We start from the raw sequence: 57,671 nt of genomic DNA, 5'->3' as shown, positions 1-57,671 counted from the left end.
TTTTACGAATCAGGCTTTTACACAACTGCATTCCCAATCCGGTTCCTATTGTGTCATCATTTTTCTTTTTAGAGAGTAAAATAGTTTCTTTCAGAAGTTCTTCCTGCACCGACTTATTCATACCAATCCCAGTATCTTCAACAACCAAACAACAAAATTCTTCAGATGGAGTTCGACTGTAAATTGAAATTTTGCCGTTTTCTCTTGAAAATTTAATTGCATTGTCTAACAGATTTCTGATAATAATTTTCAACGAATCCAAATCTGCAAACACATACTCTTCAGTCGAGACATTGTTTTCAAAATTAATATTTTTGTTCAGCATCAGTGGCTTATAATTATATTCTACGTGCTGCACAATAGTAGCCAAATGAAGTGATTCCTGAAAAAAGTAAGCTTTTTTAGTTTGTAATAATGCCCAATTAAGCAAATTATCTAATAAATTATAAGCTCCATTGGCAATTGTACTATTATTATGTAGTAAGACGTCAAGCTCAGTAAAATTTTTATTCTCAAGATTTTCTATTAATTTATTATTACTCATTTTCAGTGCATTTACTGAAGATCGCAAATCATGGCTCACAATAGAAAACAATTTATCTTTTGTGGCATTCAGTTCATCCAGTTCATTTCTCTGGGCGAGAATAATTTTATTGTTTTTCGTTTTTTGTCGGTAAAAATAAACTCCGGTTCCAAACAAGACAAAAAGCAAAACCGAAGAAATGATAAAACCATTTCTTTCGGCTACTTTTACTTTATTTTCTGCTGCAAGTACATCAACTTCTTTTTGTTTTTGTTTTACGGCAAATTTCTTTTCAAGATCTGCAATTGCCCAGACTTTATTTTGATCGTTTAGCGAATCTTTCCAAGCTTCGTATTCTTTTCTGTAAACTAAAGCTAATGGGAAATTTTTTCTGTTTTCTTCTACAGCTGCCATATTTTTTGCAGCCATTCTTTTAATATCAAATGACTTTACTTTTTTTGATAAATGGTAAGCTTTTTCAAAATATGGTATAGCCTGATTATCTTTATATTGTACATAATACAAATTAGCAAGAAGCAGATACGATTCTACAAGTAACAAAGTATCATTTTGAACCTCTTGTAATTTGGAATTTTTAATTAAATAGGTTTCAGCTTTTTGAAATTTATTAAGATGTAAGTAACATGAACCAATATTCTGTAAAACATCGCTTTTTTTAAAATCATAAGTGCTTTCAGCTAATTTTTCAATGCTATTAAAATACCTTAAAGCAATTTCAAATTCATTTTGCTGTAATGCTATTTCTCCCAGAAAAAAGGTCACATTATGATAAAAAGTAAATTTTTCTGAAACCAATTTTAATTCATTTTTAGCTTCGTCAAAAAGCTTTTTTCTTAAAAAGCTAACAGCTCTAAAATAATGACAGTAGTCATTTAATTCCGAAGCATTGCTCTTACTAAGTTGTTTCATAGAATAAACTAAAGTTGAATCCCATTCCATCTCAAAAAAGAATTTCTGGGCTTTATCAAAATCAATTTCTTCTTTATATTTAATTATCTCTTTTTTTATTTCGGTCTTTAATAAACCATTGTTATGCCTCTCTTGAGAGCAAAGGATAAAAGGAAAACAAATTAATAATAAAACAACTAAAAAATTTATTCCTAATTTTTTCTCTTTTAACATTACAAAATCAATTTATTGATCTAACAGGAGTTTCCGTCCCTCTTGAAGTTTCAGGATCGGAATCCCAAAGAAAAGTCTGAATTTTTTCCAGATTTGAAAACCCTCCAATAAAGCTAGCGTCAGCGTTAAAAACTATTTCATAAATAAATAGATCTGCTGATAATTCTTCTGGCATATTGTACACTATAAAAAACTGCAATTGGGGATTTCCTTCAAGATCAATATAAGTATTTTGAATTATTTTATAATGAAGAGTTTCATTTTCGACAAGAGGTGAATCAACATAAACGACAGCCTGTATAAGAAGAGCATTTGAATGAGAATCATAATACGCTTCAACATAAGGAGACAATACCTCTGCGGATTTTGTTTTTTTAAATGTCACAGTTCCTATAGAATGAACTGCATCTGCTTTGGGAGTAATATCTATCCCCGGAGGAATAATAGGTGCATCAGTAACTGGATTATTAACCGTATCATTATTGTCAGTAATGGTAGTAGTTGTTGTAGTAGTAGTTTTTGTCATGGTATTGTTTTTAGGTTAAACGTTATTGAATTATTTATATTTTTAAAAATATTCTAAACAAGTAAAAGCAAAAACAAACAAAAAATGTTTTCGGAGAATCAAATATAGTAAACATTTTCTTAATAACTTTTAACGATTTGTAATAACTATATTAATTAACGGTCTGTTATTTATTTTTTTTCGTTCAAAAAAACATAATAACAATATCTCATTATAAAAAAATCCCATTAGCATTCACTAATGGGATTTCTTATAAATTATTTCTTCTTGTTTAAAAACTCATAATACAAAGCTTTTGATAAAAAAGTAGTGTTTTGGTATTCATCAATTATCTCTTCTCTTCTAATTTCAGTAGATTTTCCGTCTAAATTATTTTTTAAAAAATATTCCCTGCGCGCATCGTCATTAAAATTTAAGTCGCTTAAAAATGCAGGCTCAACGGTTTTATTTACTGAAATATTATAATTGGTAATTAAATTCCCCCAGTTTACATAACTGCATAAAAGAACTGTTGCATAAAAATACCATACCATCTGGTTGATGAGATAGGCATTTGTTTTTTGCCTCTTAATTTTAAAAAAGACATAAACTAAGCCTATAATAGCTAAAATAAGAAAGGCGTAAACTCCTAATCGTTTATAAGTTAATCCGAAATAGGAAACATACTCTGAATTTTTAATAAAAGCACTTACAATTAAGAGACCATTTAGAAAAATCCACAGTTTTGCCAGTCTTTTAAGAGAAACTGCTTCTTTGTCAAAATTGAAGCCCCCTTTGAAATAAAACATAATTACTCCCACCGCCATAAGAATTGAAAAGATTACTGAATTTACTCTTTGATGTGTATCAGCACTTAAATTTGATTTTTCTACTACTTCAAAAAACTGTTCGTAATTGTAAGTTACAATAAATACCAAAAGCATCAGATTCAAGAGTATTAAAGTGATTACACCACTTTTTCTTTCGAAATCCAAATCAAGAAATGAAAATGTATTTTGATTTTTGATTTCGGCTATATTGCTGAATTCATTATCCAGAAGCTCATTTTTTTCGTAACAAACCTCAGGAACCCAATAATTCCAGAAACTAAATGAAATGTAGAAACCCAAAATACCAATTATTACGAGATTGCCAAGATTGATATCTAAAGTGTAATCTGTAAATAAAGAAGAGAAATGGTCGCTCCCAAAAGAGTACACTATGAAAAACAGGATTAAGAAAATGGCAGGAATTACAAAAAAGGCAACTAGTTTTTTCGCAAAATTATTATGGATTTTCTTTTCCGGAAGCCATTGCTTAAACATTAAAACACGACCCAATGAAGTAATTCCGTTTAAAAAGACAAGTGGGAACATCTGAACTATTTTCAGTTTTGGATCCTGCGTTTTAAACTGTAAAAAAAGAACAGACATTGCCAATGCCAAAAAAGAAGCAAAATCTCCATACCAGGCAAAAGCCAGGCAAGACAAAACAGATGTAACGACTAAGATCAAATGTGATCTTTCAGAAAAACGATCCTGAAAGAAATAACAAACAAAGCCGGTTAAAACAAGCCCAAAAATTGACAGGTTAACGCCTAAGTCTTCTTTGTAAAAAAGCAGTAAGAAAATCAAACTGCAAGCTAAAATAATGTGATGTTTTTTCATGGTAATAAAATTAAAAGTACTTTGTGCTTCAAAGTAATTAGACAAAAAATTTTGGTTATTAGGATTTCATTAATTTTTCAAGGTACGACAAGTGTTCCTTAAAGGCTAAACGACCTCTTTCGGTAACACTATAAGATGTTTTAGGCTTTTTGCCAACAAACTCCTTCTTTACAACAATATATTCTGATTTTTCAAGCGCTGAAGCATGACTGGCCAAATTACCATCTGTAATATTCAACAAGGTTTTCATTTCGGTAAAATCTACCCACTCATTCACCATCAGAATGGACATAATTCCCAATCTGACACGGCTTTCAAAATCTTTATTTAATTTATCAATAATTCCCATTGCGTGGATTATTTATACTTTTTGAACATTATTAATCCGTACAAGATATGCAAAATACCAAATCCAATGATCCAAAAAACTAAACCATATCCAATTAAAAAAAGAGAAATAAAGCCTAAAATCAATTCACAAAAACCTAAATATTTAATATCCGAAAAAGTATATTTCTCAGCATTAATAAGCGCCAGACCATAAAAAATTAATGTTGCCGGCGCCACTAAACCATAGTTTTGATGGTATAAAAGCGACAAACAAAATACACCACCAGACAGTAATGGAACCGCCAAATTAAACAACATTTTTTTTGTTGCTGAGGTCCAAATTGGCAAATTGTATTTTTTACTTTTTCTGATTGTAAAAGCAGCTCCAAAAACAAATGCACAGATTAAAATAACGATTCCAGTTATAATAAGTTCTGAAACTAATTTATAGGGAATAGTATAAGCTCCATCGCTATAAGCTCCATCGTCAAAATAGTTTACGCCATTCACTCTAAATAACTGATAAACATATAGTCCGCCAATTAAAGCAGAAAGTCCGGCAAAAACTCCTGAAAGTCCGCTTAGGGATATAAATCTTGAAGAGCGTTCCATCATGGAACGAATATGTGCTAAATCTTCTTGATGCTTCTGATTCATAAATAAAGTACTTTGTACTGCAAAGTTATATTTTATTTTGAATTGACAAGCTAAATAAGATGTTTTTTTTATCCAATACAATTATACACCTATTAACCAATACTTTAATAACATTTATCATTTCGATCAGCTCCAGCGGAGCAACATATTTATAGTCTTTTACAAGTAGTTAAATCAAAAGCTCCATTAGGAGCGATATTGTTCTGATTACAACTCTAAAAATGTCACTCCTACGGAGTTCTGCAAAAACAAAATTCATAATTTCTATAAACATGTTGTCCCGCTGGGACTTTATTGTTGACCGAGAGCTGCGTGAGGGATAGGAATAAGCTACCGAAGTAGCATGGATAGCCCGACCGTATTTACGAAAGGCGCACATAAGCGGTTTGTTAAGTAGCGCCTTTTGTAAACACGGTCACGCCCAGATTAAAAAACAACAAAGCCTGTCCAAACGAACAGGCCTTTATAATTTTTTATTTAAGTTTGATTAGAACCATCTTCTTCTTTTGAAAAGAAATACTCCAAAAGCAGATAATATGACAGAAATTAAAAGCAGAATCCAAATGCCATATTTACTTTCTTCAAGACCATTTGGGACATTCATTCCGTATAAACTGGCGATTAAAGTTGGGATCATTAAAATAATAGAAATTGAAGTCATCTGTTTCATGATATTATTCATGTTGTTAGAAATTACCGAAGCATAGGCATCCATCATTCCGGTCAAAATATTGCTGTAAATATTTGCCGTGTCCTGCGCCTGACTTAATTCGATATCGACATCTTCTAAAAGATCTAAATCGTAATTGGCTTTGTGAGCTTTTAGATTTTTCACGCGATGAAACAAAACATCGTTCCCTTTTAAGGAAGTTATAAAGAATACCAGACATTTTTCGATTTGAAGCAGAGCTTGCAATTCTTCGTTTTTGATTGATTTCTCTAAATTATCTTCGGCTAATTTTATCTTTTGATTTATTTGTTTGAGGTATTTTAAATACCAAACACTTGAAGAAAGCAACAATCTTAAAACCAGATCGTAATTGTCCTGAATTTCAATATTTTTTCGTTTTGAGTACGATACAAAATCAGCAATGATCTCTGTTTTATAGAAAGTGATAGTTACACAGATATCTTCTTTAAAAACCAAACCAAGCGGAATGGTTTGAAAAGGTAATTTTATATCGTTGCTTTTTATTGGAACACGCATGATAATTAGCGTCCAGCCGTCTTCGATTTCGATACGGGGTCTTTCGTCGATATCTTCGATATCATTATAAAATGCCTCGGGAATTTGAAGTTCTTCTAGTAAATATTTTTTTTCTGCTGGTGTTGGAGATTCAATATTAATCCAGCAATTTGGCGTCCATTTTGGGATTTCAATTAATCCGTTATTGTTTGTGTAAAAGGCTTTCATTTCAAAAATACAAGTGTTATTGCAGCATTTTGAAATTTTCAAAAGCCGCTTTAATTAAATACTAACGAATCATAATCGTCCATTGGAGAAGTTTTTTTTAAGTGTGGCAAAAGTATCTTTTATTTTTAAAACCCGAAACTTTAAACTATTAATTAAATATTAAAAAGAAGAAAGCCTACTCTTTCGAATAGGCTTTCTGTTATTTTTTAAAACAAATTATTTGTTTTTTGCGCTTCTCATTTTTCGTGCTAAAAGTGTATTTTTCAACAACATTGCAATGGTCATTGGTCCTACTCCGCCCGGAACTGGTGTGATGAAAGAGGCTTTTTTGCTTACTCCGTCAAAATCAACGTCTCCTTTTATTACGTAGCCTTTTGCGTTTGATGCATCATCTACGCGAGTAATTCCAACGTCGATAATTACAACTCCGTCTTTAACCATATCTCCCTTTAAAAATTCAGGAACGCCTAAAGCTGTAATAATAATATCGGCGTTTTTAGTGAATTCTGCTAAGTTTTTAGTACGGCTGTGTGTAAGCGTAACTGTCGAATCTCCAGGATTTCCTTTACGGCTCATTAAAATACTCATTGGACGCCCTACGATATGACTTCTTCCGATAACTACTGTATGTTTTCCGGCAGTTTCAACTTTGTAACGCTCTAACAATTCCATAATTCCGAATGGGGTTGCCGGAATAAAACTTTCCATTTCAAGTGCCATTCTTCCAAAGTTTGTAGGATGAAATCCATCAACATCTTTGTCAGGATCGATTGCTAAAAGAATTTTTTGCTCGTCGATATGTTTTGGTAAAGGCAACTGAACGATATATCCGTCAAGATTATCATCTTCGTTTAACTCTTTAATTTTAGCTAATAAATCTGCTTCGGTAATATCTTCAGGCAAAGCTACCAGAGTTGAATCGAAACCAATTTGCTGGCAAGATTTTACTTTACTTCCTACGTAAGTTAAACTTGCTCCGTTGCTCCCCACAATAACTGCTGCTAAATGAGGTACTTTTCCTCCTGCTGCTTTTATGGATTGAACTTCGGCTGCGATTTCGTTTTTAATGTCTTCTGCTGTTTTTTTACCGTCTAGTAGTTGCATTGTTTTTGTTTCAAGTTTAAAGTTTCATGTTTCACGTTAAAAGTGAAACGTATATTTATTTATTGAAAAAAGTTTCAAATTTCAGTCTCTTAACTTGAGACCTGAAACTTGAAACTTTTAATTTTATTATCTCGGCATTCCGCCTGGCATTCCTTTCATTCCTCCCATCATTTTCATCAGGTTTTTTCCACCCGGACCTTGCATCATCTTCATCATTTTGCTCATTTGGTCAAACTGCTTCATTAACTGATTTACTTGCTCGACTTTGGTTCCGGAACCTTTAGCGATTCTGGCTTTCCTTTTTACATCGATAATGGCAGGTTTACTTCTTTCGATTGGCGTCATCGAGTGAATGATTGCTTCAATATGTTTGAAAGCATCATCTTCGATTTCTACATCTTTCATGGCTTTTGAAGCACCAGGTATCATTCCAACAAGGTCTTTCATATTACCCATTTTCTTTACTTGCTGAATTTGCGTTAAGAAATCATCAAAACCAAATTCGTTTTTAGCGATTTTCTTCTGAAGTTTTCTTGCTTCTTCTTCATCAAATTGTTCCTGCGCCCTTTCTACAAGCGACACAACGTCACCCATACCAAGGATACGCTCAGCCATACGATCTGGATAGAAAACATCAATTGCTTCCATCTTTTCGCCTGTACCTACAAATTTGATTGGTTTGTTTACAACCGATTTAATCGAAATTGCCGCTCCACCACGAGTATCACCATCTAATTTCGTTAAGATAACTCCATCAAAGTTCAGGATATCGTTGAATGCTTTTGCTGTGTTTACCGCATCCTGACCTGTCATTGCATCTACAACAAACAAAGTTTCCTGAGGCTGAATTGCTTTATGAACACGAGCAATTTCATCCATCATTTCTTTGTCTACTGCTAAACGACCAGCCGTATCGACAATAACGACATTAAAACCGTTTGCTTTTGCATGTTTGATTGCATTTTGAGCAATTTCAACAGGGTTTTTATTTTCTGGTTCTGAGTAAACCTCAACACCTATTTGGTCTCCCACAACATGTAACTGATTGATCGCCGCTGGACGGTAGATATCACAAGCTACAAGAAGTGGTTTTTTATTTTTCTTAGTCTTTAAAAAGTTGGCTAATTTTCCTGAGAAAGTCGTTTTACCAGAACCTTGCAATCCTGACATTAAGATCACAGATGGAGTTCCTGAAAGATTAATTCCGGCAACATCGCCACCCATTAATTCAGTCAACTCATCTTTTACCAACTTCACCAATAATTGTCCTGGCTGAAGTGTTGTTAAAACGTCCTGACCAATTGCTTTTTCTTTTACTTTGGTTGTAAAATCTTTGGCAATTTTAAAGTTGACATCGGCGTCTAATAAGGCACGACGAACTTCTTTTAAGGTGTCGGCAACGTTTACTTCTGTAATTTTACCGTGTCCTTTTAATATATGGAACGCTTTATCTAACTTATCACTTAAATTATCAAACATACTATTTTCTTTATTTGAAGTGCAAAGATAATCTAATTAGATATTTCAGGCAATTTTTATTTAGTTGCATTTAACCGCAATGTACGCAAAGATCTAAGCAAGGTTCGCAATGTTTTTTTGCTCGCAAAGTTGCGAAGTCGCAAAGTTTTTTGTTTCACGCAGATTTAAAAGATTTAAGCAGATTTTAAAAAATCTTTTTAATCCTTTAATCCGTGGCTATAAATTAAAAGCGCAAAAGAATAACCTTTGTACCTTTGAACCTTAAAAACTAAAACTGAAAGTAGATAAACGGCTGCGAGCCTGCTACTGCTGTGGCGTACACGATCCAATAAACGAAGCCCAGGATTACAGCTTTTAGTAATAATGGCGTATTATCAAAAACCCATTTCATTTTGTCTGTGATAACTTCCGGCAAGAAATGCCAAACGTAACCGAACAACATCAATAAAAACACATTTTTATATCCTAAAACTATCGCTTTCCAATTTTCTGGTTCGAAAGTTAACTGGCCAATATTGTTGATTACCTGCAAGGCTGTTTCGAAATCTCTGGCGCGGAAAAAGATCCAACAGAAAACTACAAAATGGAAAGTGATTACGATGGAGAAAAATCTCCATAAAAAGTTAGGGCCTTTACCGTCTTTTTTGGATGGAAAAAACTCAGTGAAAATTTTATGAACTGCCAAAGCCAATCCATGTAAAGCTCCCCAAACGATAAACTGTGCTCCTGCTCCATGCCACAATCCGCCTAAAAGCATTGTAGTAAAGAGATTGAAATTGGTTACTAAAGTTTGTTTTCTTCTGCTTGAAAGCAGAAATGACAAACAGAAAAGTCCAATTCCGCTTAATGCTATTATTAACGGAATTATACTGGTATTATAACTTGTAATTCCCCATAATAATAATCCGAAGAAGAATAAACTTGGGAATAAAAATCCGGCGAATGAACCTTCTCTGTTTCCTCCGATAGAAATATATAAGAAATCTTTCAGCCAGGTTGAAAGTGAAATGTGCCATCTTCTCCAGAAATCAGTTATCGAAGTTGATTTATATGGCGTTCTAAAGTTGGCCGGTAATTTAAATCCTAACAATAAAGCGATTCCGATTGCCATATCCGAATATCCTGAGAAATCACAATAAATTTGAATGGCATATCCGTAAGAGGCCATTAAATTTTCGAATGATGTATAGCTCATCGGGGTATCAAAAACACGGTCGACGAAGTTTATCGAGATGTAATTTGAAATTACCGTTTTCTTGATCAATCCACCAATAATTAAAAACAAAGCATTGTTTACATCTTGTCTTGTCAGGTTTAATTTTTGATAAATCTGCGGAAGAAAATCTTTTGCGCGCACAATTGGTCCTGCGACTAACTGCGGGAAAAATGAAACGAAAAACAAATATTCAATATAGTTTTTTGTTGGTTTGATTTCCTCACGATAAATCTCAATAATATAACTCATCGACTGAAAAGTATAGAATGAAATTCCGACAGGAAGAAAAATATTATGTAGTGCAAAATGACCGCTGAACATATCGTTGTAGGTTACAATTATGAAGTTCATGTATTTGAAATACCCAAGTAATCCCAAATTCAGAATAACGCTTATTACCAAATATAATTTCTTCGTGCTATCTTTAGTGGTTTTGTAGATAATTTGGCTCAGACCATAATCGACTACAGAAGAAAGCAATAATAACAAAAAGTAAATTCCGCTTGACTTATAATAAAAGAAAAGCGAGAATAGAATAACGTACGTTAATCTCAAATAAAATGTCTTGCGTAAAAAGCCATACACAAAATAAAAAACCAGGAATAATCCCAGGAACAAACCGGTATTAAATAATAATTTCTCGTCGGGATTATAAATAAACCAACTTTTAGCCTGTTCTAAAGTAACTTCTCCAAAGTTTTGAACAAACCAATTATTTATGCTATCAATTGTAATCAACTTAATTTTTTAATTTAAAATTATCGTATGCTTTTAAAAACGCCTGTGTAAACAAGTTTCCTTGCTTTTCGTATCCTTTTTTAGAATAATGAACATAATCCGGACCAATCAATTTTTCTGCTTTTAATTTTCGGACACCTTCCATTCCGCCAAATTCATCATATAAATCCCAAACTGCAAAACCATCTTCTTTGGCTATTCCGAGAATACTTTTCGCATAATCATGAACGTAAATATTAGGTCTTCTAGCTTTTAGGAAAGAAGGCGGTGGCGTCATGACAATTATTGGAGCATTGATATTCTGGTCCTTTATGTTTTTTATAAACTGACGCAATTCTTTAATATAAGCCGAAGCTTCCATGTGATCGTAGCTTTCATTTGTTCCTAGTGAAAAAACAAGCAAGTCTGGATGCAACGCTTTTAGTTGCTCAAAGAATAATGGATATTTATTATAATCTGAATATTTCGCTCCGTTTACTCCAATACTACTGTAAAGTAATCCAGGAGCATCTTTTTCTAAAACAATTCCGTTTAGTTCGAATTTTGAAGCGTCTTTATTTGGAATCAAAAAGATTTTATCTAATGCTTTTTCCGAATTATAATAATGTGAAAAAGAATCCGATTCGACATTTAGAGAGACAAACGCTGAACTTTTGATCGTTTTGGGTTTTGTTTCATTCGTCGGAATTTTTAATGTTCTTCCTGCCCGAATATTATTAGATTTTAACCCATTTGCTTGTTTAATTTCAGCAATCGAAATATTATATTTATCGGCAATCGTTGAGATTGCTTCTCCTTTTTTTATTTTATGTTTAATTACTTTTCGCTCTGTTGACTGAATAATATTGGTTTGAGATGATGTTGCCAAATCAAACATATTCTGATTTTGAGGTGTAATAATTTTAATTGTATTGAACTTATAAGCAGGATCTTTTACATTCAATTCAACCGCAAAACCGCCATTATCTCTCCAAAGTCCAATTCCGCTTAAACCAACCGGATAATTTTTATGCGGATGAATGTTTCGGTAACTTTCCCAGGTTCTGTTTGAACGAAAACGCTCATTGTAAGATCCGTTTGTTTTAGCTAACTGATAAGGAAAAACTAAACCTCGTCCCGCATTTCCAAATCGTTGCTGCAGATTTTTTCTAATTTCATTGGTCATTAAATCACCCTGAATGTGAGAATCTCCAATATGAACAATATTTATCTTTTGACTTTGATGCACATCATTTTCGTTCAATTTTTGAAAAATACTTTCTAAAACTTTTGCATTATAAATCCTATCATCAGAAAAAGAATCAATTGCGGTTGTATCAGTTTTAGTACTCATAGGTTTGGGTGTTGGAGGTGAGACCGTCTTTTCTATTTTATCATTTGGAGATAAAAAAAGACAACAGAAGAAAATAATAAGTTTATTCATTTACACTATCTTTTTTTACAGAAACAGAATCTGTGTTTATTTTGCGTGCTGCTCTTTGCTGGCGGGAAGTTGCATCACGTTTCTCTCTTAAGATTTTATATTCTTCGTAACCTTTATTCAACTGATCATACAGTAATCTGCCGATCGCTTTTGCGCCACGCTGATTAAAATGTGTATAATCTTTATTGGCTCTTGCCGGCGTTTCATCGACCCATTTTACCATAGATCCGTCTCCGCCCATTAAAGTGTACAAATTCACAAATCCGGATTCTGATTCCAGAGCGTATCTTTTTTGTGCTTTCATTAAAGGAACAACAGCTGAATCCGTTTTCATTTCCAAATCGTATTTTGTTGATTTATCAGCAGTCGAAACAATCAAAATAGAAACTCCCGGGAAAGAAGCTCTTATTTTATTGACAGCCTTTTTCATTCCTTTTTCGTACCAATGGTAATTTTTGGTTCCATAATTTAAAACGTTGGTTCCATAATGCAAAACAATCAAATCATATTTTAGATTATTATTGAAAGCTCTCATTACATCGGCATCAAACATCGAAATTGGCAATCCCGAGTTTCCTCTTTGCGAAAAATTATCAACGTGAACACCGCTTCCGTTATCAAAATTGAAACCGTAAATTGGAATAGAATCGGCGTGAATAAAATTAGCCTTAAATGCTTTTATACTTCCTGAAGTTACTTTTAGGCTGTTAACCAAATTATTCGGAACAAGATTTTTTCGAAGTGTATCTTTACCAATGATGAAGTTTACATTTCCTCTTTTAGTAGATTTACCATAAAACAATACCGGATTATCTAAAGTCGTTGAATATTTATTTGTCCCTGCTTCGTATTGCACCCAGGTTGGATTGGTTTTATCGTTTGCAAAAAACACATGACCGTTTACTCCAAAAGGACTTGTGGGCCTTTTTACATTTAAATAGGATTGTGTTTTCCAGTTTTTAGAATAAACTGATTTTACCGAACCTCTCGAAGCAGCAGATTCTGAAGTGATGGATACAAATCCAACTCCATTTCCACCAAAACGTTCCTGATAATTGGTTCGAACATCTTGTACAATTAAATCACCATCGGTCATAGAATCGCCATAATAGGCAATACGAACTTTAGATTGTGGATTTTTTTCCAGTTGATATAACTTTTCGTAAAAAGAAACCAAGTATTGATATCCTTTATAATTTTCGAAAGTTTCTGATGGAAATTCAATTCCTTCCGTATCTTCAAAAACAATTTCCTGCTGTGCTTCTTGTTGCTCTGCTTCGGCAATACTATCGCTTTCAAGAGACAATGAGTCATTAGCAACCGACTCCAAAAGCATACTATCGATTAGTACATTTTTAGAATCAATTTTACTCTCCGAAAAGATTTTATCCGGTAAAACTTGTTTGAATCCAATAAAGGCGATGAATGCCAGTGCAACAATTGCGAAAGACTGAAAAAAATAGGACTTTGTATTCACTTATTACTTATAATTTGAAGAATGGCTTGGACTGAAAAATATTAAAATTTCCTGTTAATTCTACATTAAAAAAACAGGCACAAATATAGGGTTAAACATTAATTTATAACCCTTTTTTATATTAAAATAAAAAACAAAAAAAGAGGTTAGATAAAATCTAACCTCTCTCAAAAAAAATAAAAAAAAACAAAGCTAATGATTAACTAATTTTTAATTTGGAATTGTTCAGAGTTTGAATTACTCCACTATTTTTATAATGTTTTTTTTGTGTTTTACTATTTCAACATAGCATACTCTAAAGTAGTATTCCCTCTTAAACCTGCATCATTTGTCATAGCAAGAAATTTAACTTTATAATAATTTCCAGCTCCATCTTTAATAACATAAAAACGATCCGTTCTAATACTTGGTAATGAAGTTGGTCCGCCACCATTTCTCCAGCTTGACCCAATAACTCTTTGATCCGTTGCTGAGAGTGTGAAATTAGCCTCAACTACATCTGCTTTTACAAAAGCTTCATAAGTTTTAGCACTAGTTAATACTTGGTAAACTTGTGTTCCTCCTTTTACATTTGTAGTAATATAATCTGAAAAACCATAAGTAACTTCGATTGGCTTTAGTTCAGCATCCTGAGAAGGTATATAATTCGTAAAAGTTGTGAAATTTAAATCCCATTTCGCTTTTGCAGGTTCAACCGAAACAGTATTTCCTGAAGTTAAACTAAAGAATGAAAAATTAAAATCTGAATCTTTTGAAATTGTTTTCTCCGTAAAAGTTGCAGAAGTTAAGTCAGCATATTGAATTTTATATCCATTTCCACTTCTTAAAATTCTAACTTTTTTCCAGCCTCTTGCTTCTCCATCAACACTCACTGAACCAACAGCTGGTTGTGTAGTAGAAACAGCCGATCCTAAATTTACTAGGTATACTTTATTATCAGCATCTGTAGCAGAAATCTCAGCAATTGCAGTTCCAATTCCTGCTCCTGCACCCGCCAAAACTCCTGTTGGATTATCAACAAATCCATTATTAGAAAGAGTTGTACCTCCTCCAACTGAAACATTTGCATCGATTACCTGTGGTAAAGTAATATCTGAAGTAGTTAATTTTTTAACTGCCATTTTAACTGAACCATTTATAATTACTCTAAAATCTGAACCTGAAAAGAATCCTAAATCCCAAGAAGTTCTGTTTACTGATTTAGTTTCTTCAGCACTTAAATCAAGATAAAGTTGATTTGGTTGGTTTGGCCCACCAACAGAAGTCTTCAAAGTTGCTCCCACAGTTGGGATTTCAACTTTAGTATCGTCATCACTTGAACATGATGCTAATGATAGTAACGCGATTGATAAAAATAATAATTTTCTCATTGTATTCTGTATTTATATTAAAGATTAAGGTTATATGCTAATTTTATAAAATAGGATCGTCCGTAAGCGAGCATTACTTCGCCCGGCCCTGCATGACCGGCGGCATTGCCTGTTCCTGTTCGAGTTACATTGGTTACATCAAGAATGTTTCTGGCACCAACGGTCACTTCGAAATGATCTTTGAAAAAATTTTGACGAATAGAAGCATCAAGCCAGTTACTCGGATCGACTTCAGACAAAATATAGGAGGAAGCTCCCGCAATATATTGCTGCGTTTTGCCATTATATTTATAGTATGCTGACATTATCGTTTTCCATTTTGGAAGTGTATATGAAAAACTTGCATTTAAATTAAGAGAGTAAAGAAATTTATCATCTGAAGTAAAGACAAGATTTTCAATTTTCTGTGAAATTCCAATTAAAGCAGCTCCAAAATTAAAAGTAAAATTGTCTTTTCTCAATTGATTCATGGTTGAGAAATTCCACATTTTATATTTACTAATGTTGATATATTGATATTCCGGATTTCCTGTATCGGGATTAAATCGTATCAAAGCCATTCCGATTCGGTCATCCACATTTAAATAACTTCCGGCAAATGTGTTTGAAAGTTGTAATCCTGAAGAAAACAAAGTCATTTTCTTAAGACTCATTTCATATGAAGTACTTGTTTCAGGAATTAAATTTTCATTTCCTGTAAAAAAGTGTCCGTCAAAAATTTGTTTCGAGTATAATTCATCAAAAGTTGGCGTTCTGAAAGAATTTCCATAAGAACCACGAAGTTCAATTCCTTTATCAAATAAATATCTTAATCCTAAAGAAGAGGCATATTGATTATCAAATTGAGACTGAGCAGAAAATCTTATTCCAGGTCTTATAGAAAATTTATGAGTTGCCATAATCTCAGAAGAAGCAAAAAAATCATAGTTTTCAAGCGTTTTACGAACAGGGCTAAAAATGTTATTTGCTTCCTGAACTAAAGAATAGCCACGATTATTTACAAATTCATATCCTAATTGAAGGTCAATTGTTTTGTCTGAAAAGAAATTATTTAGAGTCCCAGTAGAATAAAGAACTTCCATAGACTGATCTTTTACTGTCACATTATTCGCTTCTGTTTTGGTAGCTAAATAATATCTAAAATCTTCTACATCTCGTTGTTGTTTTTGATGCGAAAGCGAAACATTATAATTTAATTGTGAAAATAATTTTCCGGTAGCATTTAAATTGTGGAAATATCTGTTGGTAAAATATCTACTATCCTCACTATAACGATAAGACCCCAACGTACTATTATAACCAGACTGTACGGTGCTATTGTAATAATCTACATCTTCATCTAAAAATTCGAATTTATAAAAGAAACGAAAATTACTCTTTTGATAAGCAATTGTTACTGTCCCGTTTAACTGTTCTTTTGGAAGCCATCTGTAACCACGAGTACCGTCATTTTCAGCATAATCTTTTCCGTTTTTATCATCTAAATAACCCTGAAAATCATTACGATTGATTCCGGCAGATACATACCAATGATCATTGAATGTATGCGTAACCCTGAAAGACTGAATATGGCGTCCTTCATCAAAAAGAGCATATTCATTATTAACCGTTTCCTCCTGAACATAAGCTGTAATTCCCCACTTATATTTTGAATTTTTCTTCGTAATGATATTTAAAACACCGCTTACCGCATTGGCTCCGTAGCTCACTCCCATTGAACCTTCTACAATTTCGATATGATCTACATCATTAAGATTGATTTGAGACAAGTCTATATTATTACCTAAACCTGCTTCATTTATCAAAGGAACATTATCAACTAAAATTTTAAAATATTGTGCATCTAAACCAAATAGCGAAACTGTAGAGCGGCCGCTTGTTCCACTCGGCGTAACGGTAATATTTAAATATTGATTTAAAACATCAGATAAATTATTTGCAGCTAAATTTTGAATATCCTGATTTGAAATAACACGAACATTAAAAACTGATTTTTTTATGGATTGAGGTTCAAACTGTCCGGTGACAACAACCTCTGAAAGCTTATTTACAGCTGTGGTATCTTTCTTCTGCGCAAAAGAAATTTGACAAACAAGAAACAGTACAAAAAGGGTAATTTTAATTTTCATTATTTTTATTAAGTCTTAATAATGCCGCAAATATATGACTATTTTTAATTGTTCTAAATAAAATTTATATATTTGCAAAAAATTTTTAAAACAAAACAATAAGTTATGATTACAAAAAGCCTCTTCTTTTCGGCCGTAACGGCTTTGACTTGTACTCTTGGTTTCAGCCAGGATAAAAAACAACAAGACATCAAATCAATTAAATCAATGTGTGGTTGTTACGAAGTGAAATTTAATTTTACTGAAACTTTTCAATATCCAAAAGATACTCTTACTTACAAACCATCTGAGACTAAACATGAGTCTGCTTTGGAATGGGTTGAATTATTGGAAGACACACCAAACAAAATTGTGATGCAGCATTTACTAATCGTAAGTGATGATATGATCATCAAACACTGGAGACAAGATTGGCTTTTTGAAAACACAGACTTATATTCATTCAATAAAGGAACATCCTGGAAATACAAAAAACTAGATAAGAAAGCTGTTAAAGGACAGTGGACTCAAAAAGTATATCAGGTAGATGATAGTCCAAGATACGAAGGATCATCAACCTGGGTACATGTTGACGGACAAGATTACTGGGCTAACGTTGCTGACGCTCCTCTACCAAGAAGAGAGCAAACAAAACGTAATGATTATAATGTTTTAAAAAGAAGAAACATTCATGAAATCACGGCTACAGGATGGAATCATGAGCAAGACAATGACAAATTAGTTAGAGATGACAGCGGAAAAGATGTATTGTTAGCTCAGGAAAAAGGATTTGATGTTTACACCAAAGTTCCGGATATTAAATGTCTTGCTGCTCAAAAATGGTGGAAAGAAAACAATACTCTTTGGAAAAACGTTCGCGACAAATGGCAAACACTGTTTGAAAGACACCAGGACTTAAACTTAGAAGCTAAAGTGGATAGAAAAGCGTTGTATTCTCTTTTGTTTGATTTAAAACCAGACGCTTCAAAAGCAGAAACAGACAAAATTATCGACAAGTTCGTAAAATAAAAATGGGGTTTGTGTTAGTTGTAAAAAAGCCGATAGTTTTAATGCTATCGGCTTTTTTTATTATTGTTATTTCGAATGAATTCGAAACTTATTCTTTTTACATTCTCTCCGGAACTTCAATTCCCAATAATGTAAATGCTGACTTTATAACTTCGCCCACTTTTTGAGAAAGCTGTACTCTGAAAATCTTTTTAGTTAAATCAACTTCTCCTAAAATATGCACGGATTGATAGAATGAATTGTATTCTTTTACCAAATCATACGTATAATTTGCGATCAAAGCCGGACTATGATTTTGGGCAGCATTTTGAATTACCTCAGGGAAAAGCTCGATTTGTTTTACCAATTCTTTTTCTTTTTCATGAAGCTCTTCAGTATTTGTTTTTGCTGAAAAATCGAAATCGGCTTTACGGATTATCGATTGAATTCTCGCATATGTATATTGAATAAACGGACCTGTATTTCCGGCGAAATCAACAGATTCTTCCGGGTTAAATAAAATACGTTTTTTAGGATCTACTTTTAAAATGTAGTATTTCAAAGCTCCAAGACCAATTGTTTTGTACAACTTCGCTTTTTCTTCTGCAGAATAACTATCCAGTTTTCCTAAGTCTTCAGAAATTTGTTTTGCTGTATCGGTCATATCTTGCATCAAATCATCAGCATCTACAACAGTTCCTTCACGGCTTTTCATTTTACCCGAAGGCAAATCAACCATTCCGTATGATAAATGATATAGACTTGAAGCCCAATCAAAACCTAATTTTTTCAGAATTAAGAATAAAACTTTAAAGTGATAATCCTGCTCGTTTCCAACTGTATAAACCATTCCTCCAACATCTGGCATATCTTTTACACGTTGAATCGCAGTTCCAATATCTTGTGTCATATAAACGGCAGTTCCGTCAGAACGCAATACGATTTTACGATCCAGGCCTTCATCTGTCAAATCAATCCAAACTGAACCATCAGGATCTTTTTCAAAAACACCTTTATCCAATCCAACCTGAACGACATCTTTTCCTAATAAATAGGTATTACTTTCGTAGTAATATTTATCAAAATTAACGCCCAAATTAGAATATGTAGTAGCAAAACCTTCATAAACCCATTCGTTCATTTTTTTCCAAAGCTCAATAACTTTTTCATCACCAGCTTCCCATTTCTTCAGCATATCTTGCGCTTCAACAATAATAGGCGCTTGTTTTTTTGCTTCTTCTTCCGTTTTTCCGGTTTCGATTAATTGGTTAATTTCTGCTTTGTAAGCTTTATCAAACTCCACATAATATTTACCAACCAATTTATCTCCTTTTAAATTCGAACTTTCAGGTGTTTCTCCATTTCCGAATTTCTCCCAGGCCAACATCGATTTACAGATATGAATTCCACGATCGTTGATGATTTGTGTTTTATATACTTTTTTACCAGAAGCCTTAATAATTTCTGCTACAGAATATCCTAACAAATTGTTACGAACGTGACCTAAGTGCAAAGGTTTATTGGTATTTGGAGAAGAATATTCAACCATTATAGCTTTATCTTCCAAATTTGGCGTTACATAGCCAAACTTTGTATTGTCTTTTATTTCATTAAAGAAATTCAAATAATAACTATCTCCAATTACAATGTTCAGAAAACCTGAAACCACATTAAAGCGGGCAACCTCAGAAACATTTTCAACTAAATAATTTCCGATTTTATTTCCAAGTTCTGCAGGATTGCTTTTGATCACTTTCAGTAATGGAAAAATTACCATTGTAATATCGCCTTCAAACTCTTTTCGAGTGGTTTGAAATTCGATTTTATCAACAGTAACATCAAATAATGCTTGTATTGCTTTTTGTATAGAAGGTGTAAGAATTTGTGATAATGACATGTAAACTTATTTTAAAGTGAGCAAAGATACTGCTTATTCATCAATTACAGAAAATGAAAAACATATAAAATTGAATAAAACACGTAGAATTTCTTAAAAAGCATTTGGTTTTTAATGTTAAAATTATCAAAAAATTAAAACGCTAATCTCCTATAAAACAGTACTCATAAAATAAAAAAGATATTTTTTTGATTTTTTTCTGTAACATATCCACAATAAAAGAGTCTTAATAGGAACTTTGAATTCATTTAAAGCCAAAAAAATCTAACAAAAACAAAAAACAAAAAACAATCATCATCAATCAAATCAAAATAATCAACTAGTACTATTATGAAATTAAAATTCTTTCTGTTCGCATTACTAGGAGTAATCGCAACAGCTCAGGCCCAAAACACGGGAACAGTGTCGGGAAAAGTCTCCGAAAAATCAAATAACGCGCCAATTTCTTATGCAACAGTTTCTATCAAAGACAATGGAAAAGTAGTTTCGGGAGTTAATACAGATGACAATGGGGACTTTACAATTAAAAATTTAGCTCTAAAAAGTTATACTATCGAAATTCAATACATTGGATTTAGAAAATATATTGGTTCTGTAATTTTAAGCGACAATAAAAAAACGGCAACTGTAAATGTTTCTCTTGAAGAGGAAGCTACTCAGTTGAAAGGTGTAAATATTGTAGCTGAACGTTCGACAATGGAACAAAAAATTGACCGAAAAGTAATCACTGTCGGAAAAGATTTAACAACTGCCGGGGCGTCTGCATCTGATATTATGAGCAACATTCCATCAGTAAACGTAGATCAGGACGGAAAACTTTCACTTCGTGGAAACGACAATGTACGTGTATTAATTGACGGAAGACCATCAAATATTGATCCTGCGCAATTGTTAAAACAAATCCCATCGACTTCTATCAAAAAAATTGAGTTGATCACAAATCCGAGTGCGAAATACAATCCGGAAGGAATGTCTGGAATCATCAACATTATTTTACACAAAAACGCTAACACTGGTTTCAACGGAAGCTATAGTGGTGGTATTACTTTTGGAGAAACTGCAAAATACAATCAATCATTAGATTTGAATTATAAAACCGGAAAAGTAAATTTCTTTGGAAATGTGGGACAAAATTTTGGTACTTATCAAAATGAAGGTCATATCATACGATTAGATCAACCGGTAAATCAAAATTTAGACATTTCAAATGATAATGATAATTACCTGTACAAAGTTGGTATGGATTATTTAATCAATGATCACAATACTTTGTCTTTTTATACCAACCAAAATAAATCAACCGGAACTGGAATTGTTCTAACAGATATTGATTATAACAACGGTGATCCAAACATTTTGAACATCTATCAAAATTCAAGATATCATGGTCCAAGCAAAACCGGAACTTATAACTTAGCGTACAAACATATCTTTAAAAAAGAAGGACATACTTTAGATTTTGAAGGAAACTATAGTGATACTAAAGTAACTCAAAATGCAAGTTTCGACACGAAAACAACAAGACCTGACAATACAACGAATGATATCGTTTACAGTGATTTTATTGGTGATAAAAGAAAATTAAGCACAATCAATGTTGATTACGTAAATCCATTAAACGACAAAACAACTCTTGAAGCTGGTGCTGAGGCGAGAATAACAAGATCAAATAATAATTATAACACTGGCAATCCTTTAGTTGCTACTGAAGATCAGGTTTCTAACTATACTTACGATACTGACATCTACTCAGCTTACGTAACTTTTGGTCAGAAATTCAAAAAATTCAGTTACCAGTTAGGAACTCGTTTTGAGAGTTATAAAGTTGCTGCGAATTTAAATTATGGCAAGGACAAATTCGATGATGATTATATCACTTTATATCCATCAGCTTATTTAACGTACAACCTGAATGAGAAAAATGTATTGCAATTAAGCTACAGCCGTCGTGTTGACCGCCCAAGTTTAGAGCAGACAAAACCTATTCGTGAGTTTTCTACCCCGTTAGTAACATCATATGGAAATCCTGAGTTAAGACCTCAGTTTACAAATTCTGTGGAAATGAATTATACTAAAACTCTTGAAAAAGGAAGTATAACAGCAGGTGTTTTCGTAAGAAGCATTAATGATCAAATCAGCAGAACTTTAAGCCCTGACCCAAATGATCCCTCAGGATACAAACAAGTTTTAAGTTTCACTAATTTTGATCACAACAGCGCTTATGGTTTTGATGTTTCTCTTAACTATAAAATTGCAAAATGGTGGGATATCCAACCTTCTATTGATTTTTCAAGCATAAACCAGGAAGGTGTTGTTTTTGAATTTAATCCTGCAACAGGTACAAGTTCACCGCTTCAACGTAGTGTTACAACTTCAGCATTTAATGCTCGTATGAACTCAAACTTCAAACCTACAAAACGTTTAAGCTTTTTATTATTCGGTTTTTTCAGAGGACCAGTTAATGAAGTTCAACAAAAAAGAAATGAAATGTACAAAATGGACATTGGTTCGCGTTATACATTGTTAGACAACAAGATGAACATCAGTGTACGTTTCAATGATGTGTTCAATACCATGAAATATTCTTTTGACGGAATTTATCCTTATCCGCAAACGGGTGAGTTTACATGGGAAAGTCAAACGGTGTATGTTGGTTTAACCTACAACTTTGGTGGTGGAAAAATCAAAAGCTTACAACGTAAACAAAGAGAAGATAACACTAACAAAGGTGGTGGTGGAATGTTTTAATCCCACTTTTATTAGTAGATTTTAATAGTTCTTGTAGAAAAGAAAAGCCTGGAGTATGCCAACTCCAGGCTTTTTTATTTTATAAATTGATTATAAAAAATTTCGTAATTCTTTAATTTCTTCCGGATTTGCAGTTTCCGAATTATCTGTTATTGCAGATGAATGATAAAAAGTTGGTTCCAGTTTTTCCTGTAATAATTTAATATTAGATGATCTCAAACCACCGCCGGGCATAATTTCAATTCGTCCTTTGGCCCATTTCTGAATTTTTTCCAAATCAAATATTCCTTCTTCAACATTTATTCCCTGACCGGAAGTTAGGATGGTATTAAAGCCACAATCAATTACGTCTTTAAGAGATTTTTTGATATCTTTTACAACATCAAAAGCACGATGAAAAGTGCACGAAAGCGGATGAGCCAGATCAACTAACTCTTTATTTCTTCTTTTATTGACATTTCCATTCTCCTTTAAAATTCCAAACACAAAACCATTTACTCCGAGTTTTTTAAATTGTTTGATGTCTTGTTTCATCTCGACAAACTCATCATCTGTGTAAACAAAATTCCCACCACGAGGCCTTATAATTACATGCATTTTTATAGATAACTTTTCACGCACTCTAACCGCTAAAATTGGATTAGGTGTCGTTCCACCAAGTTGCATGTTATCACATAATTCGATTCGGTCCGCTCCATTTTCCTGGGCGATTATTGCTGATTCGTAGTTGAAACATGCTATTTCGAGTTGATTTTTTTTCATTTTGATTAAATTATATTTTCTCAAAGTTTGTCATTGCGAGGAACGAAGCAACCGCAATACTATTTAAAGGCTCAGCAAATGAGATTGCTTCGTTCCTCGCAATGACAGAAACTGCATAACAAACCACTAAATTATAAAAAAACCTGCTCTAAAATAGAGCAGGTTCTAAATATAATGCAAGATGATTAAATTACCATTTAATAATAGCACTCGCCCAAGTGAATCCACTTCCAAAAGCAGCTAAAACAACTGTATCTCCAGATTTGATTTTTCCTTGTTCCCAGGCTTCTGTTAAAGCGATCGGAATAGATGCTGCAGTTGTGTTTCCGTATTTCTGAATATTATTATGCACCTGATCATCAGATAATTTGAATTTATTCTGAATGAATTGTGAGATTCTCAAATTCGCCTGATGTGGAATCAGCATATCAATATCTGAAACCTGTAAGCCATTTGCCTCCAGTCCTTCGTTGATTACTTCTGCAAAACGAACTACTGCATTTTTAAATACAAATTGTCCGTTCATGTACGGATAATAACTTTCGTCATTCGGATCATTATCTGCTAAAATATCAGTTACCCAACGTGCTCCCATTCCTGGTGCCTGCAAAGCCAATTCCTCAGCATGTTGTCCTTCTGAATGTAAATGTGTTGATAAAATTCCTTTTGTCAAATCTTCTTCACGGCTCAAAACTGCCGCTCCTGCTCCATCTCCAAAAATTACCGACACTCCGCGTCCGCGTGTTGTCATGTCTAATCCAGTTGAATGTACCTCAGAACCAATCACCAAAATATTTTTATACATTCCGGTTTTAATATATTGATCTGCCACAGAAATTGCGTAAACAAAACCAGAACATTGATTTCTAACATCTAATGCTCCAACGGTTCTTAATCCTAAATCGCGTTGCACTAAAACTCCGGGACCTGGAAAATAGTAGTCCGGGCTTAATGTCGCGAAAACTACAAAATCAATATCTTCTTTGGCTACGCCAGAACGTTCTATTGCAATTTTAGCAGCCTTCACCCCCATTGAAGTTGTGGTATCTTCTCCACGAATAATATGTCTACGCTCCTGAATCCCGGTTCTTTCCTGAATCCATTCGTCATTGGTATCAATTAACTTAGACAAATCATCGTTGGTCACAACATTTGAAGGAACATAATAACCTAAGCCCGCTATTTTTGAATGATACATATTCTTTTATTATTTGTTAAAAAATTGGATTACAAATTTAAGTATACTTTAAAACATAAGCGTACAAATTACTATTTTTTTCGTTATTAGCAATTTAATATAGTTTAATTATATATTGGATAATGTTTTTTTATTGATTGAAAAACCAGTTTTTGCATCAAAATCATGAAAAGAATGAAAACAGAACAAATAATGTAACAATATTCAAGTACTTTAGTCAAACAATGTGAATACCATTTTTTAAACCCCTAAAATTCCAATTATGAAATTAAAGGTTACTCTATTATTATTCTTAAACATTGGCTTTTTTGCTTTTGCACAAGAAAATTTAACCTATCAAAAACCCTCTAAATCTATTTTAGATTTGGCCGATTATGAAAGGGCTCCGACAGTATCTATGGATACCAAAAAAGAATATATGTTGTTCATGTATAGAAACACATACAAAACACTGGATGACTTAAACCAGGAAGAGCTTCGTTTAGGAGGTTTGAGAATTAATCCGATAACTAATATTTCAAGTACCGTAACCTATCTGAATAATTTAAAAGTTAGAAAAGTAAACGGTAAAGAAGAGATACAAGTTGCCGGATTACCAGGCAATCCTAAAATAAGCAATATTCTTTGGTCTCCAAATGATAAAAAAATATTGTTTTCGCACACTACAGCCTCTGGTGTTGAACTTTGGGTTTTGGATGTTGCATCGGCGCAAGCCACAAAACTTACAGAAGCAACTGTTAATGCTAATTTAGGAAGTCCCTTTAGTTGGTTTTTAGACAATGAAACTATTTTGGTAAAAATGCTTCCGAAAGACAGAAAACCATTATTAGATTCCAAAAAAGATTTACCAGCCGGACCGATTATCTCAAACACATCCGGGACAAAATCTCAAAATAGAACTTATCCTGATATGTTGAAAAATCAGAATGATGAAATCAACTTTGAGAACATTACCACATCTGAATTATACAAGGTAAATCTAAATGGAACTGCAACCTTATTTAAAGATGCAGCAATGTATTTTGGCGAAAAAATTTCCCCAGACGGAAATTATATTATGCTAACTACAATTCAGAAACCATTTTCATATGTGGTTCCTTTATACAGATTCCCTTCTAAAACTATCATTTATGATGCAAGAGGAAAAGAAGTTAAAACTGTAAATGAAGTTCCTTTAAATGAAATAATCCCTAAAGGTTTCATGGCGGTTAGAAAAGGAAAACGAGAAATGGCATGGAGAACAGACAAGCCAGCAACTTTATATTATGCTGTAGCTTTAGACGAAGGAGATCCTGCTAATAAAGTTGATTTCAGAGATGAGGTTTTTCTTTGGGATGCACCTTTTACAAACGACGCTACTTCATTGGTAAAAACACCTCAGCGTTTTAGTGATATTATTTGGGGGAATGACAATATTTCAATTGTTTCTGATGAATGGTACGACACTCGTAACACCAAAACATATGTAATAAACCCGTCAAATCCTGCACAACAAGCAAAAGTAATTACAGACAGAAACTCTCAGGATGTATATTCAGATCCGGGTATTTTTGAAACTAAGAAAAACGAATACAATAAATATGTTCTAGCTATTGAGAATGACAATGCCTATCGTATAGGAGACGGTTATACCAAAGAAGGTCAATTTCCTTTTATTGATCAATTCAATTTAAAAACATATCAGTCAAAACGTATTTACACTTCTCCTTATAAAGACAAAAAAGAAGATTTACTTGAAATTGAAGATTTTAAATCCGGAAAAGTTTTAGTTCAGATTCAATCTAAGAATGAATATCCTAATTACTATTTCAGAAATATCAAAAAGCAAAACAGCCTGACACCAATAACGACTTTTAAGAATCCATTTGAAAGCATTAAAAATGTCAGCAAAGAAGTAATCAAATACAAACGTAAAGACGGCGTTGAATTATCCGGAACTTTATATTTGCCTGCAGGTTATGACAAAGTAAAAAAAGAAAAATTGCCATTATTGATCTGGGCTTATCCTGCAGAATATAAAGACAAAAACAGCGCTGGGCAATCCACTCAAAATTCAAATGAATTTACTTTTCCATATTACGGATCTTTTGTTTATTGGGTAACTAAAGGATATGTAGTCTTAGACGATGCTGCTTTTCCTATTATTGGTGAAGGAACAACAGAGCCAAATGACAATTTCATTTCTCAATTGGTCGATAATGCAGCCGCTGCAATTGATGCCGTTGATGCTTTAGGATATATCAATCGTAAAAAAGTGGCAGTTGGAGGACACTCTTATGGTGCTTTTATGACCGCGAATTTATTGACACACTCTAATCTTTTCGCTTGTGGAATTGCGCGAAGCGGTGCATACAACAGAACGCTGACTCCTTTCGGATTCCAGACTGAACAACGTAACTACTGGGAGGTTCCTGAAGTTTACAATACAATGTCGCCTTTTATGAATGCTGACAAAATGAAAACTCCAATTTTATTAGTTCACGGCGAAGCTGATAATAATCCAGGAACTTTTACTTTGCAAACCGAGCGTTATTTTCAGGCTTTAAAAGGTTTAGGAGCTAATGCAAGAATGGTAATTTTACCGAAGGAAGCACATAGCTACGTTGCCAAAGAAAACATTCTGCACTTACTTTGGGAACAAGATCAGTTTTTAGAGAAGTACTTGAAAAACTAGATTTAAATCAAAAAAAATAAACCCGACAGCTTTCAAAACTGTCGGGTTTGTTGTTTTTATAGGTAAAGAATTATCTAATTATCTAATTATCTAATTATCTAATTGACACATTTTCTAATTTAAAGATAATTCAGTCCTAAGAAAATTTCCTGTTCAAGCGGCAAGTCAATTTCACTTTCAAAAAAGATTAATTGCCTTTTATAAACCGTTTCAATCAGATAATGATTTCCTCTAAAATACGTTCTTCTGATTTTTACCGGTAATTTAGATTCCGTAAGCATTTTAAGCTGATGCGGATAAACTAATGTCTTATGCGTTTCATCTTCATAATCAAGCAATAAATGAGTTGGTATTTCATTTACTTCACCAAACAACGAAGCGACATATTTAGTTTCAGGATCTTCGTAAATTTTTGTTGGATTATCTTTTACGATAATTTCGCCATTTCTCATTACAATCGCTTCATCAGCAAACGATAATGCATCTGTGCTATCATGGGTTGCAATGATACAAGTAATTCCCTTTTGTTTTAAGTATCGGAACAAATTTCGGCGTAATGCATTTTTACGAAAGGCGTCGATTTGACTAAACGGTTCGTCAAGTAAAATCACTTCCGGCTCTAAAGCCAAAACCCGTACCAAAGCTACACGCTGTTGTTGTCCTCCACTTAAAAATTTAGCTTTTACATTAGAAAACTGCTCCATTTCTACCATCTCCAATAATTCCTGCACACGTAATTTTTTCATGTTAGCAAAACCATTAGAAAGGAATTTTCCAACATTTTCAGCTACTGTTTCAAATGGAGACAAATCAAAATCCTGTGCCAGATATTTCATGTACGGCATTCCGGGAATCAAATTGTATTTTGGACCTAAGATTGGTTTTTCATTATAAAAAATCTTGCCTTCGTCTAAATCATATAAACCGTACATTAACTTAAGAAGCGTACTTTTTCCGCAGCCACTCTCGCCAATAATAGCAATATTTTCACCTTTGTTTATAGTAAAAGAAACGTCTTTAATAACGGGTTTATCGGTATACGAGAAAGAAATATTCTGAATGTCGAGCATGGGTTGTATTTGAAAGTCCAAATTTACAATGTTTAAATCCTAAAGTCAAAAAAAAAGCTGCTTCAATTAAGAAACAGCTTTTAAAATTTTTTATTGTATCGAAACTATTTTCCAGCTTCAGATTTAGCATCATTTACCATTTTGTCATTTGCTGTAATAGCAAACTCAACACGACGGTTTTGAGCTCTTCCATCAGCAGTATCATTTGTTGCAATTGGATCAGCGATTCCTAAACCAGACGTTTTAAAACGGCTTGATTTTAATCCTTTTGAAACTAAGTATGCTTGTACAGAAGCTGCTCTTTGTCCTGAAAGAGTCAGGTTATATTCTGGTTTTCCTGTATTATCAGTATATCCAAAAATTTGAATATCAGTATCACCATATTCACTAAATACAGGGATCAATTTATCTAAATTAGCTTTTGCCTGAGTAGTTAAAGTTGATTTGTTAGTATCAAAACGAACTGCATTTTCGTTCAAAGTCAGGTGAATTCCTTCTCCTACTCTTTCAACGTCAGCACCAGGTAAAGCCTGATCGATTTCACGAGCTTGTTTATCCATTTTGTTCCCAATAAGTGCTCCGGTTCCACCACCAACGGCAGCACCAATAGCAGCACCTAAAGCAGCGTTTCCGCCTTTTCCTAAATTATTTCCTAAAATACCACCAATAAGTCCACCGGCAACTACTCCAATTCCTGCTCCTTTTTGTGTGTTATTTGCATTTTTAACTGAATCGCAGCTTGCAAAAAAACTAACTAATACAAGTAAACTACTCAACCCTAAAACTGTTATCTTTTTCATGTGTATATATTTTAATATTAATTGGCTCTTTGAAATTGGTAAGTAACATCTTTAGTTTGTCCACCTACATTAATGTTGTCGATTAATTGAAATGAATTATCACTCAAACCTGCAACTTTTAGTAAATATCCTTCTTTGATATTTTTTGATTTTGTTCCCGGATTGACAATTTTTAATACAAAAAGACCCTGGTTATTGATACTCCATACAATTGGAGAAGTAAATGCAGTACAGCTTGGTGCTGTTAATGTCATTGTACCTTTGTTATTATTCGAAATAAAATTCCATGTACTACCAATAAAACATTTAGAATCGGCAAGATCAAAAGAATTCACTTTAATATAATCAGAACCCGGATAAGAGACATTGGTAAGAACCCAATTTCCTTTGATAGCTACTTGAGTCGATTTGTCAAGTTTAGTTGAAAGCGTTGTTGCTTCTGTAGAAGCGGTTGTAGACGAAGCTGATTTACACGCGAATACCATCGTGGCGATCATGCACATGAAAATGATTTTCTTCATTTGGACATTTTTTAAGTTAATACTTACACCTTTAACAATTAGTGTACCACAAATATACGATTCATTGAAATATTAACAGTTCCAAAATCTAATTATTTTCTTTCAAAATTAACACTTGCGACATTTTGTCATTCAAAAAACAATTGGTATTCTATTTGAAGGAATGAGAATCATCACATTAAACTAAAAAATTAAAAAATATGACAACAGGTAAAATTAATGTTTCAGTAGAAAACATCTTTCCTTTAATCAAAAAGTTCTTGTATAGCGACCACGAAATTTTCTTGCGTGAGCTTGTTTCAAACGGAACCGATGCTACTTTAAAATTAAAACACCTTATTAGCATTGGCGAAGCTAAAGTTGAATACGGAAATCCGGTTATCGAAATTAAAGTAGATAAAGAAGGAAAAAAAATCCACATTACTGATCAGGGTTTAGGTATGACTGCTGATGAAGTAGAAAAATACATCAACCAGGTTGCTTTTTCAGGAGCTGAAGAATTCCTTGACAAATACAAAGATTCTGCTAAAGATTCTGGAATTATTGGTCACTTTGGTCTTGGTTTTTATTCTGCCTTTATGGTTGCAGAAAAAGTAGAAATCATTACTAAATCATACAAAGATGAACCAGCTGCGCACTGGACTTGTGACGGTAGCCCTGAATTTACTTTAGAGCCAGCTGACAAAACTTCACGTGGTACAGAAATCATTCTTCATATTGCTGAAGATTCTCTTGAATTTTTAGAAGATTCTAAAATTGCTGGTTTATTAAATAAGTATAACAAATTTATGCCAGTGCCGATTAAATTCGGAACAAAAACAGAAACACTTCCAAAACCGGAAGATGCACCTGAGGATTACGTAAATGAAACTATTGAAGTTGATAATATCATCAACAATCCAAACCCGGCTTGGACAAAACAACCATCTGAGTTATCTGAGGAAGATTATAAAAACTTCTACAGAGAGTTGTATCCAATGCAGTTTGAAGAACCGTTATTCAACATTCATTTAAATGTAGATTATCCTTTCAACTTAACTGGAATTTTGTATTTCCCAAAATTGGGTACAGATATGCAAATCCAGAAAGATAAAATTCAATTGTACCAAAACCAGGTTTACGTTACTGATAACGTAGAAGGAATTGTACCAGAATTTTTGACGATGTTAAAAGGTGTAATCGATTCTCCGGATATTCCTTTGAACGTTTCCCGTTCAGGTTTACAGGCTGATGGTGCAGTAAAGAAAATCTCAAACTACATTACTCGTAAAGTTGCTGATAAACTAAAAGCTTTATTCAATGAAAATCGTGCTGATTTTGAAGCAAAATGGAACGATATTAAAATTGTTTTAGAGTACGGAATGCTTTCTGAAGACAAATTCTACGAAAAAGCTGGTGCGTTTGTATTGTACCCAACTGTAGATGATACTTATTTTACCTTAGAAGAATTAAAAGAGAAATTAAAAGAAAACCAAACAGATAAAGACGGAAAATTGGTAGTTCTTTATGCCGGAAATAAAGATGCTCAACACTCTTATATTGAAACAGCAAAAGAAAAAGGATATGAAGTATTACTTTTAGATTCTCCTATTATCTCGCACTTAATTCAAAAAATTGAAGGCGATAATAAAGATGTAACTTTCGTTCGTGTGGATTCTGACCATATTGATAACTTAATCAAAAAAGATGAAAACACGATTTCTAAGTTATCTGATGAAGAAAAAGAAACACTTAAAACTTCATTAGAAGCTTACATTCCAAAAGCATATTCTGTTCAATTAGAAGCTATGGACAGTCAGGCTGCTCCATTCATTATCACGCAACCGGAATTTATGCGTAGAATGAAAGAAATGAGCCAATCAGGCGGTGGCGGAATGTTCGGAATGGGCAATATGCCGGAAATGTACAATTTAGTAGTAAACACTAATTCTGATTTGGCTACAAGCATTTTGAATACTGAAGATAAAACTCATCAGGAACACTTGGTAAAACAAGCTTTAGATTTAGCAAAATTATCGCAAAACCTTTTAAAAGGTGAAGCTTTAACTGCTTTTGTAAAAAGAAGTTTCGAAATGATTAAATAAGGTTTTTACAAAAAAAATACTTTTTAAAATCCTGTGGGTCTGACTCACAGGATTTTTTTATTGTAATTCATTTTTTTTATTACATTTGAATGCCTTTTAATCTAACTTAAACAAACTACTATGAAAAAAACCGCTTTTTTACTTTTAAGTATTTGCGCTACAGCATTAATTTATGTTTCTTGTTCTAGTGACGATGTCGCCAACCAAACTGATACAACCTCTATAAGAGCCTCTGTTGTAATAGATGCAGCCAATGAAATGGATATTAATACCGCTTTACTGGTTACCAACAGCTCGCCAACAGCAAAACCAACTGAAACACCAGTTACAGGAATCTGTGCAACAGTTACAGTAGTGGGAACTACCTATCCAAAAGTATTTACAGTTGATTATGGAACAGCAGGTTGTACACAGAATCAACTTCTAAGAAAAGGGAAATTAAAAATTACACTTTCTGGACCAATTATCACTACCGGAAGCAAATTGACTATCGAAAGAATTGACTATTCTATCAACGGAATAAAACTGGAAGGAACAATTGAATACACTAACACTACAACTGTTGCTACTGTACCTCAATGGACAAGAAAAGTGACTAATGGAAAATTTACTGATCTACAGGGAAGAGTTTATACAAATTCAGGAACACATACTGTAAAACAAACGGCCGGTGTTGACACACCTTATGTTTTAGAAGACAATGTTTATGAAATGACTGAAGGAAATCATATTGTAACGACAGACGCAGGCGCAAGCTTAACGTTGACCGTTCAGGAAACATTGATTAAAAAATATTCATGTGTTTACATCTCTAAAGGAAAACTAAAAGTAGAAGGTGGATTCTTAAAAGGAGTTATTGACTACGGAAACAATGAATGTGACAGCAATTTCACTTACACACACGAAAGTGGAGTTGGTTATAACTTATCAATGTAAATCTCTCATTTTTATAAAAATACAGCAATCCCAATTTAGAAATAGATTGGGATTTATTTTTAGGAAAATTTAAAGTACGAATCATTACATTCAAACTATTTTCTTTATTTTGCACCAAAATCTAAAAACCAATGAAAAAATCAATTATTGCTTTTGTTGCAATTGCCCTATTAGCATCATGTAGTAAAAAAGAATCTGCTGACAACCTGCACATCACAGGAAATATTAAAGGATTAAAAAACGGAACTTTATATATTCAAAGAATTGTTGACACATCGCTTGTTGCAATAGACAGTATCAAAATCGATGGGAACTCAGCTTTTGAGCGCGATATCAAACTAGAATCTCCAGAAATGCTTTATTTATTCCTTGATCGTGGAGTAACAAACTCAATGGACAACAATATTCTATTCTTTGCAGAACCTGGAAACATCAATATCGAGACCAACTTAGATAATTTTATTTACGGTGCCAAAATCACCGGATCTAAAAATCAGGAATTATACGAAGAATACAAAAAGATCAATTCTCGTTTTAATGATGAAAACCTGGCGATGGTAGAGCCAAGATTTAAAGCAATCAAAAGCCAAGATCAAAAAGCAATTGACAGTCTTGATGCAAAACAACAATCTAACATCAAAAGAAAATACTTATACGCTACAAACTTTGCTATTAACCATAAAGATTACGAAATAGCGCCTTATATCGCTTTAGCTGAAATTTATGATATCAACGTTAAGTTTCTTGATACCATTCAAAAGTCAATGACTCCAAAAGTAGCAAAATCACTTTACGGAAAAAAGTTAACCAAATATGTTGCTGATATTAAAAAGCAAGAACAAAAATAATTTCATCATAAAAAAGTCCTGAATATTTCAGGGCTTTTTTATGATGGAAATCCCAAATTCCAATTACAGATATTGCACTTCTGTGAAGATTGGAATTTGGGATTTTAATTTTGGAATTTTACTAAGAGTTTGAAACAAAAAAACCACCACTAAAAAGTGATGGTTTTATGTTGAGCCGGCGGAGGGACTCGAACCCACGACCTGCTGATTACAAATCAGCTGCTCTAGCCAACTGAGCTACGCTGGCGACTCATTACGGGTGCAAATATAAAACGGTTTTTCGTTTTACCAAAATAAATTTGCAATTAAATCTAAATAAAAAACCATCACTAAAAGTGATGGTTTTATGTTGAGCCGGCGGAGGGACTCGAACCCACGACCTGCTGATTACAAATCAGCTGCTCTAGCCAACTGAGCTACGCTGGCGACTCATTACGGGTGCAAATATAAAGCGGTTTTTCGTTTTACCAAAATAAATTTGCACTTTTTTATACTTTTTTTTGCTTACAATTCGTTGATTTTAGCAATCAATTGATTAGCAGTTTCTTCCAATTCAACATTGATTTGTTTGAAATGCGCTTTTTTGTTTTCAACGTTCTTTGCGTTCACTTTTGTGATCAAAGTATCGAAAGCAGCAATAGCCTGATCGATCAAAGCATTCGTTTCTGGAGTAGGATTTCCTGTAGTAGACATTTCAAATAAGTAAATTGCCTCAATAATATCTCCTAATACGAAGTTGATGTCTTTCTTTAAATTTTTAACGTTTGCCATTTTTATTTTTATTTTAATTTGCGTCTGCAAAAGTACATATAATCTTTAGATTTAGCCCTATGAAATGTAAATTTCTAAAATTGAAGCTTTTCCGTTCAAAATAAATGCATTTATCTCAGCCGGAACCAAAACGGTATCTCCTTTTATATAAGTTTGTTTGAAGCCATCAAATTCAATTTCGAAACTTCCTTCAATACACATATAAACAGTAAATGTTTCTCCAGATTTAGAAACTTCCAATTTATTTTCTAACGGAATAAAATTGGTCGTGAAATAAGGGCAATCCACAACTGTATTTGAAGTATTGACTTTTGTTTCATATTTCTTCTGCGTGTATACTTCATTATAATTGATAGCATCAAGCGCTAGATCTACGTGCAGTTCTCTTTTATTTCCCTGTGCATCTACACGATCAAAATCATATAAACGATACGTAATATCAGAAGTCTGCTGAATTTCGGCCACAACTAATCCGGCACCAATTGCATGAACTGTTCCCGTTTCTAAAAAGAAAACATCTCCGGCTTTTGCTTTTACATCATCCAATATCGAAACCAATGAATTATCATGTAAATGTTGTAAGTATTCTTCTTTACTTGAATCTTCCTTAAAACCAACAATGATTCTCGAATCGGCGTCAGCCTGCATAACGTACCACATTTCAGTTTTACCAAATGAGTTATGACGCTCTTTTGCTAATTTGTCATTTGGATGAACCTGAATCGAAAGGTCTTCACGAGCATCTAAATATTTAAAAAGTAATGGAAACTGTTTTCCGAAACGTTTATAAACTGCTGTTCCTAAGATTTCATTTGGTGTGTCATCAATAAGATCCATCAATGATTTTCCTTTTAAAGCTCCATTTGAAACAACACTCACATCGCCTTCAACAGTTGATAGTTCCCAGCTTTCACCGGTAATTTTAGAAACTATTGGTTTATTCAGAATTGTTTTTAATTTTTCTCCGCCCCAGATTCTGTCTTTTAAAATGGGTTCGAATTGTAAAGGGTATAAGTTTGGCTTCATTTTTTTGGCTAATATCTTTATTAAATTGCTATTGAACTAATACTAATTCTTTAATTTATAATACTAATTCTCTAATTGTTTCTAAGGCTTTCTCAATATGTCTGACTGCATTCATACTATCAAAAATATAAATCACAACGCCATTTCTGTCTATAATATAAGTTACTCTTCCTGGCAAAAGACCAAATAAATTATTTCGAACTCCAAAAAGTTGTCTCAGTCTTTTATCAGGATCTGATAACAATATAAAAGGCAATTCATGTTTCTTGGCAAATTTATGATGTGATTTCACGCTATCACTACTAATCCCGATTACCTCAGCACCTAAATCCTTAAAATCTTCGTACTGATCCCGAAAGCTGCAGGCTTCAGTAGTACAACCGGGAGTATTATCTTTTGGATAAAAATAAATCACAAGCGGTTTTCGACCCAAAAAACTTTTGCTTTCAAAAACTTCTCCATGACTATCTTTTGCAGTAAAATTCGGAACTATATCTCCTGTTTTTAATGACATTTATTATTCTCCTTTATAAGTTACAAAATTGCGATCCGTTTCATTCAGGACGATTTCTAAATCAAAATCGGGCTGAATTCTTTTTCTAATTTTATTCCATATCACAACGGCAATATTTTCAGCTGTTGGATTCAAATCCTGAAATTCCGGAACATCCAGATTCAGGTTTTTGTGATCAAACGGAATTTCTACTTCTTCCAGTATAATATCCGCTAATACTTTCACATCTAAAACAAAACCAGTTTCCGGGTCAATTTTTCCTGTAACACTCACTGTTAAACCATAATTATGACCATGAAAATTGGCATTATTACATTTTCCAAAAACAGCATTGTTTTTCTCAAATGTCCAATCTTTCCTGTGCAATCGATGTGCAGCATTAAAATGTGCTTTTCTTGATATGGTTACTTTCATTTGGGTTATGGTTAGTCTTGTTAAATTTTATGGTCTTCCAAATAATGATAAAATTCATCAAAAATTATTTTGAACCAAACGGTATAAATTTCGGGCTGTTTTTCAATATCTTCTTTAATATCTTCAATTTTCATCCATTTCCAATCTTCCACTTCATCATGATTAATGGCAGGGCTTTCATTAAAATACCCAATCATAACGTGATCAAGTTCATGCTCTGTTAAGCCGTTATCAAAAGGAGCTTTGTATATAAAATGGAAAAGTTCTTTCAATTCCGTTTTAAAACCCATTTCTTCAAATAATCTTCGGCTTCCTGCTTCGATGTTCGTTTCACCTTCACGCTGATGACTGCAACAGGTGTTTGTCCAGAGTAAAGGAGAATGGTATTTTTGATGAGCACGTTGTTGTAACATTACTTCGTTTTTACTATTTAAAATAAAAACAGAAAATGCACGGTGCAAAAGTGCTTTTTCATGCGCTTCCAGTTTTGGCATTAAGCCAATTTGTTCATCATTTTGATTGACTAATATTACGTTTTCTTCTATCATATGGCGTTTTGTACAAAACAAAAATACGAAAAAAGAAATGGCTTGAAAATCCTGAAAAAGATTGTGAAAAGTTTAACGAGCCTTCATTTTCACAAGTATTTAATATTCAAAACTTTAAAAACAGTTATTTATTTAAAATCGTTTAAAATTAAGCTTAAAAAACTATATGCATTGCTTTTACGTAAATAAAAAAAAGTTAAAACATACTTAAAAAAACCTCAATTGTAAATTAGACGATATTTTGGAACTAACTCTCGTCGTACCTTTGGTTTACAAAATTAAAGCCTCACAAAAATCATGAAAACAAGAACTCAATTTTTCAGCCTTTGCTTTTTAATTCCGCTTTTTATTTTGCAGGCATGTGGCCAATCAACAAAAAAGCAAAACACAAAAACTATTGTTATGGAAAACAAAATCAATAAACCCGGAAATCCATATTATTCTAACACAGATACAAACACCCTACATGTTAACAACGCAGAATGGAAAAAAGTATTACCGGATGATGTTTACGCAGTAATGCGCGAGGCAGACACCGAAAGACCTTTTACAGGAAAATACTGGAACACCGATGAAAAAGGAACCTACTATTGCGCTTCGTGCGGAAACAAGCTTTTTAGATCCGGAGCCAAATTTGCAAGCAGCTGCGGCTGGCCAAGCTTTTTTGAACAGGACAATAAAAAAAGCGTTGTATACAAAGAAGATAATTCACTTGGAATGGAAAGAATCGAAGCTCTTTGCGGACGTTGTGGCGGGCATTTAGGGCATTTATTTGATGACGGTCCTGAACCAACCGGAAAACGCTACTGTATGAATTCAATTGCCCTTGACTTTATTCCTGATAATAAATAACACTAAAATGAAAAATACGATTTTAATTTGCCTTTTTGCTTTATCCTTAAACGGATTTGCACAAAATAAAAAGCCTTCAAACCTTGAAACGATTACGCTTGGCGGCGGGTGTTACTGGTGCGTTGAGGCGGTTTATGAAAATTTAGACGGAGTAAAATCTGTTGTTTCTGGTTTCTCCGGAGGAAATGTTGCCGATCCTACTTATGAAGAGGTTTGCACTGGTGAAACAGGACATGCTGAAGTTGTTCAGATTACCTATGACAAAAACGTAACGGATATTAATGAAATTTTCAAGGTTTTCTTTACGGTTCACGATCCAACAACTTTAAACCGACAAGGTGCAGATGTTGGAACACAATATCGTTCTGTGATTTTTTATAAAAACGACGAACAAAGAAAGGCTGCGCAAAGTATTATTGCCGAACTCAACAAAGCAAAAGTTTATAGCAACCCGATTGTGACAAAAGTAGAACCGTTTAAAAAGTTCTATAAAGCAGAAGACTATCATCAGAATTATTATGCAAACAACAAAAACCAGCCGTATTGCAGAATGGTGATTCAGCCTAAAATAGATAAATTCGAAAAAGTATTTAAAGACAAACTCAAAAAGAAATAAAATCATATAAAAAAAGGGAAATGAGTTAACTCATTTCCCTTTTTTTATATGATTTTTAAAACTATTGTTTAGCTACTTTTTTAAATCTCATCATTGGCACATCGCCCTCAATTAAATTTAGTTTTCCGTCTTTATCAATAGCATAACTTGTTATTTTTTTCATTTGCTGTAAAAACTGCTGTTCTCCTCCACCTTCGCAAAACATCATTGTTGCTGGTCCGGGTTCTCCAAAAGTTAAAGATTTTCCATTTAGGGTATAAGGTGCGCTATATCCGTTACATCCATTATTACCATACACTTTTGTTTCTTTCTGGTCAAAAGTAATTTGTGGTTTTTTATTGGGATACAAGCCTTCAAAAGCAATTCTTGGCCCTGAAATATATTCTAATTCCCAGATTGTATCGTAAATATTAGCGGTGTTTTTGGCCTCTTTTGATGCCATACATGAAATAAGTAGTAAGGTTAAAACTGAAACGACTGCAATTGTATATTTTTTCATAAAATTTACTTTTTAAGATTAAAATTGTTTTACAAATATTCCCTTCTCAATATTCATGCCTTGCAACAAGTTTTATAAAAATTTAATTTTTATAAAAGACCTCCGATTTCATTATTAAATTGCAATTTCTGATCTCTAAGTTACACCATTTTCATTAAAAAACTACAGATCAAATACTTAAATTAAAACATACGATTGCATTTTTTTTGTAATTTGCAATGATCAAAAAACTAAAATCATCAATAAAAAACAAAAAAATGAAGCGACTGCTCTTACTTTTTATCTTATTAATTGCCATCACTCCAATTCATTCTCAGGAAAATTTACCAACAGATTATCTGTCTAAAGAATTCCATAAAGGCCGACGTGAAGCTTTTAGAAATTTAATGCCGACGAATTCGGTTGCTGTAGTTTTCTCTTATCCGGAAAGAGTTTTTTCTAAAGATGTTAGCTACAATTTTCATCAAAATCCTGACATGTATTACCTGACTGGTTACAAAGAACCAGATGCCGTTTTACTAATTTTCAAGGAAGCACAGGGAACTGGCGAAACTTACAACGAAGTATTATTTGTTAGAGAAAGAAATGCTTCCCGCGAAGTTTGGACAGGAAGACGTTTGGGTGTTGAAGGCGCAAAATCTAAATTAGGTTTTACGACTGTTTATAACGGAAAAGATTTTAAGAATTTTGATATCGATTTAAAAAAATTTGACAAAATTATTTATGATAAAATCCCAATTGATCTTGAGAACAATCAAAGTAGTTTTGATCTTTTTGGCTTAGTTCAGTCTTTTAAAAATAAGGCCGGAATTACGCGCGAAGACAAAACTTCAATAGACTCATTTACCAATATTACCAATTCACTTCGAGAAATCAAAACTCCGGAAGAAATGGATTTAATGCGTAAAACCGTTAAACTTTCCTGCGTTGCTCATAACGAAGTTATGAAAGCAGTTGGTCCGGACATGAGCGAAAACGAAGCTGACGGAATTCACGCCTATATCCATAGAAAATATGGTGCCGAAGGCGAAGGTTATCCCCCAATTGTTGGTGTTGGAGCAAACGGCTGTATTTTGCATTATGGCGAAAACAACAGCACAAAAATGGACAATCAATTGTTATTGATGGATGTTGGCTCTGAATATCACGGTTATTCTGCCGATGTAACCAGAACAATTCCGGCAAACGGAAAATTTACCGAAGAACAAAAAGCCATTTATCAATTGGTTTATGAAGCTCAGGAAGAAGTTTTTAAAATCTGTAAAGAAGGAACCCGCATTCAGGATTTAAATACAAAATCAAGAGAAGTAATCACAGAAGGATTAATTAAGCTTGGGATTATCACAGATCCCCAAGATTCCAGAATTTATTATCCGCACGGATGCTCGCATTTTCTTGGTCTGGATGTTCATGATAAAGGAAATTATGGAGGAACTTTAAAAGAAAACATGATCCTTACTGTTGAACCAGGAATTTATATTCCGGCAAACAGTAAATGCGATAAAAAATGGTGGAATATTGGTGTCCGAATCGAAGATGACATTGCCATCAAAAAAGATTCATATGAAAATTTATCAGCAGATTCGCCAAGAAAATGGGAAGATGTTGAAAAAATGGCAGCGCAGAAAAGCACTTTCAATGACATGAAATTTCCTAAAATTTAATTTAGAAAAATAAAATAAATCAAAACCTCGTTTCAATTTTAAACGAGGTTTTTTTATGCATTTTTAAGAAAAGCTTTCAAAAATTCAAGTGAATTTTACCGTACTTTGTATCCTCAAAATTTAAAAAAATGAAAGCACTTACCTTTTCTTCTTTCGGAAATTCAGATGTTTTAGAATATATAGAAATTCCGAATCCGCAATTAAAAAACGATGAAATTTTAATCGAAATGAAAGCTATCGGATTAAATTTTGCCGATGTTTACAGACGAAAGGGAAATTATCATTTAAAAGGAAATCCGCCATTTATTGCCGGTTATGAAGGTGCCGGAATTGTGGTTAACACCAACAATCATTCTGAATATAACGTTGGAGATCGGGTGGCTTTCGCCGATGTTCCCTTTGCAAATGCTGAATTGGTTGCCGTAAATATAAATCACGTTTTACCGTTACCCCAAGCCATTTCTTTTGAAACTGCCGCTGCTATTTTACTCCAAGGTTTAACCGCACATTATTTAGCAACCGACAGCCATAAAACTGCAAAAGGTAAAACCGTTTTAATTCACGCGGTTGCAGGCGGAGTTGGTCAGACACTAACACAAATCAGCAAATTGTTGGGTGCCAATGTGATTGGTTTAACTTCCTCTTCAGACAAAGCAAAAGTAGCTTTTGAACAAGGCGCAGATCATGTTTTTCTTTATAATGACGATTGGAAATCGCAGGTTTTCAAAGTAGCACCAAAAGGCGTTGATGTTGTTTACGATAGTGTGGGAAGTACGTTGATGGAAAGTTTCGAAGTCACAAAAGAATGCGGACAAGTCGTTTTCTTCGGAATGGCAGATGGCGACCCTGCACCTGTAGATCCAAGAATGCTGATGGATGGTTCCAAAACTTTAACCGGAGGCGATTTGTGGAGTTATTTAAATTCAAAAGAAGAACGAATCAAAAGGGCCAATCAATTATTCAATTGGATTATCGAAGGAAAAATTACGCTTTCAACTCCAACTTCTTTTAAATTATCCGAAGGAAAAATGGCTCACGATTATCTGGAAAGCCGAAAAAGTACCGGAAAAATAATTCTGATTCCGTAAATAATAATCTGGGCGTGCCACCAATATAAAAAGGGACCGACTTTAGCACTGCTTAGTTCGCCCCTTTTTATATTGGTGTCGGGCTTTCGCTGCTACTGCGGTAGCTTAGCTCTATCCCTCACGCATAAACAGTTTTCAGTCTCAGTTTCCAACATAATCTTGTCGTCCTGAGGGACGAAGGATCACACTAGAAGCTCGACAAAGATTGGATTCTCGTTGAGGAGTTACTTGCAAAGATTTCTCCTCTGTTGAAAATGGCAAAATTGCGACTAAAGTCTACAACTGATTAACCTCAATCTTCGTTAATTCAGATAATTCTAAGATCCTATCCACATCGTTTTTATTTGCCACAAAAAACAAATAATTATCTCCATGTGTATCATACGTCATTAATTCAAGATTACGCTTCTCTAAAGCCGATTGAATATAAGGAAACAAATCGTGACTATACGTTTCTTCCGGATATTCGAAATTCAAATCTTCACCAATCATTTCTGAGATGAAATATTCTGCATCTTCAGGATCAAATTTCCAATCGCTGTTCCAGCAATCTATGCTTTCAAAAAAACTCCAGTGATTTTCAATAATCTCATGATATTCTTTTGATTCCTTTTTAAAATTCTTCAAAAGCTTTTTTGATTGTTTTCTAAGGTCTTTTTCTTCAACATTCCCTCTTGAAACCAATCTTATAAACTCTTCAAAAGTCTCAACTTTAACGTCTTCAATTTCTACTAAATTTTCTAATGAAGGAAGTGTAACACTTTCCGGAATTTCAATATTTAAATATTGGCAAATTCCCTGTAAAACCAATTTAAAATCTTTAATTGCTATTTCCTGACTTTCATTCTTTGGATTGTTGAAATCTAAAAGTTCACTATCCAACAATCCTTTTGTATAATCAAAAAAATGTGTTCCTGAATATAAAATTTTAAAATCGTTGGTTTCTAAACTATTGGTACAGCAAAAAAAGATAATGAAATTTTTTATGGAACGTTTAAAGAACTTTTTTTCATCAGAAGTTGGCTCCGAATAAAACTGAATGTGTATAAAGTCATATTCTAATCCCTGGTCTATTATATCCTGAGAAAGAACTCCAATATCCATTTTTTTATAAAGCTCATTTAAAACTTCATAAGAATTATTAAAGCCTCCTTTTTTAATTTCTGCTCTGCTTTCTTCATGATCTAATGAACCGGGAAAATAAAATAAATTAACCGATACATCTTCCTTAATTCCTTTTACTTTAAGTTCAAGACTTGCCTGCTCGTTATATAAGTGCGAATAAATTGAATCAATAATATCAAAAGAAATAATTGATTGCGGGTCGTTATTTCGACCGAATAAATTAGAAAAGAAGTTTTTCATTAGAGTTTACAGGTTTTATTTTTTTTAGAAATTCTTATAACTAAAGAATTAAATATAAGAATATTCAAATAAATAAAAAACCTGATAAATTAATTATTTCAAAGTTTCAGCAATCATTAAAGCACATTTTTCTCCATCAATTGCTGCAGATATAATGCCGCCCGCATATCCCGCTCCTTCTCCGCAAGGATACAAACCTTTTATTTGTAAATGCTCGTAAGTTATAGGATCTCTCGGAATTCTGACCGGAGATGAAGTTCTGCTTTCCGGCGCATGCAAAATAGCTTCGTTAGTCAAATAACCACGCATCGACTTACCGAATTCCTTAAAACCTTCACGTAAAATTTGCGATAAGAATCCAGGAAAAACCTGTCCCATTTCAACCGAAGTGGTTCCCGGAACATAAGACGTTTTCGGAATATCCGAAGAAACTTTATTTTGAGTAAAATCAACCATTCGTTGAGCCGGAACTTTTTGGGTTTCGCCCGCCAAATGCCACGCTTTTTGTTCAATGCTTTTTTGGAATTCCATTCCGGCTAAAGCGCCAAATTTTTCAAAAGGCTTAAAATCTTCCAATTTCAATTCGATAACAATTCCGGAATTTGCTGTAACCTGATCACGTTTAGATGGCGACCAGCCGTTGGTAACCACTTCACCCGGACTTGTTGCACAAGGTGCAATTACACCACCCGGGCACATACAAAAAGAGTACATTCCTCGGCCGTTTACTTGCTTTACGATAGAATACGGCGCAGGTGGCAAATGTTCCCCGCGATAATCACAGCTATATTGAATGCTGTCAATTAAAGCTTGAGAATGCTCTGCACGAACACCCAAAGCAAAAGGTTTTGCTTCTATGAAAATTTTCTTTTTATCTAACAATTCAAAAATATCACGTGCCGAATGTCCAGTCGCTAAGATTAATTTATTCGCCAGAATTTTGTCTCCGGTTTGCGTTACAATACCCTCAACTTCATTATTTTTTACCAAAATATCGGTTACTCTGGTATCAAACAAAACCTGACCTCCAAACTCGATAATTTTGTTTCGAATATCCTCAATGATTTTTGGCAATTTATTGGTTCCGATGTGCGGATGCGCTTCAACCAAAATATCTTCAGAAGCTCCAAAAGCAACTAAAAGTTCTAATATTCTGGTAACATCACCACGTTTTTTAGAACGCGTATATAATTTTCCGTCAGAATACGTTCCTGCTCCGCCTTCTCCAAAACAATAATTAGAATCTTCGTTTACCAAATGATCCACATTTATTGCTTTTAAGTCACGTCGGCGTCCACGAACATCTTTTCCGCGTTCAATTACAATTGGCTTTAAACCTAATTCAATTAATTGCAATGCTGCAAAAAGTCCAGCCGGACCAGCGCCAACCACAATAACTTCCTGTGCAGAAGAAACATCTTTATATAATGGTAATTCAATTTTGCTTTCCTCAAAAGGTTCCCCTTGCAGATAAATAATAACCTTCAAATTGATTTTTATCGCTTTCTGGCGCGCATCAATCGAACGTTTTAAAATAGTAATATGTTGAATTTCCTTAGGAGAAACTTTAATTTGTTTAGACAAATAGTCTTTTAGCAACAATTCGTTTGCAGCTATTTCCGGAGTTACCTGAAGTAAAAGTTCTCTTGGCATTGTATTTTATTTTTCAATTAGCTTTTCTATTTATGAAAAGAACATGCAAAAATAACATTTTGAACTGACTTTATATAATTAACCGCAAAGTGCGCTAAGATTTTTTAAAGTTATGGTTTTACAAAAACATAAAGTTCGCAAAGCTTTTTTATTGTTCATGCAGATTTTCTCTTCTTCGTAAAATCTTTACTATTTATTTTTAGCCACACACTATTTGGATTAAAAAGATTTCTTTTAAAGAACAATTAGACGCACTGCAGTGCGTCTCGACAGAAAAAAAACTCAGAACCTTAGCATCTCAGAACCTCAGAACCTTTTTTTCAAAATAGACTTTGTACCTTTGTCACTCTGAACCTTTGCACCTTAAATAAATGTCTAGAAAAATAAAATTAATTTGGGATTTCCGTGGTCCGGCTTCAGCAAAAACTGCTGAACATCATGAAATTCATTTGAAAGAATATATCGCAATAGAAAAACTTCCGTTAAATATTACTGGTTTTAAAATTGTAAACGAAATGCATGCAACCGCTTTTATGGTGGTTACCGAAGAAAATATGATTCCGGTAAGAGATGCTTTGAAGCCGCATCGTGGGGAAGTTTATAGTGATCAGTAATCAGTTTTTTAGTGTTCAGAAAGTCCTAAAAAACTGATTACTTAATACCTTTATATTTTTTTTCAATCTACTTTAGCATTCACTGAACACTAAAAAACTGATCACTGATTACTTTAATTAGCTACTTCACTAATAAATTTAATTCTCATCAACCTTAATTCATCAATATCATAATCGCCATCGAATTCTTTAAGGGCGTCTTCGATTTTGTCCGATTCTGATTCCATGAAATAATCGTGAATTTCTTCCTGTTGATCATCATCTAACATATCATCAACCCAGTATTTAATATTAAGTTTAGTACCAGCGTACACGATTTGTTCCATTTCTTTGATCAAAGCATCCATCGTTAAGCCTTTTGCCGAAGCAATATCATTTAAAGATAACTTTCGATCTATATTTTGAATGATATATAATTTATTAGCAGAATTAACTCCGGTAGATTTCACCACTAAATCGTCTGGGCGAATGATATCATTATCTTCTACATAACGACTAATCAAGGCTACAAATTCTCCACCGTATTTTTTAGCTTTTCCTTCACCAACTCCATGAATATTATATAATTCAGTTAAGGAAATCGGGTATTTTAAAGCCATGTCTTCTAAGGAAGGATCCTGAAAAACGACAAACGGAGGAACGCCTAATTTTTTGGCTACTTTTTTTCGCAATTCACGCAGCATGCCCATTAAAACCTCATCGGCAGTACCAGATGATTTTGCAGCTGTTACAATTGCCTCATCTTCAGACTCATTGTATTCATGATCTTCAGACATCAGAAAGGATACTGGCTTTTTAATGAAGTTCAAACCTTCCTTAGTGATTTTCACCACGCCATAAGTCTCAATATCTTTTGATAAATAACCGGCAACCAGTACTTGCCTTAATAAGGCCATCCAATATTTTTCGTCATGATCTGAACCAGAACCGAAAAACGATTGGGCATCTGTTTTATGTGCCTTGATAACTGCATTTACGCGACCTATTAAAGTAAATACAATTTCTTTTGATTTGTAAATATGTTTGGTGTCGCGAACGATTTCTAACAATTTAACAACCTGATCCTGCGCTTCAATTTTATTTTTAGGATTACGAACATTGTCGTCCATATCGGCACCTTCTCCGGTTTCACTGTCAAATTCTTCACCAAAATAATGTAGCAGGAATTTTCTTCGTGACATTGAGGTTTCGGCGTAAGCCACAACTTCCTGCAAAAGGGCAAAACCAATTTCCTGTTCAGCAACAGGTTTTCCGGACATGAATTTCTCCAGCTTTTCTACATCTTTATAAGAGTAATAAGCTAAACAATGTCCTTCTCCTCCATCACGACCGGCACGACCGGTTTCCTGATAATAACTCTCCAGTGATTTTGGAATATCATGGTGAATTACAAAACGAACGTCTGGTTTATCAATTCCCATTCCGAACGCGATTGTTGCAACTACAACATCGACATCTTCCATCAAAAACATATCCTGATGTTTGGCTCGGGTTTTAGCATCTAAACCTGCATGATAAGGAACAGCACTGATGCCGTTAACTTGCAAAACTTCAGCAATAGATTCGACTTTTTTACGGCTTAAGCAATAAATAATTCCGGATTTGCCTTTATGTTGTTTGATAAATCGAATGATATCCGATTCAATATTTTTTGTTTTTGTGCGAACTTCGTAGTACAAGTTCGGTCTGTTGAATGATGCTTTAAAAGTACTCGCATCAGACATATCAAGGTTTTTCAGAATATCTTCCTGAACTTTTGGGGTTGCAGTAGCGGTAAGTCCTATAATAGGAACCTGTCCTAATTGTTTTATTATATTTTTTAGGTTTCGGTATTCCGGCCTAAAATCATGACCCCATTCTGAAATGCAATGCGCTTCATCAATAGCGACAAACGAAATGGGCACACTCTGTAAAAAAGCAACATATTCTTCTTTAGTCAAAGATTCCGGCGCCACATATAAAAGTTTGGTCAAGCCAGAAGTGATGTCTTTTTTGACTTGGGCAATTTCTGTTTTGGTGAGAGAGGAATTCAGTACATGAGCGATTCCGTTTTCTGAAGAAAGACTTCGAATCGCATCAACCTGATTTTTCATCAAAGCAATCAAAGGAGAAACAACAATAGCTGTTCCGTCCTGAATTAAAGCGGGTAATTGATAACAAAGAGACTTTCCACCGCCAGTTGGCATAATTACAAAAGTATTCTTCTTATATAAAATACTCGTAATGACTTGCTCCTGCAAGCCCTTAAATTGGCTAAAGCCGAAATACTTCTTTAATTCCTTGTGTATTTCAATTTCGTTTGAATTCATTCTTTATATTAATGGATATTTTGTATAAATTTGCAACACATAAAGATACAACTTTCTTTTATACATACAAATTTTAAATATTCTGTTTTGATTTCAAAAGAAAATATATTGGCTATCGCCAAAAAAACCATACTATCTGAAAGCGAAGCAATTATAAAATTAATTGATTTTCTTGACGAAAATTTCTACGAAGCTGTTCAACGTATTTATGAAACCAAAGGCCGACTGATCGTTACCGGAATAGGAAAAAGCGCCATCATCGCTCAAAAAATGGTTGCGACTTTTAACTCAACCGGAACACCTTCTATGTTCCTTCATGCCTCAGAAGCGATTCACGGCGACTTGGGAATGATACAAAAAGAAGATATCATTATTTGTATTTCAAAAAGCGGCAACAGTCCGGAAATAAAAATTCTGGTTCCTTTATTAAAACGTTTCGGAAACACTTTAATTGCCATCACAGGAAACATAACTTCATCTTTGGCTAAAGGTTCTGACTATGTTCTGAACACCACAGTTGAAATGGAGGCTTGCCCAATAAACCTTGCTCCAACAAACAGTACAACAGCACAACTTGTAATGGGCGATGCACTGGCAGTTTGTCTGATGGAAATGCGCGACTTCAAACCAGAAGATTTTGCCGTATATCATCCGGGTGGTGCGTTAGGGAAAAAATTATTACTTCGCGTAAAAGATATGATTGAACATTCGTTAAAACCAATGGTTACACCGGACACTTCCATCAAAAAAGCTATTTTTGAAATCTCTGAAAAAAGATTAGGAGTAACAGCGGTAATCGAAAATGACAAAATTATTGGAATTATTACCGATGGAGATATTAGAAGAATGCTGAACGACAGAGATTCTATTGCTGATTTGACTGCAAAAGATATTATGTCGAAAAACCCGAAATTAGTTTCTTCTGAAACCATGGCAGTAGACGCTCTGAATATGATGGAAGATTTTTCAATAACACAATTAATTGTCGCTGACAATGGTGAGTACAAAGGAGTATTACATTTACATGACATTTTAAAAGAAGGAATCGTATAATGGCAAAAAAGAACCTTGGCGAGATGTCATTTTTAGACCATCTTGAAGAACTAAGATGGTTATTAGTAAGAAGTACAACTGCAACATTAATAATGGCATTTGTTACTTATTTCATCAGTGATTATTTATTTGACAAAATTATTTTAGGTCCAACGAGGCCTACTTTTTTCACTTATAGATGGTTTTGTGATTTATCACATCAACTGGGTTTTGCGGATAGTATCTGTATTACCGAACTGAATTTCATTATTCAGAATACGGAGATGGAAGGTCAGGTAAATATCTTTGTATGGATGTGTATATTGGCTGGTTTCATTTTAAGTTTCCCTTATATTTTATGGGAAATCTGGAAATTTATCAGTCCGGCATTATATGAAAAAGAAAGAAAAAATGCGAGGGTATTCATATTCGCTTCTTCTCTTCTTTTCTTTTTAGGAGTATTGTTTGGTTATTTTGTTGTTATTCCGATGTCCGTGAATTTCGTTGCGACTTTCTCTGTGAGTGATGTTGTGAAGAACCAATTTACACTAGACTCTTATATGGGAATGGTCAAAACAAGTATCCTGGGTAGTGCCATCTTTTTTGAATTGCCAATCGCTATTTATTTCTTAACTAAATTAGGATTAGTAACACCTGATTTCTTAAGAAAATATTGGAAATATGCCGTAATTATCATTTTGATTATTGCCGCAATCGTAACACCTCCGGACGTAGTAAGCCAAACTATCGTAGCAATACCAATGTTGCTTATTTACGAAGTGAGTATCCTGATTTCAAAGGTTGTTTATAGAAATAAATTGAAAGAAAATGTCTGATATCATACAAGAATTTAACGACTATCGTTCTAAAATGAACGAAAAATTATTAGCTGACAATAACAAAATTGTAAAGCGAATTTTTAATCTTGACACTAACGCATACGCGTCAGGAGCTCTTGATGTAAAAACAAAAGAGCTGTTAGGATTAGTGGCTTCAGCAGTATTACGTTGTGATGACTGTGTAAAATATCATTTAGAGACAAGCCATAAAGAAGGTGTTACCAAAGAAGAAATGATGGAAGCCATGGGAATCGCAACTTTGGTTGGAGGGACAATTGTAATTCCGCATTTAAGAAGAGCTTACGAATTTTGGGAAGCTTTAGAAGAGGCTGGAAATTAGAAAATGAGATAATTAGTCAATTAGATAATTCATTGAAAACGCAATAATTTGTTAATTCATTTATCTAGTTGATTATTTTACTTTTAATTTGTGCCTTCTAATATATTTTAAAATGAATTGAGTTAGTTTTTCAATTATCTCATTTTCAAATTATCTAATTATCTAATTGAAAAAATGAAGCTAAGAGCCGATAATTTAATCAAAACCTATAAAGGACGCAGTGTTGTAAAAGGAATTTCTGTTGAAGTAAATCAAGGGGAAATTGTTGGGCTTTTGGGACCGAATGGTGCCGGGAAAACAACTTCGTTTTATATGATTGTGGGATTGGTAAAACCAAATCAGGGAAATATTTATCTGGATGATTTGAATATTACCGATTATCCTATGTACAAACGTGCCCAACAAGGAATTGGTTATTTGGCACAGGAAGCTTCAGTTTTTAGAAAATTAAGTATTGAAGATAACATTCTGAGCGTTTTACAATTGACAAAACTTTCTAAAGAGGAGCAAATTGCCAAAATGGAAAGTTTAATTGAAGAATTCAGCTTAGAACATATTCGTACCAACCGTGGTGATTTACTTTCGGGAGGAGAACGTCGTCGTACTGAAATTGCACGTGCTTTGGCAACAGATCCTAAATTCATTTTATTGGATGAGCCTTTTGCAGGAGTTGACCCGGTTGCGGTTGAAGATATTCAAAGAATTGTAGCGCAGTTAAAAAATAAAAATATCGGAATCTTAATTACCGATCACAACGTACAGGAAACTTTAGCGATCACAGACAAAACCTACCTAATGTTTGAAGGAGGAATTTTGAAAGCCGGAATTCCGGAAGAATTAGTTGAAGATGAAATGGTACGCCGCGTTTATCTTGGACAAAACTTCGAATTACGTAAAAAGAAACTTGAATTTTAATAAGTATACAGTCGCACTTTTCAGTCACTGTGAAAAAACTGAAAACTGTGACTGCGACTGAAAACTAAAAGTATGACTCCACAAAAACCAACTCAGGAAGAATACGACAATTGGCACAAGGACCCAAACAATTGGTATTTGGGATGTTTTTATTATAATCCGAAAGATAAACGATTACTTCCACCAAAGAGAATTCAATGGATGGGTTATACAGTAAATTTTGCTAATCCTTACTCTGTTTTAATTTTGATAGCGATATTATCGTTAATTCCAATTGCCCTTTTATCAAAATAAGCTTTAAGTCAAAAGACTAAATCCTAATCGGTAACGAGCCGAGACTGAAAACTATTCAACAGTGATAAATTGCAATTGCTCTAAGTCGCCATTATAGATATTCACATCCACTCTGTGTTTGATTCCTGGTAAAGAGGCTTTCTCTGTAAATTGCCAAAAAAGCCAGTCGTCTTCAATTTTTTCTCTGTAGAAATTGTAATTAGCAATCCAAAATAAATATTCACTGAATTCTTCTTTCAGAAAATCACTATAGTAGCGTTCTCCAGTATAAATAATTGGACGAACCTGATAATGTGCTTCAACTTTGGTTAACCATCTTTTTAAACCTTTTTTTAAACTATCTAAAGGTTGATTCTTAGGCAGTCTTTCAATATCTAAAACTGGTGGTAAATCACCTTTTTGCAACTTTACGGTTTTAATAAAAAGATTAGCCTGCTCGATCGAATTTTCGTTTGGACGATAATAATGATAGGCGCCTCGCATTATTTTATTTTCTTTTGCACCATCCCAATTCCTCTTAAATTGTGCATCCACACGATCGTTCCCAGCAGTAGCTCTGATGAACACAAATTGAACTGGATATTTTTCTTCTAAGATTTCAATTTCATCCCAATCAACTTTTCCCTGAAATTCAGATACATCAATACCAATCACTTTTCCTTTATGATTCTCCAAAACCTGAATATTTCGAACATCAGAAAGATGCTTATCAACGGCATCTTCGTCTAAAACTTTATCTGATTTAAATCCGAGATAATAAGCCAATCCGGCACGATAATGATAAATTGTTCCAATGAAAAGTAATGCCAAAAAAGAGAATACAATAAATCGAATCACTTTGCTAAAAGCAGAACGAGTTGGTTGAGGTTTTCGGGAATAAGAAGTTCGTCTTGTCGTTTTTCTTGCCATTCGAATAAAAACTACTTTTTCAAAAACATATTATTGACAACTGACAACAACACATAAAAAATGATAATTAACGGAATAGCGATATAATGCAATAAAAGCACCATTAAAACAGACACTACCAAAAATACAATTTGAAGCGTATTTTCCTTAAAACTAAATTTCTTAATTTTTAAAGAAAATAATGGAATTTCGGCATTCAAAATATAAGCACTACACAAAGTAATTATCAATAAAACCCACTGATTGGTTAAGATTTCCAACATCATTAGAGAATCAGAAAATTTCAAAACTAATGGCAAACTCAAAATAAATAATGCATTTGCCGGAGTTGGCAAACCAATAAATGAATCCGTTTGACGAGTGTCAATATTGAAATTAGCCAATCGGTAACAAGAACCCAAAGTCACAATAAATCCTAAAAACGGAATCGCGGGATTTGTCCCTAATTCGTGCGCACTGTTTGTAAACAAACTATACATAACATAACCTGGCGCAACACCGCTGGTTACCATATCTGCCAAAGAATCCAACTGTAACCCAAGTGGGCTTGAAACTTTGAACAATCTGGCGAAAAAACCATCAAAAAAATCGAAAAAGATTCCTAAACAAACCATGTAAAAAGCCATTTCATAATTGGCTTCAGAAATAAAAACAACCGCAATACAACCGCAGAAAAGATTGATTAATGTAATTAAATTAGGAATGTGTTTTTTAATATTCATCTTTATAAAATTTGATAATGGTGAGGAACAAATTTAGTATAATAACTGCATGTACAAGCCGTTTTTATAAGAGTTTTTTATTTGAAATTTTGGCATTCGTAATATTTCTCAAAAGGAATAAGTTTGCTGAGTAAAATATTATATTTTTGATAAAAATTAAAATAGGCCTCAGTCTGCAAAAAAATATACGTTGAAGAAAACCTTAATGCTTTTATTATTTTGGATCTGCACGCAACAATATGCACAAACTGTTCGAAAATATTCGAATGAATTTATGAATATTGGTGTCGACGCAGCTGCATTAGGAATGTCGAGTGCCGTTGTTGCCTCCACAAATGACGTAAACGCCGTTTACTGGAATCCTGCTGGTCTTACACGTCTTGAAGACCACCAGATTTCTTTAATGCATGCCAATTATTTTGCTAACATTGCTCAGTATGATTATATAGGATATGCGAGCCCGATTGATGACAGAAGCGCCTGGGGAATTTCGATGATTCGTTTTGGAGTTGATGACATCATGGACACAACCGAATTAATTGACAGTCAAGGAAATATTGATTATAACCGGATTCGTTTGTTCTCAACTGCAGATTATGGTTTTACATTCTCCTATGCAAGAAAATTGCCTGTAGAGGGATTTCAATATGGTGTTAATGCAAAAGTGATCCGCCGGATTATTGGAAAATTTGCTAATTCATGGGGGTTCGGTTTTGATGTCGGATTACAGTTTGAACGCAATGACTGGAAATTTGGATTGATGCTTCGTGACATTACAACAACTTATAATGTCTGGAATATCGATGAAGAAGAATATGCAAAAATTGCCAATGCTATTCCGGGAGAAAATAATGAATTGCCTGAAAGTACTGAGATTACGTTACCTAAAGCCCAATTAGGAGTTTCAAAAACATTTGATTTTCATAATGATTATAGTCTTTTGGTTGCTACAAATCTGAACATGCGTTTTGAGCAGACTAATGACATTATTTCATCAAAAGTAGTGAGTATTGATCCGGCAATTGGTTTTGAATTTGGATATACCGATTTGGTTTTCCTAAGAGCAGGAGCTGGAAATTTCCAGAATGTTATGCAGTTGGATAATACTGAAAAAGTAAATTTTCAACCTAATATTGGATTGGGATTTAAATATAAAGGTATTCAGGTTGACTATGCTCTGACTGATTTGGGAAACCAAAGTACAGCTCTATATTCGAATATTTTTTCTTTAAAAGTAGATTTAGGTATCTTTAGATAATTTTTACAAAACCATTAAACTTCTTAAAATTTTAAATTATGAAAAATGTCATTTTCAAAAAAACACTTTTTAGTTTACTATTATTACTAAGTTTTATTGGTTTCGGTCAAAATTTATCTTTATCAAAAGATGCTAAAATAAGCGTTCTTACCTGTGGGCTGGGCAATGAAACTTATTCTTATTTTGGCCACACAGCCATCCGTGTTGCTGATCCAGCAAACAACATTGATTTAGTTTATAATTATGGTGCTTTTGATTTTTCAACACCAAATTTTGTTGCCAAGTTTGCGAAAGGTGATTTGCAATATTTTGTGGTAGTTCACCCTTTTGCTGATTTCATGAATGAATACAATTATGAAAAAAGAAGTGTTTTTGAACAAGAACTTCTTATTCCACAGGAGTCAAAACAAAAGCTATTTGACAACTTAAATACTACTTTACTTTCTGAAGAACGCTATTATACTTATAAATTCATTAATAAAAACTGTACCTCGATGGTTGTTGACATTATCAATAAAACATTGAACGGAAATGTGATAACAAAAAAAGGCGATACCGGTATTACTTACCGTTCTATACTATTCCCTTATTTTGACGGGCATTTTTATGATAAATTAGGAACCAGTATTATTTTCGGGATGAAAGTAGATCAATTAGGAACCAAAATATTCCTGCCTTTTGAATTGAAAAACAGTTTAGAGAAGACTTCTTTTCAAAATCATCACTTAGTTAGCAAAACAAGTACATTGATAAGCTTTGAAAAAGAAACTCCAACTTCATGGTGGAATAATGTGTACACTTATCTATTTATACTTGCTTTTGTTGTATTAGCACATAATAAAATAGTAGACAAAATCTATCTTTTGATTTTATCTTTAATGGGAATATTCTTTGTAGTTGTGGGATTTTATTCTTTTCACCAAGAATTGGCGATGAATTACAATGTGCTTTTATTTAGCCCCTTTTTATTGATTTTGATTCTTTTATCGATTCTTAAAAATAAAAGATGGACGTATCGATTTGCAGTTTTGCATGTATTATTTCTAATTGTTTACAGTCTCTTTATAATTAACAAAGCTCACTTTTTAGTTGTTTTACCGATGATTGTAACAAGCGGTTTTGTTTTAGTAAGAATCGCGATCAGAAACAAAAAACGTATTCCGATTATTATCTAAATTTACTGTCCCCGATAAAATAAAACGGTTGTAATGGTTTTGAAAGTAATACTCAAATCCAGAAAAATACTTCGATGTTTTATATAATACAAATCGTATTGTAACTTTATTAAACTTTCCTCGATCGATTCTCCATACGAATAATTGACCTGTGCCCAACCTGTAAGACCAGGTTTTATAACGTGTCGTGTCTCATAAAAAGGCATAATTCTAGCTATTTCATTTACAAAGTAAGGACGCTCCGGTCGCGGACCAATAACAGCCATGTCACCTTTTAAAATGTTAAAAAACTGAGGCAACTCATCCATTCTGGACTTACGCATAAATTTACCAAATGGAGTTACCCTTTTGTCATTTGAAGAAGCGAACGGACCATTTGCATCAGAATTTTGCGTCATCGTTCTAAACTTATAAATCTCAAAAACAACCCCATGTTTCCCGACGCGTTCTTGTGTGTAAAACAAACTTCCTTTATTAGCCAAAAGATTTCCAATGAAAATTAAAGGTATAAATAAAATACAAATTAATAAACCCGTGAATGAGAGTAAAAACTCAAGAATGCGAACCAAAGACAAATACAATTTATTATTATTACTTCTGCTAAAAGGGAAAAACCTGTAAAAATCTTTGGAGATATAATGTACCGGAATTCGTTGTGTTTTACTTTCATACACTTGCGTATACTCTCGTATAATATTTCCAGATTCTAATAAATGAAGCAATTGTTGGTATAAATCGGCTGTAATCCCATCTGTTTTTTGTGATGCAATTACGATTTCAGAAATATTGTTTTTAGTTACAAATAACTCTAAGTCGTTCTTTTTAATTTCCTTTACATAATGAAAACCGGAGTCTTCGGGTGAAATTAAATCGGAACTAACAAACCCCAAAATTTTATAGTGTGGATCAACATTTTCAAGTCCTAAAACCAATTCCTCAACCTGGCTATGATCACAAATTAAAATTACATTTTGCGAAAACCGATGCGAAGCTAAAAAATATACATAAAAATATCGCCAGGCCAATAGTGCCCCTAGTATTGTAAAATAAAAAACCAATATAACCAAACGTTGTTTTGGAAGTTCCGGTGATAAAATTGGTGTAAATAAATAAACTAAAACAGCCGTTGTGACGGTAAGAATAACGCTTCTGAGAATTTGAAACTGATTACTGGCAACCTGAAGATTATACATTTCGAAAATGGCACCAAAAATAGTCAGGTACAAGATTAGCATAATTGGTCTGAAATAATGCTTTTGATCTAAATTGAAATACTGAACTTCAAATAAAAAATTCAACAGAAACAAAGCTGAAAAAACAAAAACAATATCAAAAAGGCGAAGTAGTATTTTCCTTTCCGAAATTTCGAAATGCATTTTTCTATTTGAAATCATGGATTCTATTTTTTGTTTGGGGCTTTTCTTCAGGCAAATGTATTATAAAAATTAGAATTTAATCGATTGAAGCTTCGGCTTTTTCAGGAATTTTAATGCGTACCGAAAGAAGTGTAAGGGCATAAACAAAAGCCGGAGCAGCTGTTCGCATTGCTGCATGATTTATGGTTAGAAGCCAAAAAATAAAAAAAGACAAAAAATATAGGTGCTGTCTATTGTGAATATATAAAACAAAAGGCGTTATAAAAAGTATCAAAAGCCCTAAAACACCAAATAAACCGTGTTCTGCAAGCATCCTGGTTATTTCATTATGTGAAGCCACTGCGACCCCTCGGGATTTTTCTCTCATTTCTTTTCCCATTCCTACTCCGATTCCAGTTATAGGATTATCTAAAAAATAAGTGATTTCGGACTCAATTATTTCTTCTCTACCACTTAATTGACTTTTTTTCTCTCTTCCTCTTGCATCCTGATTTGCATAACGTTTGTCGATAAGCCCGCTTGTTTGAATAGAACTATAGGTCCATATACCAATTCCCATTAAGCCAGTCATTATAAAAACAGGGATAAATTTGCTTTTTCCTTTTGCATTTGAAAAAAAATACAATAGAATTAAAAGACACCCAATCATAACAACACCTGTTATAATACCTCCTCTTGAAAAAGTTACAATACCTCTGTAACTCACAAAAAGCAATAAAAATCCATTCAAAATCATCTCTTTTTTAGTTTTCGAAAATAATACTAATTGGGAAAAAAAGATAAAAATCCCTAATCCTAGAATGGTAGAAACCTGATTAGGACCAAATCCCCCAGACGTTTCAAAATTAGATTGTGTTCCTGTTACTACATCTTTTACACTCGGATTATATAAAAACAAATAAACAGTTGTTGTAAGTATTGGTAAGCCCATAGCGAGAACTATATTTTGTAAATCTGAAAATACAACTCTTCTCTTAAACATATAGATCGCACAAATGGCTAAACAAATTGGACCTGATAAATTAAAAAACAATGCTTTTTTAACGTCTATATCATAATCAGTTACTGTTGAAGCCACTAGAATACCTGGAATTAGAAGGATCAGAAAAAACCAATAAAGGAATGCATTTAAAGAAAAATTACTGTACATCATTCCCAACAACATAAAAAATATGATA

The 57,671-nt window shown here is 33.4% G+C and carries 50 protein-coding genes and 2 tRNA genes (2 of these 52 cut by a window edge); 18 read left to right on the top strand and 34 right to left on the bottom strand.

What is annotated here, in order from left to right; translation table 11 throughout:
* The 13 genes from AC6CH4_RS09070 to AC6CH4_RS09010 all read right to left on the bottom strand — a co-directional run.
* Positions 1-1,666 carry the 5' portion of a tetratricopeptide repeat-containing sensor histidine kinase gene (locus tag AC6CH4_RS09070; RefSeq protein ID WP_498102197.1) on the bottom strand. It extends 86 nt beyond the left edge of the window, so only the first 1,666 of its 1,752 coding nucleotides appear in the window; its start codon is at positions 1,664-1,666; its stop codon lies off the left edge, out of view.
* 7 nt (positions 1,667-1,673) lie between these two features.
* Positions 1,674-2,192, bottom strand: a complete 519-nt coding sequence (locus AC6CH4_RS09065; protein ID WP_498102195.1) for a hypothetical protein — start codon at positions 2,190-2,192, stop codon at positions 1,674-1,676.
* 257 nt (positions 2,193-2,449) lie between these two features.
* Positions 2,450-3,838, bottom strand: coding sequence for a DUF4153 domain-containing protein (locus AC6CH4_RS09060; protein WP_498102193.1), 1,389 nt, complete (start codon positions 3,836-3,838; stop codon positions 2,450-2,452).
* Positions 3,839-3,896: 58 nt separating this feature from the next.
* Positions 3,897-4,187 (bottom strand): winged helix-turn-helix domain-containing protein, encoded by a 291-nt coding sequence (locus tag AC6CH4_RS09055; protein WP_026982841.1) that lies wholly within the window; start codon positions 4,185-4,187, stop codon positions 3,897-3,899.
* Positions 4,188-4,195: 8 nt separating this feature from the next.
* A complete protein-coding gene (locus AC6CH4_RS09050) occupies positions 4,196-4,825 on the bottom strand; it encodes a hypothetical protein (RefSeq protein WP_498102191.1) in 630 nt (209 codons plus the stop codon).
* A 487-nt stretch (positions 4,826-5,312) separates the two neighbouring features.
* Complete coding sequence (locus AC6CH4_RS09045; RefSeq protein WP_498102189.1) at positions 5,313-6,239, bottom strand: magnesium transporter CorA family protein; 927 nt, start codon at positions 6,237-6,239, stop codon at positions 5,313-5,315.
* A gap of 216 nt (positions 6,240-6,455) precedes the next feature.
* A complete protein-coding gene (locus tag AC6CH4_RS09040; RefSeq protein WP_498102187.1) occupies positions 6,456-7,343 on the bottom strand; it encodes a bifunctional 5,10-methylenetetrahydrofolate dehydrogenase/5,10-methenyltetrahydrofolate cyclohydrolase in 888 nt (295 codons plus the stop codon).
* 126 nt (positions 7,344-7,469) lie between these two features.
* Positions 7,470-8,822 carry a signal recognition particle protein gene (gene ffh, locus AC6CH4_RS09035; RefSeq protein ID WP_056195625.1) on the bottom strand — a complete coding sequence of 451 codons (1,353 nt, stop codon included), beginning with the start codon at positions 8,820-8,822 and terminating at the stop codon, positions 7,470-7,472.
* Between the two features lie 268 nt (positions 8,823-9,090).
* On the bottom strand, positions 9,091-10,776 hold the full coding sequence (locus AC6CH4_RS09030) for an MBOAT family O-acyltransferase (RefSeq protein WP_498102185.1): 1,686 nt from the start codon (positions 10,774-10,776) through the stop codon (positions 9,091-9,093).
* Between the two features lies 1 nt (position 10,777).
* Positions 10,778-12,109 (bottom strand): GDSL-type esterase/lipase family protein, encoded by a 1,332-nt coding sequence (locus AC6CH4_RS09025; protein ID WP_498102183.1) that lies wholly within the window; start codon positions 12,107-12,109, stop codon positions 10,778-10,780.
* A gap of 82 nt (positions 12,110-12,191) precedes the next feature.
* On the bottom strand, positions 12,192-13,676 hold the full coding sequence (locus AC6CH4_RS09020; RefSeq protein ID WP_498102181.1) for an SGNH/GDSL hydrolase family protein: 1,485 nt from the start codon (positions 13,674-13,676) through the stop codon (positions 12,192-12,194).
* Positions 13,677-13,951: 275 nt separating this feature from the next.
* The gene (locus tag AC6CH4_RS09015) at positions 13,952-15,046 is read right to left on the bottom strand and encodes an HmuY family protein (RefSeq protein ID WP_498102179.1); all 1,095 of its coding nucleotides are present in this window, start codon (positions 15,044-15,046) and stop codon (positions 13,952-13,954) included.
* Between the two features lie 17 nt (positions 15,047-15,063).
* Positions 15,064-17,175, bottom strand: coding sequence for a TonB-dependent receptor plug domain-containing protein (locus AC6CH4_RS09010; protein ID WP_498102177.1), 2,112 nt, complete (start codon positions 17,173-17,175; stop codon positions 15,064-15,066).
* Between the two features lie 105 nt (positions 17,176-17,280).
* Between AC6CH4_RS09010 and AC6CH4_RS09005 the strand changes: the two genes are divergently transcribed.
* On the top strand, positions 17,281-18,183 hold the full coding sequence (locus tag AC6CH4_RS09005; protein ID WP_498102175.1) for a DUF6607 family protein: 903 nt from the start codon (positions 17,281-17,283) through the stop codon (positions 18,181-18,183).
* Between the two features lie 97 nt (positions 18,184-18,280).
* On the opposite strand, the gene argS is transcribed toward AC6CH4_RS09005, so the two are convergent.
* Complete coding sequence (argS, locus tag AC6CH4_RS09000; RefSeq protein ID WP_498102173.1) at positions 18,281-20,059, bottom strand: arginine--tRNA ligase; 1,779 nt, start codon at positions 20,057-20,059, stop codon at positions 18,281-18,283.
* Positions 20,060-20,389: 330 nt separating this feature from the next.
* Between argS and AC6CH4_RS08995 the strand changes: the two genes are divergently transcribed.
* Complete coding sequence (locus AC6CH4_RS08995; RefSeq protein ID WP_498102171.1) at positions 20,390-22,807, top strand: TonB-dependent receptor; 2,418 nt, start codon at positions 20,390-20,392, stop codon at positions 22,805-22,807.
* 90 nt (positions 22,808-22,897) lie between these two features.
* On the opposite strand, the gene AC6CH4_RS08990 is transcribed toward AC6CH4_RS08995, so the two are convergent.
* Together AC6CH4_RS08990 and AC6CH4_RS08985 are read right to left on the bottom strand one after the other, a co-directional pair.
* Positions 22,898-23,569: a copper homeostasis protein CutC gene (locus tag AC6CH4_RS08990; protein ID WP_498102169.1), complete on the bottom strand. Its 672-nt coding sequence runs from the start codon at positions 23,567-23,569 to the stop codon at positions 22,898-22,900.
* A 190-nt stretch (positions 23,570-23,759) separates the two neighbouring features.
* On the bottom strand, positions 23,760-24,767 hold the full coding sequence (locus AC6CH4_RS08985) for a 3-oxoacyl-ACP synthase III family protein (protein ID WP_042565974.1): 1,008 nt from the start codon (positions 24,765-24,767) through the stop codon (positions 23,760-23,762).
* 262 nt (positions 24,768-25,029) lie between these two features.
* On the opposite strand from AC6CH4_RS08985, the gene AC6CH4_RS08980 reads away from it, so the two are divergent.
* The gene (locus tag AC6CH4_RS08980) at positions 25,030-27,441 is read left to right on the top strand and encodes a S9 family peptidase (protein ID WP_498102167.1); all 2,412 of its coding nucleotides are present in this window, start codon (positions 25,030-25,032) and stop codon (positions 27,439-27,441) included.
* A 119-nt stretch (positions 27,442-27,560) separates the two neighbouring features.
* Here the strand turns inward: AC6CH4_RS08980 and AC6CH4_RS08975 are convergent, their stop codons facing one another.
* The 3 genes from AC6CH4_RS08975 to AC6CH4_RS08965 form a co-directional block, all read right to left on the bottom strand.
* Positions 27,561-28,511, bottom strand: a complete 951-nt coding sequence (locus AC6CH4_RS08975) for an ABC transporter ATP-binding protein (protein WP_498102342.1) — start codon at positions 28,509-28,511, stop codon at positions 27,561-27,563.
* 104 nt (positions 28,512-28,615) lie between these two features.
* Positions 28,616-29,311, bottom strand: coding sequence for a YiaD family glycine zipper/OmpA-like lipoprotein (locus AC6CH4_RS08970; protein ID WP_498102165.1), 696 nt, complete (start codon positions 29,309-29,311; stop codon positions 28,616-28,618).
* A 17-nt stretch (positions 29,312-29,328) separates the two neighbouring features.
* Positions 29,329-29,832, bottom strand: a complete 504-nt coding sequence (locus AC6CH4_RS08965) for a lipocalin family protein (RefSeq protein ID WP_498102163.1) — start codon at positions 29,830-29,832, stop codon at positions 29,329-29,331.
* A gap of 200 nt (positions 29,833-30,032) precedes the next feature.
* On the opposite strand from AC6CH4_RS08965, the gene htpG reads away from it, so the two are divergent.
* The 3 genes from htpG (at position 30,033) to AC6CH4_RS08950 (ending at position 33,700) form a co-directional block, all read left to right on the top strand.
* Positions 30,033-31,916 (top strand): molecular chaperone HtpG, encoded by a 1,884-nt coding sequence (gene htpG, locus AC6CH4_RS08960; RefSeq protein WP_498102161.1) that lies wholly within the window; start codon positions 30,033-30,035, stop codon positions 31,914-31,916.
* Positions 31,917-32,036: 120 nt separating this feature from the next.
* Positions 32,037-32,852 (top strand): hypothetical protein, encoded by an 816-nt coding sequence (locus AC6CH4_RS08955; RefSeq protein ID WP_498102159.1) that lies wholly within the window; start codon positions 32,037-32,039, stop codon positions 32,850-32,852.
* Positions 32,853-32,983: 131 nt separating this feature from the next.
* On the top strand, positions 32,984-33,700 hold the full coding sequence (locus AC6CH4_RS08950; RefSeq protein ID WP_498102157.1) for a DUF4369 domain-containing protein: 717 nt from the start codon (positions 32,984-32,986) through the stop codon (positions 33,698-33,700).
* A 173-nt stretch (positions 33,701-33,873) separates the two neighbouring features.
* Here AC6CH4_RS08950 and AC6CH4_RS08945 read toward each other — a convergent pair.
* The 7 genes from AC6CH4_RS08945 to idi all read right to left on the bottom strand — a co-directional run bounded on the left by AC6CH4_RS08945 (position 33,874) and on the right by idi (position 36,973).
* A tRNA-Thr gene (locus AC6CH4_RS08945) sits at positions 33,874-33,947 on the bottom strand.
* Between the two features lie 105 nt (positions 33,948-34,052).
* A tRNA-Thr gene (locus AC6CH4_RS08940) sits at positions 34,053-34,126 on the bottom strand.
* Positions 34,127-34,204: 78 nt separating this feature from the next.
* Positions 34,205-34,471, bottom strand: a complete 267-nt coding sequence (locus AC6CH4_RS08935) for a hypothetical protein (RefSeq protein ID WP_026982865.1) — start codon at positions 34,469-34,471, stop codon at positions 34,205-34,207.
* Positions 34,472-34,528: 57 nt separating this feature from the next.
* Complete coding sequence (locus AC6CH4_RS08930; RefSeq protein ID WP_498102155.1) at positions 34,529-35,497, bottom strand: type I phosphomannose isomerase catalytic subunit; 969 nt, start codon at positions 35,495-35,497, stop codon at positions 34,529-34,531.
* A 55-nt stretch (positions 35,498-35,552) separates the two neighbouring features.
* Positions 35,553-36,011: a peroxiredoxin gene (locus AC6CH4_RS08925; protein WP_498102153.1), complete on the bottom strand. Its 459-nt coding sequence runs from the start codon at positions 36,009-36,011 to the stop codon at positions 35,553-35,555.
* 3 nt (positions 36,012-36,014) lie between these two features.
* Positions 36,015-36,425: a 6-carboxytetrahydropterin synthase gene (locus AC6CH4_RS08920; RefSeq protein WP_192187175.1), complete on the bottom strand. Its 411-nt coding sequence runs from the start codon at positions 36,423-36,425 to the stop codon at positions 36,015-36,017.
* A gap of 20 nt (positions 36,426-36,445) precedes the next feature.
* Positions 36,446-36,973, bottom strand: a complete 528-nt coding sequence (idi, locus tag AC6CH4_RS08915; RefSeq protein WP_192187174.1) for an isopentenyl-diphosphate Delta-isomerase — start codon at positions 36,971-36,973, stop codon at positions 36,446-36,448.
* A gap of 297 nt (positions 36,974-37,270) precedes the next feature.
* Here idi and msrB point away from each other — a divergent pair, with 297 nt between their 5' ends.
* Positions 37,271-37,825, top strand: a complete 555-nt coding sequence (gene msrB, locus AC6CH4_RS08910; protein WP_498102151.1) for a peptide-methionine (R)-S-oxide reductase MsrB — start codon at positions 37,271-37,273, stop codon at positions 37,823-37,825.
* A 7-nt stretch (positions 37,826-37,832) separates the two neighbouring features.
* Complete coding sequence (msrA, locus tag AC6CH4_RS08905; RefSeq protein ID WP_498102149.1) at positions 37,833-38,441, top strand: peptide-methionine (S)-S-oxide reductase MsrA; 609 nt, start codon at positions 37,833-37,835, stop codon at positions 38,439-38,441.
* A 61-nt stretch (positions 38,442-38,502) separates the two neighbouring features.
* Here the strand turns inward: msrA and AC6CH4_RS08900 are convergent, their stop codons facing one another.
* On the bottom strand, positions 38,503-38,940 hold the full coding sequence (locus AC6CH4_RS08900) for an META domain-containing protein (RefSeq protein WP_498102147.1): 438 nt from the start codon (positions 38,938-38,940) through the stop codon (positions 38,503-38,505).
* A 257-nt stretch (positions 38,941-39,197) separates the two neighbouring features.
* On the opposite strand from AC6CH4_RS08900, the gene AC6CH4_RS08895 reads away from it, so the two are divergent.
* Together AC6CH4_RS08895 and AC6CH4_RS08890 are read left to right on the top strand one after the other, a co-directional pair.
* Positions 39,198-40,604, top strand: coding sequence for an aminopeptidase P N-terminal domain-containing protein (locus AC6CH4_RS08895; protein ID WP_498102145.1), 1,407 nt, complete (start codon positions 39,198-39,200; stop codon positions 40,602-40,604).
* 128 nt (positions 40,605-40,732) lie between these two features.
* Complete coding sequence (locus tag AC6CH4_RS08890; RefSeq protein ID WP_498102143.1) at positions 40,733-41,692, top strand: quinone oxidoreductase family protein; 960 nt, start codon at positions 40,733-40,735, stop codon at positions 41,690-41,692.
* A 276-nt stretch (positions 41,693-41,968) separates the two neighbouring features.
* Here AC6CH4_RS08890 and AC6CH4_RS08885 read toward each other — a convergent pair whose 3' ends face one another.
* Entirely contained in the window at positions 41,969-43,057 is a 1,089-nt protein-coding gene (locus AC6CH4_RS08885) for a DUF6630 family protein (RefSeq protein WP_498102141.1), read from the bottom strand.
* A gap of 93 nt (positions 43,058-43,150) precedes the next feature.
* Positions 43,151-44,710 carry an NAD(P)/FAD-dependent oxidoreductase gene (locus AC6CH4_RS08880; protein ID WP_498102139.1) on the bottom strand — a complete coding sequence of 520 codons (1,560 nt, stop codon included), beginning with the start codon at positions 44,708-44,710 and terminating at the stop codon, positions 43,151-43,153.
* 371 nt (positions 44,711-45,081) lie between these two features.
* On the opposite strand from AC6CH4_RS08880, the gene AC6CH4_RS08875 reads away from it, so the two are divergent.
* The gene (locus tag AC6CH4_RS08875) at positions 45,082-45,324 is read left to right on the top strand and encodes a hypothetical protein (protein WP_498102137.1); all 243 of its coding nucleotides are present in this window, start codon (positions 45,082-45,084) and stop codon (positions 45,322-45,324) included.
* A gap of 113 nt (positions 45,325-45,437) precedes the next feature.
* Here AC6CH4_RS08875 and recQ read toward each other — a convergent pair whose 3' ends face one another.
* Positions 45,438-47,633 carry a DNA helicase RecQ gene (recQ, locus tag AC6CH4_RS08870; protein WP_498102135.1) on the bottom strand — a complete coding sequence of 732 codons (2,196 nt, stop codon included), beginning with the start codon at positions 47,631-47,633 and terminating at the stop codon, positions 45,438-45,440.
* 87 nt (positions 47,634-47,720) lie between these two features.
* Between recQ and AC6CH4_RS08865 the strand changes: the two genes are divergently transcribed.
* From AC6CH4_RS08865 to AC6CH4_RS08845, 5 genes are all read left to right on the top strand, one after another.
* A complete protein-coding gene (locus AC6CH4_RS08865) occupies positions 47,721-48,686 on the top strand; it encodes a KpsF/GutQ family sugar-phosphate isomerase (protein ID WP_498102133.1) in 966 nt (321 codons plus the stop codon).
* A complete protein-coding gene (tatC, locus tag AC6CH4_RS08860; RefSeq protein ID WP_498102131.1) occupies positions 48,686-49,501 on the top strand; it encodes a twin-arginine translocase subunit TatC in 816 nt (271 codons plus the stop codon). Before AC6CH4_RS08865 ends, tatC begins: the two co-directional genes overlap by 1 nt.
* The gene (locus tag AC6CH4_RS08855) at positions 49,494-49,844 is read left to right on the top strand and encodes a carboxymuconolactone decarboxylase family protein (RefSeq protein ID WP_498102129.1); all 351 of its coding nucleotides are present in this window, start codon (positions 49,494-49,496) and stop codon (positions 49,842-49,844) included. The genes tatC and AC6CH4_RS08855 overlap by 8 nt, the downstream gene beginning before the upstream one ends.
* Before the next feature lie 174 nt (positions 49,845-50,018).
* A complete protein-coding gene (lptB, locus tag AC6CH4_RS08850) occupies positions 50,019-50,759 on the top strand; it encodes an LPS export ABC transporter ATP-binding protein (protein ID WP_026982881.1) in 741 nt (246 codons plus the stop codon).
* A 72-nt stretch (positions 50,760-50,831) separates the two neighbouring features.
* Positions 50,832-51,053, top strand: coding sequence for a DUF5808 domain-containing protein (locus tag AC6CH4_RS08845; protein ID WP_498102127.1), 222 nt, complete (start codon positions 50,832-50,834; stop codon positions 51,051-51,053).
* A gap of 51 nt (positions 51,054-51,104) precedes the next feature.
* Here the strand turns inward: AC6CH4_RS08845 and AC6CH4_RS08840 are convergent, their stop codons facing one another.
* Together AC6CH4_RS08840 and AC6CH4_RS08835 are read right to left on the bottom strand one after the other, a co-directional pair.
* A complete protein-coding gene (locus AC6CH4_RS08840; RefSeq protein WP_498102125.1) occupies positions 51,105-51,962 on the bottom strand; it encodes a glycoside hydrolase family 25 protein in 858 nt (285 codons plus the stop codon).
* Between the two features lie 11 nt (positions 51,963-51,973).
* Positions 51,974-52,684 carry a CDP-alcohol phosphatidyltransferase family protein gene (locus AC6CH4_RS08835; RefSeq protein ID WP_498102123.1) on the bottom strand — a complete coding sequence of 237 codons (711 nt, stop codon included), beginning with the start codon at positions 52,682-52,684 and terminating at the stop codon, positions 51,974-51,976.
* A gap of 205 nt (positions 52,685-52,889) precedes the next feature.
* On the opposite strand from AC6CH4_RS08835, the gene AC6CH4_RS08830 reads away from it, so the two are divergent.
* On the top strand, positions 52,890-53,942 hold the full coding sequence (locus AC6CH4_RS08830) for a putative type IX sorting system protein PorV2 (RefSeq protein ID WP_498102340.1): 1,053 nt from the start codon (positions 52,890-52,892) through the stop codon (positions 53,940-53,942).
* A 38-nt stretch (positions 53,943-53,980) separates the two neighbouring features.
* The gene (locus AC6CH4_RS08825) at positions 53,981-55,117 is read left to right on the top strand and encodes a lipoprotein N-acyltransferase Lnb domain-containing protein (protein WP_498102121.1); all 1,137 of its coding nucleotides are present in this window, start codon (positions 53,981-53,983) and stop codon (positions 55,115-55,117) included.
* Between the two features lie 2 nt (positions 55,118-55,119).
* On the opposite strand, the gene AC6CH4_RS08820 is transcribed toward AC6CH4_RS08825, so the two are convergent.
* Positions 55,120-56,511, bottom strand: coding sequence for a sugar transferase (locus AC6CH4_RS08820; protein ID WP_498102119.1), 1,392 nt, complete (start codon positions 56,509-56,511; stop codon positions 55,120-55,122).
* Positions 56,512-56,569: 58 nt separating this feature from the next.
* A protein-coding gene (locus AC6CH4_RS08815; protein ID WP_498102117.1) for an O-antigen ligase family protein crosses the window boundary here: on the bottom strand, positions 56,570-57,671 show its 3' portion. It continues 248 nt past the right edge of the window; the window shows 1,102 of its 1,350 coding nt (coding positions 249-1,350); its start codon lies beyond the right edge, outside the window; it ends in the stop codon at positions 56,570-56,572.

The sequence above is a fragment of the Flavobacterium sp. GQ95 genome, assembly GCF_059758655.1.
Note: the sequence above shows the minus strand (reverse complement) of the source record. Positions and strands in the feature narration are given on the sequence as shown.

Bases quoted from the DNA above. Each gene is read 5' to 3' on its own strand.
- AC6CH4_RS09025 (WP_498102183.1), bottom strand. From the start codon at position 12,109: ATGAGTACTAAAACTGATACAACCGCAATTGATTCTTTTTCTGATGAT.
- ffh (WP_056195625.1), bottom strand. From the start codon at position 8,822: ATGTTTGATAATTTAAGTGATAAGTTAGATAAAGCGTTCCATATATTA.
- AC6CH4_RS09065 (WP_498102195.1), bottom strand. From the start codon at position 2,192: ATGACAAAAACTACTACTACAACAACTACTACCATTACTGACAATAAT.
- AC6CH4_RS09005 (WP_498102175.1), top strand. From the start codon at position 17,281: ATGATTACAAAAAGCCTCTTCTTTTCGGCCGTAACGGCTTTGACTTGT.
- tatC (WP_498102131.1), top strand. From the start codon at position 48,686: ATGGCAAAAAAGAACCTTGGCGAGATGTCATTTTTAGACCATCTTGAA.
- AC6CH4_RS09015 (WP_498102179.1), bottom strand. From the start codon at position 15,046: ATGAGAAAATTATTATTTTTATCAATCGCGTTACTATCATTAGCATCA.
- AC6CH4_RS08820 (WP_498102119.1), bottom strand. From the start codon at position 56,511: ATGATTTCAAATAGAAAAATGCATTTCGAAATTTCGGAAAGGAAAATA.
- AC6CH4_RS09045 (WP_498102189.1), bottom strand. From the start codon at position 6,239: ATGAAAGCCTTTTACACAAACAATAACGGATTAATTGAAATCCCAAAA.
- AC6CH4_RS09055 (WP_026982841.1), bottom strand. From the start codon at position 4,187: ATGGGAATTATTGATAAATTAAATAAAGATTTTGAAAGCCGTGTCAGA.
- AC6CH4_RS08970 (WP_498102165.1), bottom strand. From the start codon at position 29,311: ATGAAAAAGATAACAGTTTTAGGGTTGAGTAGTTTACTTGTATTAGTT.
- AC6CH4_RS08950 (WP_498102157.1), top strand. From the start codon at position 32,984: ATGAAAAAATCAATTATTGCTTTTGTTGCAATTGCCCTATTAGCATCA.
- AC6CH4_RS08890 (WP_498102143.1), top strand. From the start codon at position 40,733: ATGAAAGCACTTACCTTTTCTTCTTTCGGAAATTCAGATGTTTTAGAA.
- AC6CH4_RS08965 (WP_498102163.1), bottom strand. From the start codon at position 29,832: ATGAAGAAAATCATTTTCATGTGCATGATCGCCACGATGGTATTCGCG.
- AC6CH4_RS08825 (WP_498102121.1), top strand. From the start codon at position 53,981: ATGAAAAATGTCATTTTCAAAAAAACACTTTTTAGTTTACTATTATTA.
- AC6CH4_RS08975 (WP_498102342.1), bottom strand. From the start codon at position 28,511: ATGCTCGACATTCAGAATATTTCTTTCTCGTATACCGATAAACCCGTT.
- lptB (WP_026982881.1), top strand. From the start codon at position 50,019: ATGAAGCTAAGAGCCGATAATTTAATCAAAACCTATAAAGGACGCAGT.
- AC6CH4_RS08935 (WP_026982865.1), bottom strand. From the start codon at position 34,471: ATGGCAAACGTTAAAAATTTAAAGAAAGACATCAACTTCGTATTAGGA.
- AC6CH4_RS08875 (WP_498102137.1), top strand. From the start codon at position 45,082: ATGTCTAGAAAAATAAAATTAATTTGGGATTTCCGTGGTCCGGCTTCA.
- AC6CH4_RS09040 (WP_498102187.1), bottom strand. From the start codon at position 7,343: ATGCAACTACTAGACGGTAAAAAAACAGCAGAAGACATTAAAAACGAA.
- msrB (WP_498102151.1), top strand. From the start codon at position 37,271: ATGAAAACAAGAACTCAATTTTTCAGCCTTTGCTTTTTAATTCCGCTT.
- argS (WP_498102173.1), bottom strand. From the start codon at position 20,059: ATGTCATTATCACAAATTCTTACACCTTCTATACAAAAAGCAATACAA.
- msrA (WP_498102149.1), top strand. From the start codon at position 37,833: ATGAAAAATACGATTTTAATTTGCCTTTTTGCTTTATCCTTAAACGGA.
- idi (WP_192187174.1), bottom strand. From the start codon at position 36,973: ATGATAGAAGAAAACGTAATATTAGTCAATCAAAATGATGAACAAATT.
- AC6CH4_RS08885 (WP_498102141.1), bottom strand. From the start codon at position 43,057: ATGAAAAACTTCTTTTCTAATTTATTCGGTCGAAATAACGACCCGCAA.
- AC6CH4_RS08995 (WP_498102171.1), top strand. From the start codon at position 20,390: ATGAAATTAAAATTCTTTCTGTTCGCATTACTAGGAGTAATCGCAACA.
- AC6CH4_RS08955 (WP_498102159.1), top strand. From the start codon at position 32,037: ATGAAAAAAACCGCTTTTTTACTTTTAAGTATTTGCGCTACAGCATTA.
- AC6CH4_RS08880 (WP_498102139.1), bottom strand. From the start codon at position 44,710: ATGCCAAGAGAACTTTTACTTCAGGTAACTCCGGAAATAGCTGCAAAC.
- AC6CH4_RS08895 (WP_498102145.1), top strand. From the start codon at position 39,198: ATGAAGCGACTGCTCTTACTTTTTATCTTATTAATTGCCATCACTCCA.
- AC6CH4_RS08925 (WP_498102153.1), bottom strand. From the start codon at position 36,011: ATGTCATTAAAAACAGGAGATATAGTTCCGAATTTTACTGCAAAAGAT.
- AC6CH4_RS08930 (WP_498102155.1), bottom strand. From the start codon at position 35,497: ATGAAGCCAAACTTATACCCTTTACAATTCGAACCCATTTTAAAAGAC.
- AC6CH4_RS08985 (WP_042565974.1), bottom strand. From the start codon at position 24,767: ATGTATCATTCAAAAATAGCGGGCTTAGGTTATTATGTTCCTTCAAAT.
- AC6CH4_RS08980 (WP_498102167.1), top strand. From the start codon at position 25,030: ATGAAATTAAAGGTTACTCTATTATTATTCTTAAACATTGGCTTTTTT.
- AC6CH4_RS08990 (WP_498102169.1), bottom strand. From the start codon at position 23,569: ATGAAAAAAAATCAACTCGAAATAGCATGTTTCAACTACGAATCAGCA.
- recQ (WP_498102135.1), bottom strand. From the start codon at position 47,633: ATGAATTCAAACGAAATTGAAATACACAAGGAATTAAAGAAGTATTTC.
- AC6CH4_RS08900 (WP_498102147.1), bottom strand. From the start codon at position 38,940: ATGAAAAAATATACAATTGCAGTCGTTTCAGTTTTAACCTTACTACTT.
- AC6CH4_RS08835 (WP_498102123.1), bottom strand. From the start codon at position 52,684: ATGAATATTAAAAAACACATTCCTAATTTAATTACATTAATCAATCTT.
- AC6CH4_RS09050 (WP_498102191.1), bottom strand. From the start codon at position 4,825: ATGAATCAGAAGCATCAAGAAGATTTAGCACATATTCGTTCCATGATG.
- AC6CH4_RS09010 (WP_498102177.1), bottom strand. From the start codon at position 17,175: ATGAAAATTAAAATTACCCTTTTTGTACTGTTTCTTGTTTGTCAAATT.
- AC6CH4_RS08855 (WP_498102129.1), top strand. From the start codon at position 49,494: ATGTCTGATATCATACAAGAATTTAACGACTATCGTTCTAAAATGAAC.
- AC6CH4_RS08830 (WP_498102340.1), top strand. From the start codon at position 52,890: ATGCTTTTATTATTTTGGATCTGCACGCAACAATATGCACAAACTGTT.
- htpG (WP_498102161.1), top strand. From the start codon at position 30,033: ATGACAACAGGTAAAATTAATGTTTCAGTAGAAAACATCTTTCCTTTA.
- AC6CH4_RS08840 (WP_498102125.1), bottom strand. From the start codon at position 51,962: ATGGCAAGAAAAACGACAAGACGAACTTCTTATTCCCGAAAACCTCAA.
- AC6CH4_RS09060 (WP_498102193.1), bottom strand. From the start codon at position 3,838: ATGAAAAAACATCACATTATTTTAGCTTGCAGTTTGATTTTCTTACTG.
- AC6CH4_RS08845 (WP_498102127.1), top strand. From the start codon at position 50,832: ATGACTCCACAAAAACCAACTCAGGAAGAATACGACAATTGGCACAAG.
- AC6CH4_RS08920 (WP_192187175.1), bottom strand. From the start codon at position 36,425: ATGAAAGTAACCATATCAAGAAAAGCACATTTTAATGCTGCACATCGA.